We start from the raw sequence: 56,671 nt of genomic DNA on the forward strand, positions 1-56,671 counted from the left end.
GTCGTGCGCTCTTCCTGTGTCGTCGTCATATCTCGTCTCCCCCTGCGTCGGTGCGCTGAAGACCGCGGGCGAGCAGCCCGAGGAACTTCAGTTGGAAGGCCCGATTGCACGCCGCGCATTCCCATGCGCCATGGCCCTGCTCGCCGGGACGCAGGTCCTCGTCACCGCAGTAGGGGCAGTAGAAGGGGGCGGCCCGCTCGCTCATGAGAGGGCCTCCTCGGAGGCGCGCGCCGCCCAGGTGGCGAACCGCTCGCCGTCCTCGCGCTCGTCCTGGAACCGCTTCAGGACCCGCTCGACGTAGTCGGGCAGTTCCTCGGAGGTGACCTTCAGGCCACGCACCTTGCGCCCGAACCCGGCCTCCAGACCGAGCGCGCCGCCCAGGTGCACCTGGAAGCCCTCGACCTGCTCGCCCTTGTCGTCGAGGACCAGCTGGCCCTTGAGACCGATGTCCGCCACCTGGATACGGGCGCAGGCGTTCGGGCAGCCGTTGATGTTGATGGTGATCGGCTCGTCGAAGTCCGGGATCCGGCGCTCCAGCTCGTCGATCAGCTGGGAGCCGCGCGCCTTGGTCTCGACGATGGCGAGCTTGCAGTACTCGATGCCGGTGCAGGCCATCGTGCCGCGCCGGAAGGGGGAGGGCTTGGCGGTCAGGTCCAGTGCCTCCAGGGCCTCGACCAGCGACTCGACCTGCGCCTCCTCGACGTCGAGGACGATCATCTTCTGCTCGACGGTGGTACGGACCCGGCCCGAGCCGTGCGCCTCGGCCAGCTCGGCGATCTTCGTGAGCGTGGCGCCGTCGACGCGGCCGACGCGCGGGGCGAACCCGACGTAGAAGAGGCCGTCCTGCTGCCGGTGCACACCGACGTGGTCCCGCCAGCGCTCCACGGGCTGGGCGGGCGCGGGGCCGTCGGTCAGCTTGCGCTTGAGGTACTCGTCCTCCAGCACCTGGCGGAACTTCTCCGCGCCCCAGTCGGCGACCAGGAACTTCAGGCGGGCGCGGGTGCGCAGCCGCCGGTAGCCGTAGTCGCGGAAGATCGAGATGACGCCCTCGTAGACGTCCGGCACCTCGTCCAGCGGCACCCAGGCGCCCAGCCGGACACCGATCTTGGGGTTGGTGGACAGACCGCCGCCGACCCACAGGTCGAAGCCGGGGCCGTGCTCGGGGTGGTCCACGCCGACGAAGGCGATGTCGTTGATCTCGTGCGCCACGTCGAGGAGCGGCGAGCCCGAGATCGCGGACTTGAACTTGCGGGGCAGGTTGGAGAACGCCTTGTTGCCGATGATCCGGCGCTGGATCTCGTCGATGGCAGGGCTGCCGTCGATGATCTCGTCCGCGGCGATACCGGCGACCGGCGAGCCGATGACGACACGGGGCGTGTCACCGCAGGCCTCGGTGGTGGACAGGCCGACCGCCTCCAGGCGGTTCCAGATCTCGGGCACATCCTCGATCCGGATCCAGTGGTACTGGACGTTCTGCCGGTCGGTGATGTCCGCGGTGCCGCGCGCGAACTCCTGCGAGATCTCGCCGATGACGCGCAGCTGCTGCGTGGTGAGCCGACCGCCGTCGATCCGCACCCGCAGCATGAAGTAGGAGTCGTCGAGCTCCTCCGGCTCCAGGATGGCGGTCTTGCCGCCGTCGATACCCTGGCGGCGCTGGGTGTAGAGCCCCCACCAGCGCATCCGGCCACGCAGATCGTTCGGGTCGATGGAGTCGAAGCCGCGCTTGGAGTAGATCGTCTCAATGCGTGTCCGCACATTGAGACCGTCGTCGTCCTTCTTGAACTGTTCGTTGCCGTTGAGCGGGGTGAAGTGCCCCGCGGCCCACTGACCCTCACCGCGGTGACGGCTCACCTTGCGGCGGGGAGTCGCGGCGGCAGGCTTCTGCGGGTTGGCGGCCATGGTTGATACGTCCTTCGGGACAGGCGGGAAAGCGGCTCTGACCTGCGCGTATTGGCGCATGGGTATACATGCGCTTCATTGCGCAGGAATGAGACTGAAGGGGAGTGTCGGGCGCGGGTGGACTGTACTCAGCGCGCCGGACAGATGGCGCTGGACATGCGGCCGAGGTCGACGTGCCGCCGACTCACCAAGGCAATTCCAGTTCCAGACATGACGGAAGCGTGGCACGGCGATCTGGACACAGTCCAGCTTCGTCCGTCATGCGGACACCCTTGTCCCGTAGAGTGAGACAAGGGTGTCGTCGGTCACATGGCCCGAATCGGCCGTTTCTGCCCAGGTCAGCCAGGGTAAGCCCCCGGCCACGGACCGGGCGCGGCCACCTCGGCCTCCTCCTCGACCTTGGTGTCGAAGAGCTTGAAGCCGCGCCGCAGATAGTTGTCCATGGCGTGTTCCCCGTCCAGGCTGCAGGTGTGCAGCCACAACCGCTTCGTCCGCGCCAGTCCGGGCCAGCGGTCCGCGAGGTCCCAGGCGCGGGCGGCGCCGTACGCCAGCAGATGGCCGCCGATCCGCCGGCCGCGGAAAGCCGGAATCAGGCCGAAGTAGACGATCTCCACGACCCCGTCGTCCTGCGGCTCCAGCTCGACGTATCCCGCCGGAGTCCCTTGGTCGTACGCGACCCATGTCTCGACCCCCGGACGTGCCAGGTGCTTCTCCCACTGGTCGTATGTCCAGCCAAGCCGGTCGATCCAGAGGATGTCTCCCCCAACCGACGAGTACAGGAACCGGCTGAACGCGGGCGAGGGCACCTCGGAGCGGACGATCCGCACGTCCCCTTCCGGGGCGGTGGCAGGGAGGACGTCGGTGGGGGAGGTCTGTTCCAGGGACCAGGTGGTCACGGGGATGCGGGGCATGGTGGCCAGGGAATCATCCGAACAGCCGATCTGTCGATTACCCCAGCGCCCGGTCGATCGACGTCAGCGGCGCCGCGAACAGCACCCGGCCCGACTGGGACCACACCTCGCCGGTCGCCTCCCAGTACGACAGGGGGCCCGCCTGGACACCCCAGCAGCGCGGGGCGTTCTCCGAGCCGCAGCGGGTCGCCTCGGCGCCCTCACTGTCCTGGCGCCACAGGCTGCCGTGCCGGTCCGTGGAGCCCGGGTCGCGGCCCACGTACCAGTCGGAGCGGTCCGTGCCGTCGGCCCGATGCGACAGCAGGCCCCTGATGCCGGACGCCTCCGTCTCGTACGCCTCGACCGCGGACGCCGCTCCGGTGGCGTCGGTGGCCAGCAGGCCGGGACGGGCCGGGTCCTTGCTGAAGTCGTAGCGCCACAGACGGGCGTGCTCGTCGCTGCCCGCAGGCGTCCACTCGCTCGCGACCAGGCTGTCGGGCGCCGTGCTGCGGTCGAGGGAGACGGCACCGAGGCGGGGCGCGCCGTCCGAACCGCTCAGACGGTACGAGCCGACGGCCGGCAGGACGAAGCGGTTGCCGCCCGCCGACCAGCCCCTCTCGACGCGGCCCACCGCGCCACTGTCGACCGTCGTGCGCTGGACGCGGTTCATGTCGTACACGTACAGCCCGTCGGCGGCGGTGACCAGCAGCTTGTCCTGGTACCAGACCATGCCGGTCAGGCGCGAGGCCAGGGCGCGGTAGTCGCGCCCGCCGTCCACCGGGACGACGAGGAGGGCCGAGGCGTACCTGAGGTGGTCCAGGTCGTTCGCGTCGACGAAGGAGACCCGGGCGAGGCCCCGGTCGGCGGTGCCCTGGCTCCAGCCGGAGAGGAGCACGCGGTTGTCCTTCCACCAGCCGTCGTCGTCGGCGTCCCCCGAGGTGGTGACCGCGCCCGCCCGCCAGGCCCGGGTGTCGGCGGCGTCCCAGCAGTACGCGCGTGTGGCGGCCGGCGCGACCGGCAGCGCCGTGCGCTCGGCGGACGTACAGCCGGACGCGCCGCGCAGAGTGCGGTCGGCGCTCTCCAGGACGGCGCGCACACCCACCGGCTTGCCCATCCCGGCGGCGAGTTCGTCGAGGGTGGCCTGCGGCACCAGCTGCTCCTGGAGCCGGAGCGCGCGGGTGTCGGCGTCCCTGGTGAGAGGTTCCAGCGCCCCGGGGTTGTCACCGACGGTGGCCTGTGAGGCGCTGATCATCGTGGCGGCGGCGGTGAGCGCCAGGGCGGTTCCGGCCAGGAACGCGCGAACCGCACGGCCCTGCTTGCGTCGACGGTGTCTGCCGCGGTGCTTCATCAAACCTCCCGAGGCGAGCCAACTGCCTCTATTGGTCTGTCTGTTGACCAAAGGAGCAGGTGGGGTGGCTCGTAGAGGGATGCTACGGCAGGTGAGCACGCTTGCGGATGAAGACCCCGCAAATATGCGGAAGATGCCACCCCGCAGGCCGTATTCAGGACATCTTGGCCGACATCCGCCCGCGCACCACCGCGGGCGCCGTCGAATGCGGCAACAACGCGCGCGGGTCGTCCGGCAGCAGCACCCCGACCTCCGCGTCCTCACGGAAGCGGTACGGCCGATGCTCCAGGAACGCCCCGAGATAGCGCCGTACGCGGGACATCTCGGCCCGCACCGTCACCGTACGGCCCGCGTCGCCGAACATGTCCTCGGCCAGCCCCGCCGCGCTGCGTCCCGACCGGTGCAGGGCCAGCAGGTAGAGCAACTCGGCGTGCCGGGGGCTCAGTTCATGGCTCCAGGAACCCGCGCCGCCGGACACCGTCACCGACCAGCGGCGCGGCTGCGTCAGGTCCAGCGCGATCTGTGTCGCCCCGGCCGGCACCGGCTCGTCGGCGGGTCGCAGCAGCCAGCCGCCCGCCAGCGGTTCCACCGAGCACAGGCCGAGCTGCGGCAGCCACCGGCGGCCCGGCGTCAGGGACTTGGGCAGCGCGACCCGGGTCGCGTACGGCATCCCCGTCACCGCCGCGGTCCAGCCGTCCCGGTCCACCACCAGGGCCCGCCCGGCGATCCGGGCCAGCACCGGCGCCGCCACCGCGCGCAGCCGCTCCAGCGAGGTCAGATGCTGCTCACGCAGCCGGGCCTCGGCGAGCTTGGCCACCGAGTCGACCCAGGCGAGGGTGGCCGGGTGCATGGTCTCCAGCGGCCCGCTGACGTCCACCACGCCGATCAGCCGGCCGTCGCGCGGATCCGTGATCGGGGCGCCGGTGCAGGTCCAGGCGGTCTGCGAGCGCTGGAAGTGCTCGGAGGCGAAGACCTGCACGGGCCGGCGGACCACCGCCGGGGTGCCCACGCCGTTGGTGCCGACGACGCTCTCCCGCCAGTCGGCGCCGAGTTCGAACCCGAGCCCGTCGGCCTTGCGCAGCACGGAGGAGCTGCCCTCCCGCCACAGCACCCGGCCCTCGTCGTCGGCGACGACCATGATGTGGTGGGCGACGTCCGCGACCGACAGCAGCCCCTCGCGCAGCACCGGCAGCACATGCCTGAGCGTGGTGCTCTCCCGGCGCCGCTGCACCTCCTCCCGGGACAGCAGCCCGGAGCGGAAGTCGTGGTCCGGATCGACCCCGCTGCGCAGCATGCGCTCCCAGGACTGCTCGATCACCGGGCGCGGTGCGACGGGCGCGCGCTGCCCGGCGAGCTTGGCGGCGCGGACGTCGCTGAGCACCCGGGCGGCCCGTGCCGAGTCCACGGCGGCCAGTTGCGTCACGTCCGTCGGCGAGAGCGCCAAGGGTTCCTCCCGGTTCGGGCTCACACTGACTGTGCGTCTCATAGTGCCGTCCGCCGCTCGCGGAGGCACACACTCCGCACACAGATGCCAACAAGTTGCAACCCCTTGCAACCCTGGTGGACCGGCCTGGCCTGATTGAGACTTGAGCAACGCCGTCCCGAGCGGCGTTCGTGGGCTCGAACGGGCCTGGGTGGGGGTGGTGCCGTGTCGGCGCAGCACCACCCCCTACCTCCGGCGGTTGGGCGGGTTGCGCGTCGGGGGGTGCCGCTTTCTGCGCGTTGGCGTCTGCGGGTCCGTTGTGGCTTGTCGCGCAGTTCCCCGCGCCCCTGAGGTCTCAGGCCTGCGGCCTGGACCTGTTCACCAGCGACGCCAGGTTCAGGGTTGACGGGAGTGTGCCGAAGGCCATTCCTCCGTCCCCTCCCAGCCGCGACGCGCAGAACGCGTCCGCCACCTCCGATGGCGCGAAGCGGACCAGCAGGGAGCCCTGTAGGACCAGCGCGAGTCGCTCCGTCAGGCGGCGGGCCCTTGCCTCGATGCCCTCCAGGTCGGCCAGTTCCGTCAGCAGGCCCTTGATCGCCGCGTCCAGGCGGTGGTCGGCGCCGCGGGCCTTGCCGACCTCCTGCAGATAGGCGTTGAGGGCCATGGGCTCGCGCTGCAACGCCCGTAGGACGTCCAGGGCCTGGACGTTGCCCGCTCCCTCCCAGATCGAGTTCAGCGGGGACTCGCGTACCAGGCGGGGCATGCCGGACTCCTCGACGTATCCGTTGCCGCCGAGGCACTCGGACGCTTCGACCGTCACCGGCGCACACCGCTTGGTCACCCAGTACTTGGCTGCCGGCACCGCGATCCGCAGCAGTGCCCGCTCCTGCTCGCTGTCGTCGTCGTAGGCCGCCGCGAGCCGTAGTGCGAGGGTGGTCGCCGCCTCGGACTCGACGGCGAGGTCGGCCAGGACGTTGCGCATGAGCGGCTTGTCGACGAGCTTTCCGCCGAACGCCTCGCGGTGGGAGCAGTGGTGGATCGCCTGCGTGACGGCCTGCCGCATCAGTCCCGCCGAGCCGAGGACACAGTCGAGGCGGGTCGCGGCCACCATGTCGATGATGGTGCGCACTCCGCGCCCCTCCTCACCGACCCGGCGTGCCCACGTCCCGTCGAACTCGACCTCGGCGGAGGCGTTCGAGCGGTTGCCCAGCTTGTCCTTGAGCCGCTGGATGAGGAACAGGTTGTGGCTGCCGTCCGCCAGCACGCGCGGCACGAGGAAGCAGGTGAGCCCGCCCGGGGCCTGCGCCAGCACGAGGAACCCGTCGGACATGGGGGCCGAGCAGAACCACTTGTGCCCGGTCAGCTCGTACGACTCGCCGTCGGGGAGGGGATGCGCGGCCGTCGTGTTGGCGCGTACGTCGCTGCCGCCCTGCTTCTCCGTCATGCCCATCCCGAACAGCGCCCCGGCCTTCTGTCCGGCCGGCCGCAGCTCATGGTCGTAGATCATCGACGTCAGCAGTGGTTCCCACTCGGCGGCGAGCTCGGGTTCCGTCCGCAGGGCGGGCACGGCCGCGTGGGTCATGGACAGCGGGCAGCCGTTGCCGGCCTCGACCTGCGTCCAGAGCAGGAAGGCGGCCGCCCGGCGCACATGTCCGGCCGGCCGGACCCAGGCCGCGGTCAGCCCCGCCGCGACGCCCTTGCCGAGCAGCCGGTGCCAGGACGGGTGGAAATCGACCTCGTCGATCCGCCGGCCGTAGCGGTCGTGCGTGCGCAGCCGCGGCGGATGCTCGTTGGCCAGCCGCCCCCACTCCTGGACCTGCGCCGAACCGCAGGTGCGGCCGAGCCCCGCCAGCTCGCCCTGGACCTCGTCCAGCAGCTCCGGGGGGAGATGACGTGCGACGGCCTCGGTCAGGGCCAGGTCAGAGGTGTATACGTCGTGGCCGACCAGGGGTGGGGGCTGATTGGTCACGGTGTGCGTGCTGCCTGCCATGGCTGTGAACCTATCCCTCCACGGGGCGGTGGTTTCCACCCTGACACGGCGGCGGCGCGCGGCACCGCGCAGGTGGCGACGGTGTGCGCACCCGGCGCCGCTATGAATGCGCCCCCGTGCGGCGGATAACGTTAGGTCGTGCAGCCAGCAAGTGAATCCCCCCAGCGGACCTCCGGCCGTCTCCATCGGGCGCGTGTCCTCTACCGGAACGTCTCGAAACGCAGGACCGTCTGGCTGCTGCTGAAGGACACTGTCAACTCCTGCATCGAGTACCGCATCCTGGGTCTCGCCGCCGAGGCCGCGTTCTTCACGCTGCTGTCCGTCCCACCCCTGCTGCTCAGCCTCATCGGCCTCCTCGGTTACGTCGACAACTGGACCGGCACCGACACCATCACCAGCCTGGAGACCAACCTCCTGGAGGCCTCGCGCACCGTCCTGTCCGACAAGGGCGTGAACCAGATCGCCCAGCCGATCCTGGACGACGTGATGAAGGGCGGCCGCCCCGACGTGATCTCCGTCGGCTTCCTGTTCGCCCTGTGGTCGGGGTCGCGCGCGGTGAACGTCTTCATAGACACCATCACCGTGATGTACGGCCTCGACGGCGTCCGCGGCATCGTCAAGACCCGCCTGGTGGCGTTCCTGCTGTTCATCGCGGCCCTGCTGATCGGCTCGGTGGCGCTGCCGCTGATGGTGGCCGGGCCGGACGCGGTGGTGCGGATCGTGCCGTGGTCGGAGACCCTGGTGCAGGTCCTGTACTGGCCCGTCGTGATCGTCCTGTCCATCGCCTTCCTGACCACGCTGTACCACGTGTCCGTGCCGGTCCGCTCGCCCTGGATCGAGGACGTGCCCGGCGCGCTGGTCGCCCTCGGCATGTGGGTGCTGGGCAGCTTCCTGCTGCGCATCTACCTGACGAACACGATCGAGGGTGCGTCGATCTACGGCTCCCTCGCCGCCGCCGTCGCCGTGATGCTGTGGATCGGTGTGTCCGCGTTCGCCGTGCTCGTCGGGGCCGCGGTCAACGCCGCGATCGACCGGGTCTGGCCGGCCGCCGCGACGGCCGCGGCCCGCGCCGCCAACGAGCGGCTGCGCGAGGCCCAGGTCGCCGAGTACGTCGCCCGCCACGCCGCCGGCCGCGAGCCCGGGCTCGAGGACCCCGACGACCCGGACATGCCGTCGGAGTTCCCCGAGCGGTGGTCCCGTTTCCTGCCGCCGGAGGACGTGTCGTCCCGGTTGCGGACCCATGTGAAGAGCACGCATCACACCCCGCACAAGCCGGAGGACTCGGAGCGCCCCTGAGAGCCCGTGCCGGAGCTCGGCGATTCCGTCCGCGACCAGCGCCGACGCGAGTGGCTCACGCCTTCCACGCGCCCGCCGCCGCGGCCTCCCGCACGAAGTCACCGAAGTCGCGCGGCGCACGCCCGAGCACCGCGCGGACATCGTCCGTGAGGTGGGCGTTGCGGCCGTCCATGAGGGTCTCGAAGACCTCGACCAGGAGCTCCGCCTCCTCCGCCGGGACCCCGAAGCCGGTCAGGGCATCGCCGTAGGCCCGGGTCGGGACCGGTGTGTACGTGATCGTGCCGCCCGTCGCCGCGGAGATCTCCGCGACCGCCTCCCGCCAGGACAGCAGCCGCGGCCCCGTCAGCTCCAGCGTCCGGCCCACATAGCGGTCCCCGGACGTCAGCACGGCCGCCACCACGTCCGCGATGTCCCGCACGTCGACGAACGGCTCCCGCACCTCGCCCGCCGGGAAGACCAGCTCCCCCTGGACCATGCCCTCCACCAGCGGCCCCTCACTGAAGTTCTGCGCGAACCACGTGGCCCGTACGACCGTCCAGTCCGCGCCGGACGACTTCAGCGCCTCCTCGGTGGGCAGCGCCTGGTCCTCGCCGCGCGCCGACAGCAGCACCAGCCGCCGTACGCCGAGCCCGACCGCCTCCCGGGAGAGCGCCCCGACGCCCTCGGCCGCCGCCGGGGAGCCGACGTCGGACGGGTACATCAGATACGCCGCGTCCGCGTCCCGCAGCGTCTCCGCCCACGTCGTCGGGTCCTCCCAGTCGAAGCCCTGCGCCCGGGACGCGGCCCGTACCGTGAACCCCGCCGCGCGTGCCGCTTCCGCCACCCGGCTCCCCGTACGACCCGAGGCACCGGTCACCACTACCGTCATCCGCTGCTTGTTCGCCTTGTCGGCTGCGTTCTCCGTCATGCCTCAAGTCAACGGGCGCGCGCCCCAACAGCCCATCGCTGAACGGCTCATTCCCATGTGCGGACGTCTACGCTGGCGACATGGATGCCCTTGCCGGTCTGCTGGAGGGTCCACGCGCGCGTGGCGCCTTCATGATCCGCGCGTGTTTCGAGCCGCCGTGGTCCGTCCGCATCGAGGACCGGGCTCCGCTCACCGTCATGGTCATGGTCCGCGGCGACGCCTGGGTGATCCCCGACCGGGGCGAGCGAAGCGAGATGGGGGTCCCCCCGGCCGAAGGCCGGGGGAGGATCCGACTGCGCCCCGGCGACCTCGCCATCGCCCGCGGCCCGGACCCCTACACCTGCGCCGACGCCCCCGACACCGCCCCCCAGGCCCTGATCCTGCCGGGCGCCGAATGCCGCTACCCCGACGGACGCGCCCTCAACGGCTCGATGGACCTGGGCGTGCGCACCTGGGGCGACCGGCTGGACGGCTCGGCGGTGATGCTGATCGGCACGTATCTGTGGGAGGGGGAGATCAGCGGGCGGCTGCTGAACGCTCTGCCGCCGCTGCTGGCGCTCACGGCCGACGTGTGGAACTGCCCCCTCACGCCGTACCTCATGGAGGAGATCGTCCGCGACGAGCCCGGCCAGGAGGTCGTCCTGGACCGGCTGCTCGACCTGCTGGTCATCGCCGCGCTCAGGGCCTGGTTCTCCCGTCCGGAGGCGGAGGCGCCCGCCTGGTACCGGGCACTGGCGGACCCGGTCGTCGGGCGTGTCCTGCGGCTGATCCAGGACGATCCCGGGCATCCCTGGACGGTCGCCTCGCTGGCGGCGAAGGCGGGGGTGTCACGGGCCGCGCTGGGGCGGCGGTTCACGGAGCTGGTGGGGGAGCCGCCGATGACGTATCTCACGGGGTGGCGGTTGGCGTTGGCGGCGGATGCGCTGCGCGATACGGGGGACACGTTGGATGCGATTGCTCGCAGGGTCGGCTATGGGAGCGCGTTTGCTCTGTCGAGTGCGTTCAAGCGGGTGTACGGGGTGAGTCCGCAGGAGCATCGGGCGCGAGTTGCTTGAGATGCCGGGTTTCGTCGTGGGATGCCGCTTGGTTGCGGGCTGCGGGTTGTGTGTGGCTGGTCGCGCCCACGCGGCGGAGCCGCACATTGACACAGCCCCGCGCCCCTGGCGGCGTTGCCGCGTAGCCTCGCCTGTATGTACGCGGAGCGGATGTCGCGGCTGCCTGGAGCCGTGGTCTGGAAGAACACTCCGTCCGGGATCGGCGTCGGGCCCGTCCTGCCCGACGGGTGCATGGATCTGCTCTGGAACGAGGGGCGGCTGCTTGTCGCCGGGCCCGATACGCGTGCGTACGTCACCGGTGGTGAGCCCACTGCTTGGGCGGGTGTGCGCTTCTATCCGGGGACCGGGCCCGGGTTTCTGGGTGTGCCGGCGAACGAGGTGCGTGATCGGCGCGTCGATCTCGCCGACCTGTGGCCGGCCTCGGAGGTACGGCGGTTGTGCGGCCGTGTCGAGGCCGCCGACGACCCTGTGAGCGCGCTCGAAGACGTGGCGTTGGAGCGTGCCGTCGACGGTGAGCCGCCCGATCCGCTGCTACGACGGGTCGTCGCCGCCCTCGACTCGGGGCGCGGCGTCGCCGCCACCGCCGATGAACTCGGCCTCGGTGTACGGCAGTTGCACCGTCGGTGCCTGGGCGCCTTCGGGTACGGGCCCAAGACGTTGGGGCGGATTCTGCGGCTGCAGCGAGCCCTCGCCCTGGCGCGGGACGGTGTGCCCTTCGCGGACACGGCCGCGCGGGCCGGGTTCGCCGACCAGGCCCATCTGGCGCGGGACGTCAAGGAGTTGGCGGGCATGCCGCTGGGCGAGCTACTCCGACGGCGGGGCGGCTAGCGGGGCGAACAGGTCGACGCCGCCTCCGTCCGGGTCCTGGACGGAGGCGTAGCGCTGGCCCCAGAAGGCGTCCCACGGCTTGAGTTCGCCGTGGTGGCCGGCGGCGACCAACTCCTCGTACACCGCGTCGACCTCCGCCGGGTCCGCGCAGCGCAGGGCCAGTGAGTGCCGGCCGCCACCCGTGGGCGGCTGCCAGTGCGGGAGGAAGGACCGTACGGTCTCCTCCGTGTCGAGCATCAGCCGCAGCCCGCCCGGCAGTTCGGCCTCGGTGTGCGGCTCGTTCTCGGCGCCCTCGGGGAAGGCGAAACCGAGGCGACGGTAGAAGGTGACAGAGGCGGCCATGTCGGAGACGACGAGGCCGATGGCGTCGAAACGTGGAGTCATGCGGCCACCGTAGGCAGCCGGGGAGCCGCGGGTCTTGAAGGAATCGGACGCCTCAGGGCTGCCCTTCGGTGGAAGGTGCCGCGCCTCAGTCGAAGGTCCGCCCTCAGTGGAAGGTCACCTGGCCCCGAGGCGTGTCCACCGTGAACGTCATTCCGACCGGGCCCCTGGCGAGATCGAGGGTCGTGCCGAGCGCCGCCAGCAGGGGCCGGATCTCGTCCGGCTCGGGGGCGCTCGCGGAGAGGGACAGCAGGGGTGTGGCGGGCAGGTCCGAGGCGGTGGGGTGCGGCGAGGTGCCCCAGTCGATGAGGAACGGGACGAGGCCGGAGGGGTGTGCGTCGTCGCCGTCGGTGAGCCGCCACTCCAGCAGGGTGCCGTCGGGTCTGCGGCGGCTCATCGCCTGCGCGGAGCCGGGGTCGTAGCCCTGGGCCCGGGCGTGCTCGATCGCCGCGTCCAGGTCCGCCGGACTGATCGCCCAGGTGACCGTGCGCGGAGCGGTGACCCCGTCGACGTCGAAGGGGCGGGGCTGCCCGGGCGCGGACTGCTCGGGATCCGGGCCGATGATCTCCAGGTAGCTGATGCCGCCCAGGGACACCAGGTGGTTGCGGGTGCCGAGCCCGACGTGCGTGCCGCCCGGGGCCGGGGTCACGCCCGTGCGCCGGGCGAAGTCGGCGACCGTGGCGGCCAGGTCGGGGGTCGCGAGGACGAGATGGTCCAGGAGCGCGGGAATGGCGTTCATCGCAGCCGAGGCTACGCAGAACGGCCCGCGGAATGGAACACCTGTGCGCCGTGGGTCAGTCGTCGTGGATGACGGTGCCGTCGTCGAGCAGCGTCGGGTGGATCTTCATCGGGCCGTACTCGTCGACGTCCGAGGGGCGCGGGGTCTCCGGGCCGTCGGGGCCCATGCGGAGCACCCGCTCGACACGGCAGACCTGGAACCTTCGCCCCGCCACCCGGGCCTCGTCGGCGCGTTCGAGCGCCCGGAACTCCTCGGCCGCCTTCTCGTACACGGCCTTCTTGTCGTCGTCGAACCGGTACAGCAGCGGCCACATCTCGCCCATCGCGTCATAGAGCACACGCCGGGCGTCGTGCGCAGTGGCCTGGAGCGCCAGCGCCGGCTCCCAGCCGGTGCGCTCGCGCTCGACCACGCTGAAACAGACGGGCAGGAGCACGACCTGCGGATGCGAGCGCAGCGCCTCCTCCGATTCCCGGCGCACATCGGCGGGGAACCGCACGCCCCGGTACGCGAAGCCGCGCAGCCCCGCCCGCACGGCGCCCGCCATGGGGCCGTCGTCCTTGGGGTCCGGGTCGAGGACGAGGTCAAGGTCGGGGGAGGGGGTGTGGGCGGCGCGCCGTTCCCAGGTGCGTTCGGCGGGCTCCGGGTCGGTGGGACGGGGCGGCTCCAGCCGGTCCTTGCCGTCGCAGCGGGAGATCTCGTCCCCGCGCACGATCCGGTACCGCACCCCGCACGCCTCGACCTCGTTGACCGGCTCCCGCTCCAACACGTGGACGGCGGCGAGCAGTTCACGCCGTACGGCCGGATCATCGGTGTCGTCCTTCGCGCGAAACCACAGATAGGTGTTGAGCGAGTCCCGGCACATCTGCGGCATCCCGTTCACGACCGGCTTCAGCACCCGCCACTCGGGCCCCACCGCCGGTTCCTGCACGGCGACCCCGAACACCGGCCCCCGCAGGGCGAACCCGGGGTAGAGCAGAGAGGCATCCACGGCGTCGGCCTCCCGCACCCAGGCGGCGGGGTCGTCGCGGCGGATCAGCTCCTCGTGGAGCGCGTGGATCTGTTGCTGCCAGTCATGGGTCATGCACGCATTGTCGCGGGGGAGTCGGTGCGTGTGAGGGCGAACCGACCCAACAACGCGGTCTGTTGGGCGGCTTCCGTCCCGGTGATCCGATCCCGGTGATCCGAAAATTTCGGATCACCGGGAGGAGTGGGTCCCCGCCCCCGGCTCACCTAGGCTCGACGGCATGTCCGCACGACTCCTCGTCTACACCCGCACCACCGCCTACCGGCACGAATCCATCCCGGCCGGCGTCGAAGCCGTACGCACCATCGGCGACTTCGAGGTGGACCACACCGAGGATCCGCAAGCCCTCGAAAGGCCCCTGGACGGCTACGCGGCCGTCGTGTTCCTCTCCACCAGCGGCAAGGTGCTCACCCCCGGCGGGCGCGAGCGGCTCGCCGCGTACGTCGAGTCGGGCGGCGGTTTCGTCGGCGTGCACGCGGCGGCCTGTACCGAGTACGACTGGCCCTACTACGGCGAACTGCTGGGCGCGTGGTTCGACCGGCACCCCGACTACCAGCCCGGCAAGGCGGTCGTCGAGGACCGCGACCATCCGGCGACCCGGCATCTGCCCGCCGTATGGGACTTCGTCGACGAGTGGTACGACTTCCGCGGCAACCCCCGAGGATCGGTACGGGTGCTGGCCCGCGCCGACGAGTCGTCGTACGACGGTGGCGGCATGGGCGAGGACCACCCGCTGGTGTGGTGCCGCGAGCAGGGATCCGGCCGTGTCTTCTACACCGCCCTCGGCCACGCCGCCGAGGCGTACGACGACCCGGACTTCCGCGCGCATCTGCTGGGCGGGATCAACTGGTCGGCGGGGCTGGGCTAGACACGGCGAAGGGCCGCTCGACGGAGCGGCCCTGTCGTCGTCGCGGTGTCAGGAGACGCGTGGCGGCCTGGGGAGGGCGCGGAACTGGGGGCCGTAGGTGTGGCCCGGGGCGTAGGGGAGCGGAGTCTCCATCAGTTCCACGGCGGGACGCTCAAGGCCGCGCATGGCGTGCTCGGCCGCGTTCAGCGCGCGGTGACCGCCGCCGGCCCAGGCCGAGTCGAGGGTGTCCAGCACGGTGCTGTAGGTCGCGTCGAAGCGGTGCAGTAGCCCGCGGACATGGTCGTCCTGGGGGGTGGGCCAGCCGCCGACCGGAACCGGGGCCATGGGGCGCACGTCGGGGAAGGGTACGGGCCCGCCGACGTACCGCCAGCCCTCTTCGGTCTCGCGCAGCTCACGGCCGTGGTAGATCTCGCCGAAGGCGTAGTAGTGCGCCCGCTCGTCGTCCTCGTAGGGGTCGGCCGGGGAGCTTGAGGTGCCCTCGCCCTGCTCCCTGATGATCTCGATGGCGCGCTCGACGTGGTCGAGGTTCTCGATCGGCCGCAGGTCGTCACCGCCGACGTGCTCGGACACCTGTCCCCGCACCGACAGCTCCGGCCGCACGGTCTGGAACGCCTCCTGGATCGCCGCGTAGAACTCGCCGACGGTGGGTGAGGTCTGCGCGCCGCGGGTGAGGGGCTCCTCGGGGGCCTCGATCGCCATCATCACGTCACGGACGTAGGCCTTGCTGAGGCCCGCCAGGTAGACGTTCACCCCGGCCCGCACACCGCCGGGCAGCGGGCCGGGGAAGACGGGTGCTGCGGCCTTGATCTGCGGCCGGCCGCCGACGGCCACGAGCAGATTGCAGGCGATGCTCAGATGGAACATCTCGTCCCCGACGATCCGTCGGATCATCCGCGCGACCTCGCTGCCGCGGTCCTTGACGGACCACCAGCCGCACAAGTACGGCGGGATGGTGGCGAGTTCGAGTCCCACGGCGAGCTGAAGGGACGACCTGAGCCACTCGACACCGCGACCGTTCTCGGCGACGGCCAGCAGACGCGCCACGGAGCCCACGGCGGGCGCGGTCGGCACCGCGCTCTCCGGCAGCGTGGCGGCCTGCGCGGGACCGGCCGCCACGACGGGCACCCCGGCCGCCACAGCGGGCGCCCCGGTCGCCAGAGCGGCCGACGCAAGGAAACTCCTGCGCCTGAACGGTCCCACCGCCGGCCTGTCCGGCACTTCGCTCATACCCGTCACCCTCGCCTCAGCTCTCAACGAAGGTCCCGCCTCGGCTCGTATGCCCCCGGGACCCCTCCGACAGCTCGCGAAGCTAGCAGTCAAAACGATCACTATCAGGGCATACAGGGCGATTGGCGCAGCGACCACTCTGTCGGGCCAACGTTTGGGTTCCGGTACGGCGTTCGGGATCGGGGTCCTGTCAGGGGGTGCCGTTGCCGAAGAGGGGAGCGACTCAACCGGACGACCCCTGGCGCGGCCCCGCCGTACTGCTCCGCTTGACCAACCGCGTCGACAACTCCGTGCGCGTACTCTCCGGCCGGTCCCCGTCCATCATCCGCACCAGCAGTCGCAGCGCCGTCGCCGCCATCTCCGACAGCGGCTGGCGGACCGTGGTGAGGGCCGGGCTGATCCAGCGGGCCTCCGGCAGGTCGTCGAAGCCCACCACGCTCAGGTCGGCCGGCACGCTCAACCCCCGTTCCGCCAGGGCCTGGTAGACCCCGAGGGCCATCCGGTCCGAGCAGACGAAGACGGCCGTCGGCGGTTCGGGCAGGTCGAGGAGGTCCAGCATGCGGCGGTGGGCGACGCTCTCGTCGAAACCGGCGTGCCGCACGTACTCGGGGCGGTGGCGTATCCCGGCCGAGGCGAGCGCGGAGCGGTAGCCGGCCACTCGGGCGTTGCTGCACATCTTGCGGTGGTGCCCGGCGATGACGGCGATGCGTTCGTGGCCGAGCGCCAGGAGGTGCTCGGTCGCCGTCACCCCGCCGTGCCAGTTCGCCGCGCCCACCGACACCACACCGGGCGGCGGCTCCAGCACCGGGTCGATCATCACGAAGGGGGTGCGGTGCTGCTCCAGCCACGCGTACTGCGACGCCGTCAGCTCGGCCAGATTGAACAGCACCCCGGACGAGCCGCGCGCGATGAGCTTGTCCAGCCAGCCGCGCTCCGGACGGGCGCCCCGCGTGCGGGTCAGCCCGGCCGACACCACGACCTCCAGCCCCGCGTCGTGGGCCGCCGCCTCCACCCCGTGCAGCACCGCACCCGACCAGGAGGTGTCCAGCGAGTGCACGACGAGGTCGACCAGGCCCGGTGTCTTCGCCGCGTCGAAGCGGGGTCTGCGGACATAGCCGAGCCGGTCCAGTGCCTCGGTGACCCGGCGGCGGGTCTCGGGGGCCACGTCCTCCCGGCCGTTGACCACCTTGGACGCGGTCGGCACGGACACCCCGGCCTCGCGGGCCACGACCGCCAGGGTCGGTCCGGCCGCCACGCTCGCACTGCCCGTACGGACCATCGGGAACCACCTCTCCGGCCCGCCCGAGGGCCATGAAAGTTTTCGACCAGCGCGGAAACAGTAAGCGCTTCCTACCCTAGGTTCACCGCGATGAGTCGGGAAGAGGCTGGAGTTCGCAAGGTCCGTGCGGGGTCCGGCTTTCGAAACCTCGAACAGGGTCAGGGCTAACAGCAGGTGAGGCGGAACCCCGTGAAGTCGGCCGTGAACGCCGCGTCGACGAGATCCACGGCATGGACGCCCGCCATCGCCCCCGTGAAGCGCAACTTCGAGCCGTAGTCGTCGGACAACTTGGTGAAGTCGAGCGGCGGCCCGACCGGCGTGCGCACGCCCTGGCGGACGTACCAGAACCGGGCCCGCCCGTCGTCGACCGTCACCCCCAGGGTCAACGGCCCGCTCGCGTCCACCTCCACGACCGCGGCCTGCCGGGTACCGAACTCCTCCCGCTCCACGAGACTGAGCACCGTACGACCGCCCCCGCCCCACTGCTGTCCGTGCTGCCCCTCGCCCTCGGGCTCCGCCCAGGTGAGGTCCAGGCTCAGATACGCCTCCGTGTTGTACCGCAGGACCAGCCCGGCGGCCTGCGTGAACGTGTGCGACCTCGCCTCCACCGTGACCTCGGCCTCCGCGCGGTGCTCGGTGATTCGCTGGGCGAGCAGACTGTGCGCCCACCGCGACTCGGGACCGTGCCGGCCGGTCAGCCGGATCCAGCCGGGGCGGGCGGTGGTGTCGGCCCAGCCGGGGTCGGCGTAACCGCGAAGGGTGCTCCAGGGCCAGCCCAACTGCTCGTCGGGATCGGCCAGTTGGGGCTCGGGCTCGGGCTCGACGGACGGTGTCGGTACGTCCACCTCGACCGCCGGATGCCAGTCCCCGTGCCGCAGTCGCGGCCATCCCGCCTTGTCCCAGGTCACCGCCTGGATGGCCGTCTCCCGCCCGAGCGTGCAGCGCGGACCGTCCGGCGTGTGCAGTGGGCGGGCCGTCAGGTGGCTCAACACCCAGTCGCCGCCCGGCGTCTGGACCAGCTCACCATGACCGGCCTTCTGCAACGGCGACGACGGATCGTCCCGGGATGTCAGCAGCGGGCGGTCGTCGAGTTCGTACGGGCCGGTGAGGGCGCGGCTGCGTGCCGTCCGCACTCCGTGCTCGAAACCCGTACCCCCTTCCGCCAGGACCAGGTGGTACCAGTCGTCCCGGCGTACCAGCTTCGGGCCCTCGATGAGCCGTTCGTGCTGGAGCAGCAAGTGGGTGTCCCCGACCGGCCCGAGGCTCTCCAGATCCAGTTCGGTGAGCATGATCCCGGCGAACCGGCGCCCGCCGGGGCGATGGTCGTTCTGGAGGTTGAGCAGCCACAGCCGCCCCTCGTCATGGAAGAGCGCGGGGTCGAACCCGTGGCTCGGAAGGCGGCGCGGTGCCGTCCACTTGCCGCCCACCTCGGTGGCCGTACTGACGTAGGTGTCCACATCGAAGTACGGCGTGCCCACCGAGCGCACCACCGAGTAGACCACCCAGAACCGCTCGCCGTCCCAGCTCAGCGACGGTGCCCAGACGCCACCGGAGTCGGGCACCCCGGCCAGTGAGTCGCCGGGCACCGCGCCCCGGACATGACCCGCGTACTCCCATCGGGCCAGGTCACGGGAGCGATGGATCGGGATGGTCGGAAACCACTCGAACGAACTCGTGGCCACGTAATACCAGTCGCCGACCCGGACCAGGGAAGGGTCGGGCGCGAAACCGCGGAGGACGGGATTGTGCAGCAGGGTCACTTCAGGGCCCCCAACGTCACGCCGCTGCGCCAGTAGCGCCGCATCGCGACCATCATGATCGCCATCGGGATGATGGACAGCAGCGCACCCGTCAGGACGAGGCTGGTCACGTCGATGCCCGATTCCAGACGCTTGCCGGACCAGTTGTACAGACCGAGGTTGAGCGTCCAGTTCTCCTCGCCCCGCAGCACAGTCAGCGGCAGGAAGAAGGCGTTCCAGGTGTTGACGAAGGCGAGCAGGAAGACAGTCGCACCGCCCGTCGTCATCATCCGCAGCACGATGCTGAAGAAGATCCGCAGCTCACCGGCGCCGTCGATGCGGGCCGCCTCCAGCAGCTCGAACGGGATGGTGGCCTCGGTGTACACCTTGGCCAGATACACACTGAACGGGTTGATCAGACACGGAATCAGCATCGCCCACGGGGTGTCGACCATGCCGATCGCCGAGAAGAGCAGGTACAGCGGCAGAGTGAGCAGCGCGATCGGGATCAGGAAGGACCCCACCACGGCCGCGAACACCACGCCCCGGCCGGGGAAGTCGAAGCGCGCGAGGCCGTAGCCCGTGGCGAGGGCGATGAGCGTGCCGCCGAGCGAGCCGACACCGGCGTACAGGAACGAGTTGGCGGTCCAGCGCAGAAAGATGCCGTCCTCGTACGTGAACACCTGCTGCAGGTTGTCCCAGAGATGCCAGCCCGAGAACCACAGCCCATTGCTCTGGTACAGCCCCACCCGGTCCTTGGTCGCCGCGATGATCAGCCAGTACACCGGGAACAGGCTGTAGGCGCTGGCCAGGACGAGACCGATCAGCAGGAAGCGCTGCCCGCCCCGGGAGCGCGCGGCCGGATCGGGCCGGGTGCGCCGGCGGACGCCACCCCCGCCGGCCGGCCCGGCCGCGCTCTCCGTGCCGTTTTCCTTGCGGTTGGCGGTCAGCGCCATCAGTCCGCCTCCCGTGAGGTCAGCCGGTAGAAGAGGAAGGACGCGACGCCGAGGATCAGGGCGAGCAGCACCGAAAGGGCCGCGGCGTAGTGGTAGTTGCCGGCGTTGAACGCCTGGTTGTAGATGATCATGATCGGGGTGAAGCTGTCGCTGACGGTCTGCGGGGTGATGTTCCGGAACAGCGCGGGCTCGTTGAAGATCTGCAGCATCTGGATGATCGACAGCAGCGCCGTCAGGACGAGCGCCCCGCGCACGAACGGGATCTTGATGCTCAGCGCGATCCGCAGCTCGGAGGCGCCGTCGAGCCTAGCCGCCTCGAACAACTCGCGCGGCACGCCCTGCAGAGCCGCGTAGATGATCACCATGTTGTAGCCGATGCCGTGCCAGGTCAGCAGATTGCCGATGGCGGGCCACACCATGGACGGCGAGAAGAAGTTCCAGTCGAACCCGAACAGTTCGCCGAGCGGGGTCAGCGGCCCTACCTCGGGGCTGTACAGGTTGATCCACACAAGGGCGGCGACGACGCCGGGGATCATGTACGGCACCAGCAGCAGCAGCCGGAACCGCCCGGCCACCTTGGCGCTGACCGCGTCCAGCAACAACGCCAGGACCAGGCTGACCAGCAGCATGAACGGGATCTGCACACAGGCGAACAGCACCACGCGCAGGATGGACGTCATGAACGCCGAGTCGGTGAGCCCGTTCTGGTAGTTCTCCAGGCCGACGAACTGCGTGGTCGCACCGCCGCCGAGCCCGAGCCCGGACTGCTTCTGCAGAAACAGCGACTGGTGGACCGCGTAACCGATCGGGAGCAGATACAGGAAGACGAAGCCGAGCTGGAAGGGCACCGTGAAGGCGGCACCCTTCCAGCGCTGCGAGCGAATCATCGAGTCCGCCGCCTCAGCCCTTGACGCTGATGCCGCGCTGCTTCAGGTCGTTGACCGTCCACTCCTGCATGTGCGCGAGCAGGTCGGTGACCTTCTGCTTCTTGCTGACGACCGCGGCCCACTCGTCCTGCATCTCGGTGAACATCGCGGTCCAGTTGGGCCCGTAGGTCCAGTCGGTGGTGACGGTGCCGAGGCTGTCGGTCACGACCTTCTTCGCGGGCTCGTAGTTCTTCCCGAGCAGCTTGTCGGAGATCGCCTCGGAGACATACGCGTCACTGTCGGCCAGTGCCGGCATCACACCGCTGCCGGTCTCCGGACTCGCCATGGTCTTCACGGCACCCGTGTCCGTCGACATCCACAGCGCGGCCTCGGCGGCCTGCTCCTTGTACTCACAGTCCTCGGTCACCAGCGTCAGATTGCCGCTCTGGTTGGTCCCGGCCGGAGTCTTGGCGGCCTCACCCTTGAAGGTCGGCCAGGGGGACAGCGCCCAGTCACCGAACGACTTGGTGAAGTTCTGCACCATGCCGGACATCTGCCAGGTCGAGATCTGCCGGGTCGCGGTGCCGCCGTTGTCGTAGTTGCGCTGCACGGCGGCGTAATCGGCGAAGGACAGCTTGGAGTTCAGATCGTTGTCGATGATCTCCTGGATCACCTTCGCGGCCTTGAGGGTGCCCGCGTCCTGGAAGTTCACGACCCACGAGTCGCCGTCGATGCCGTACCAGTGCGCCCCGGCCTGCATGGCCAGCACCTCCAGGGTGCTGGGGTCCTCACCGGCATAGTTGGTGATCTTGATGTCGTGCTTCTTCAGCTCCTTGCCCGCGGCGATGAAGTCGTCCCAGGTCGCCGGGGCCGTGAGCCCGTACTTCTCGAAGAGGTCGGTGCGGTAGATGGTGAAGGCGGGCGCCGAGGCGGTCGGCACCCCGTACACCTTCCCCTGCACCTGCCCGGTCGCCCACGAGCCGGCGTTGAACTTGTCCTTGTCCGCCTCGACGTACTGGGTGATGTCGGCGAGCGCACCCTGCGAGACCCAACTGGTCACGTACTCACCGGTGTTCTGCAGCAGACACGGCGGGTTGCCCGCCTTGACCGCGTTGGTCAGCTGCTTCTGCATGGTCAGCTGGTCGGTGACCTTCGTGTACTTGAGCTGGACGTCCTTGTGCGAGGCGTTGAACGCCTTGACGACCGCCTCCTGCCCGTTGGCCCAGCCCCAGAAGTCGAGGGATACCGGGCCGGAGGCCTTGGAGTCGGAGTCCGAGGAGTCGTTCCCGCCACATGCGGCGAGCAGACCTGTCAGGGCGATTCCCGCGACGGCGGCGGAGGCGAACCTTCTCCGGGAGCTGGTGAAGTTCATCTGACCGTGATCCTTCGGAATTGGGCGTTCTCAGAACGAGAGGACGGCGGCTCGGTGCTGCCGGCCAGGAACGGCGGCCGGAAACCATCGGCTCGCGGTTGCGGGGGGTCGGCCAAGCAGAAGCTGTAGTAAGCGGTTGCAGGGACGGTAGGCCGACGGCGTGGCTCATAGCAAGAGGTGCGCTGGAATTTGTTACGGCCGGTTGTCCGGAGGGTTATCCCCGGACACGCGTCGGCCATCGTCGGACCACTGCGCGTAACCGCAGGTCACTGGCGGTTCAGAAGGGCCTGGACCGGGTGCCGGACGAACTCCCCGAGTGGCCTCGGGGAGGCTGGAAAATTGCTCGGAAACCGGTTACGAAACGATGCACGGTCACATGGATCGAGACGCGCGCGTCACCTGCGCTGGGCAGGCGGCTTTACGGAGTTGCGTACGACGACATGGGTGCCCAGCACCAGATGCTCGCCGTCGCTGCCCTTACGGCGGCCACCATTGCCCTCACGCCTGTCGGCCACCGCGCGGAGCGCCACGCGGCCCATCTCCTCGTACGGCACGTGCACGGTGGTGAGTTGGGGCGTGAGCTGGGAGGCGAGCGGGATGTCGTCGTAACCGACGATGGACACGTCCTCGGGTACCCGCAGCCCGGCCGCACGCAGAGCCTGCATGGCGCCCGCGGCGACCACGTCGGTCCCGGCGAGCACGGCCGTGAAGTCCAGCCCCTCGCGCAGGCTCTCCTCGACGGCCTCGTACCCGTGTTCGTAGTCGTACGGCCCGTGCCGCACCATGCCTGGGTCGAAGGGCACGCCGTAGGCCTCGAAGGCCCGTCGAGCACCCTTCAACCGCCCTTGCGCGGTGGTGAGTTCGGCATGCCCCGGCAGTACGAGCACCTTGCGATGCCCGGCGGACAACAGATGGCTGGCCATGGCATAGGCGCCGCCCTCGTTGTCGTAGTCGACCGTCGTGGCCGGGACGTCGCCCTCCAGCGGTGGCCTGCCCACCAGCACGAGGTGCGATCCGGCCGCGTCGAGGGAGCGCGCGAACCGGGCCATGCGCAGTTGGTACTCGTCGTAGTCGTAAGCCCCGCCGAGGAGCACCACGGCAGCCACACCCTGTTGCCGCATGAGGTTGACCAGGGCGAGCTCCCGCTCGGGGTCGTCCCCGGTCGTACCGACCAGGGAGAGCCAGCCCCGCAGTGTGGCCGCGCCCTCGACACCCTTCGCCACATGGGCGAACGCGGCGCCGGTGATGTTGTTGATGAGGATGGCCACGGTGGGTGTACCGCCGCCGGCCAGGGAGCGGGCGTGGGCGTTGGTGACGTAGTCCAGGTCCCGGACGACCTTCATCACCCGGCGGCGCAGATCCTCCGACACCGGGTAGTTGCCGGACAGGACGCGCGACACGCTGGCGACAGAGACGCCCGCGCGCTCCGCCACGTCCCGGATGGTGGCCCGACCGGTGTCGCCGGACGCCTTGCGCTGACTCACCCTTGCGGCTCCTTCACCGTTGCGCCTGCCTCGGCATACGGCCGGAAAACGCGCCCCCACCGATACAAGAAACCGTATCCCATGCTCATCCCGACCCACCGTCCCCGCCCGATGCCCGGCAACGGCCACCTGACGGCCACGGGGGCGGTGTCCACTGCCGATCTCCGGCCCGCTGGAGGCGCACCAACGCCGAGCGACGGCCCACCAACCTGCGCTGTCCCCATGACACCGGCATGTGGCGCCCCGTAGGCGACCGAGCCACATTTCCGGCACCGCGGCTGCAAGGCGTGGGTGAGCACCCCCACTCCAGCTGCAAGACGCAGACGGGCAAACCAACCCAAGTGCCCCCGCTCAAGCCCCCCGCCCAAGCGCCCACCCTCAAGCAACCCGGGCCAAATCCGCATGCAGCACCTCATGCCGCAACGCTCCGCCACCCGCCACCCGCTCCAACTCCTCCACCACGATCCGGCCCAGCCGCTCCAGCTCGTTCCCGAGCGACCCGGCGATATGAGGGGTCAGGAAAACATTGGGCAGGTGATACAGCGGCGACCCGGCAGGCAGCGGCTCCGGCTCGGTCACATCGAGCACCGCATGCAGCCGCCCGGAAACCAGCTCATCCGTCAGTGCCTCGGGATCAACGAGCGCCCCCCGCGAGGTATTGATCAGCACGCCGCCGTCCCGGATGAGACCCAGCCGCTCCCCATCGAGCATCCGGTACGTCTCAGGGATGTCCGGCGCATGCAGGCTGACGATGTCGCTGTGCCGTAGAAGGTCGTCCAGCGACAGCAACTCGGCGCCCCACTCGGCGGCCTCGGCCGCGCTGACATACGGATCGTGCAACAGCACCGTGAAGTCGAACGGCCGCAGCAGTTCCAGCAGCCGTCTGCCGACCCGCGAGGCGCCGATGACGCCGATCCGCCGGCCGACGTTGCCGATCGCGGCGGTCTCGCGCTGCGTCGGGTAGGTATGCGTGCTGCGAAAACGCTCCCGATGCCCGAAGGTGTCCTTCCCCGCGAGCAGGATCATCGCAAGCGTGTACTCCGCAACCGGCAGCGCGTTGCCGGTGACCGCGCTGGAGACGGTGACCCCGGCCTGCCACAGCGCGTCTCCGACCAGTGAGCGCACCGAGCCGGCGGCGTGCAGTACGGCGCGCAGCTTGGGCGCGGCGGCGAGGGCGTCGGCGTCGAGGTGGGGGCAACCCCAGCCGGTGATCAGTACCTCGGTCCGGGCGAGGGTCTCGGCCGCCGCCGGATCGGCGAAGTCCCGTACGACGAGCGCGGGGTCGAGTTCGGACGCCTGCCTCAGCCGGGCCATGAGCGGCGGGGGGAAGAGCAGGGGGAGGTGCACCGGATCCATTGCGAACACGGCCCTCGGCGGGTGCGGGCTGGGCATGACTCTCCTGAGGCACCTAGTTGAGACGCTGATCGAGACGTTGGTCGAGACGTTGATCGAGGTACCGATCGAGACATCGATCGACACGCTGGGCGGAAACTGTTTCAGAAAGCGGCTTCTACCGTAGATCTGGAGCGGTGACCGGTCAATCGCTGGGGTGAAGAGCGCAGTTCTCAGGGCTGGCCGTGTGGTTCGCGCGCCGATGTGCCGCCAGCTCTTCAGCTGTCTTCGAAATCGGTTACTAACCGTTCCCTGGAGTCGTTCGGGCCGAGACTGAAGGAGCTCGTTGACAACCGGTTCCCGTCCGGACCGGTCGGGGTGTCGTCCCCATCCTTGCCGATCGCCCCTGCTCAGAGCACCTTTCAGGGCTCCTGCGAGCCCCTGTCCATCATGAAGCCGAGGTTACGCAGACTTTTCGAAAGTTCGCCAAGGCTCTTGACGCGCTCCCCGGCCCGGAAGAAGCTCTGCCCCAACGCCATAGCAACCGGTTGCTAAATTGGCCGGTTCTCGGCCGACGAGTCGCTCGCTGGCTGATATATCGAACGAACTGAGCAGGAGGTGGTGCGCTCATGCGCCCACATGCCGGAGCCCCGCTGAGTCGCCGCCGCTTGCTCAGCCTCTCCGCGGGCGGCGCCGCGGCCGGCGCTGCGGCGCTGAGCGGTTGTGCAATGCAGGTGTCCACCGGGGTCAGCGGATCCGGTGAGACCGTCACCGTGATGGTCAACTCCGGGGACATCCTCCCGGAGCAGGTCCAGCAGGCGAAGAAGGACCTCGGTATCAAGATCGCCCTGGTGAAGTACGACATAACCAAGCTGATCGCGATGCTGACCAGCGGCAACCCGCCCGACCTGGTGCGCGGCGTCGGCGCGGTGGACCTGCCGTACTTCGCGGCGCGGGACGTGGCAGAGGAACTGGACCCCTACTTTGCCCGGAGCAGCGTCCTCAAGCTCGACGACCTCGATCCCGTCAACGATCTGTGGCGGTTCGACGGCCGCATCCAGGGCAAGGGCCCGCGCTACGGCATGGCGAAGGACTTCTCCCAGGACTCCATGTACTGGTACAACACCTCGTCCTTCGACAAGGCCGGAATCGACTACCCGCCGGAGACCGAGCCGGCCACGTACGAGGAGTGGCTGGAGAGCGCCAAGCGCCTGGTGCAGCGCAAGAACGGCCAGACCACCGTCTTCGGCGGCAGTTTCAACGGGCTGACCCGGTCCACACTCTTGGCGACCATGACGGCGTCCGCCGGCGGCAGCCTCTTCAGCGACGACTTCTCCCGGGTCGACTTCACCACGCCCGAGGCCCGTAAGGCGCTGGCCTGGTACATCGACTACTGCAAGACCAAGGTCGGGCCGAGCCTCATCCAGCCCGACCCCAACGGCTGGGACGGGCCCACCTACCAGGCCGGGCGGATGGCCATGTCGAACTCCGGCTACTGGATGGGCGGCATGATCTACCCCGACAAGAAGCTGGCGGAGGCGTCCCGCCTGGCGCCCGCCCCGTACTTCGCGGGCGGCGAGCGGATCAGCGCCTGCCAGGGCGGCACCGGTCTGTGGATGCCGCGCGGGGCGAAGAACAAAGACGCCGCCTGGCGGGTCTTCGAGTGGTTCTTCGGCGAGGAGCCGGCCAGGGGGCGTGCCTCCGGTGGCTGGGGCATCCCCAGCCTGAAGTCGATGCGGTCGCTGATGCCGGCCAAGGAGGACTACCAGAAGCGCGTGCTCAAGGTGCAGGACGACGAGTTGAAGCACTTCTCGGTGGTCTCCTTCACCCCTTACACCCGGGCGGACGCGCTCGACGCCCTCTTCAACCAGATCGCCCCCGCCGCGATGAACGGCCAGATCTCCGTCGACACCCTCGCCGGGCGCCTGAACTCGGCCATCAACGAGCAGCTGAAGCGCGGTAAGGAGCAAGTGGGATGACGGTTGGCCAGATCTCCTCCGTAGGCGCGGAACGGCCGGACCCCGCCGTGAGCGCCGCACGCGCACCGGCCACCGGCGGGCCACGCGTCTCCATGACGGCGCGCAGGCACCGGGCGTTCTACATGTTCACCTCGCCCTGGATCATCGGGTTCCTCCTGCTGACCGTCACGCCGATGGTGTACGCGCTGTGGCTGAGCTTCACCACGTTCGACGGCATCTCGCCCAACTGGAAGTACGTCGGACTCGGCAACTACCGCGAGCTGCTGAACGATCCGGTGACCTGGGACGCGCTCGGCCGCGCCGGCCTGTTCGCGGTGACCTCGGTGCCGCTGTCGATCATCGCGGGCCTCGCCCTCGCCGTCCTGGTCAACCGGCCGATCAAGGCACGCGGACTGTTCCGCACCCTGCTGTATCTGCCCGCCGTGGTGCCGCCGGTGGGCGCGGGCCTCGCCTTCAAGCTGCTCTTCGACCAGAACTCCGGCGCCTCCAACGGTGTCCTGACCTTCTTCGGCATCGACGCAGTGGCCTGGCTCGCCGACCCCTACGCCCGCTACGTACTGCTGATGACGGTGCTCTGGGGCGCCGGAAACGTCATGATCATCTCGCTGGCCGGCCTCCAGGACGTACCCCGCGAACTCCACGAGGCCGCCCGCATCGACGGGGCGAGCGCCTGGCGCACCTTCCGCAGCATCACCGTGCCGTTGCTGTCACCCGTCCTGCTCTTCCAGACGGTGACCGGGATGATCGCCTCGGTACAGACGATCATGCCGCTGCTGCTGGCCCCGCTCGGCGACACGAGCGGCATCACCACGGTCCCGCAGTCCAACTACCTCTACATGATGCACGTGTTCGCGCAGTACTTCGCGCTCGGCCGCTACGGCTACGCCTCCGCACTGCTGTGGGTGCTCTTCGTCCTGATCCTCGTCGTGACCGGACTCATCTTCAAGTTCACGTCCGGCGCGGTGTTCTACAACGTCGACCCGGAGGCGAAGAAGTGACCGCCACCACCCTGCCGCCCAAGTCATCGACGACCGGCATACGCGTGCGGGTGCGCACCAAGCGCCTCGTCCTCTACACGGTTCTCGTCTCCGTCACCGGCCTGTTCCTCGGCCCCTTCGGCTGGTTGGTCCTCTCGGGCCTGAAGACACAGGCCGAACTGGCCGCCTCGCCGGTGCACTGGCTGCCCGAGGTCTTCCAGTGGCACAACTTCGCCGACGCCTTCACCCAGATCGACTTTTTCGGCTACGCCCGCAACTCGCTGATCATCGCTCTCCTCTATGCCACGCTCGTCACGCTCAGCTCGGCCTGGGTCGGCTTCGGCTTCGCCCGGCTCGACGCGCCCGGCAAGAAGGTGCTGTTCGGCGTTCTGCTCGGCTCGATGATGCTGCCCCAGATGGTCACGCTGCTGCCGACCTACCTGATCTTCGCCAAGCTCGGCATGGTCGACACGTACTGGCCGTGGGTCCTGTGGGGCCTGTCCGCGGCGCCGTATCTGGTCTTCCTCTTCCGGCAGTTCTTCGCGGGCATGCCGCGCGAGCTGGAGGAGGCCGCGATCGTCGACGGCTGCGGATACGGGGCGATCTTCTGGCGGATCTTCCTGCCGCAGTCCTGGCCCGTGCTGTCGGCGAGCTTCATCATCGCCTTCACCTGGACCTGGGGCGACTACATCGCCCCGCAGCTGCTGCTGTCCACCGACCGCACCACGCTCGCCGTCGCCGTGATGACCACCTACGTCAACGAGGGCGGCACGCCCGTCCCCGAGCTTCAGGCCGCGGCCTCCGTGATGTACGTCGTCCCGATCCTGCTGATCTTCCTCATCGCCCAGCGCGGCTTCGTCGCCGGGATGTCCACCACCGGACTGAAGTGACCTCTCTTACCGAACCTTTTGCAAGGAGTTACGCATGAACGCGCCCCTGTCACGCCGGAACGCCCTCCAGGCCGCCGGTGTCATCGCTGCCGCCGGCTTGGCCGGCAGCATCGCGGGCTCCGCACAGGCCGCCGCGGCGGAGGAGGCCGGCACCACCGGCGACAGCGTGGTCATCCACCCGACCCTTCCGCAGGTGCCTGTCAACAACTCCTTCACCGTCAAGGTCCGGCCGCTCGGCGGTACCTGGCAGAAGCTCGGCGTCTACCTTGCCAAGCTCGCACTGATCGACGCGAACACCGGCAGCAACAAGGCCCAGAGCTCCTCCTGGGCCGCCTTCGACTTCTCCGGCACCGTCGAGGTCGAGGTCACGTACAACCCGGGCGGCGGCGAGAACGTCCGCATCCGCCCCGACTCGTACGGCATCAAGCCCGAGGTGCTCGGCAGCACCGCGCGCTTCACCCTGGACCGGCCCCGCAACCTCGTCGTCCAGATCGACGACAAGATCTTCGACTGCCTGCACCTGTTCGCGAACCCGATCGAGCAGGACGTGCCCACCGAGGGCGACAAGAAGGTCATGTACTTCGGGCCCGGTCTGCACACCCACCCCGACCGGACCCTGAAGGTGCCCACCGGCACCACCGTCTACCTGGCCCCGGGCGCCGTCCTCACCTCCAGCGTGATCTTCGAGGGCGTGGAGAACTCCCGCCTGATCGGCCGGGGCGTGCTCTACAACGCGACCGGCGGCGCGGTCTTCGTCCGCAAGTGCGACAACGTCACGATCGACGGCGTCACGATCCTCAACCCCCGGTACGAGAACATCAGGGTCGCCGAGTCCAAGAACCTCACCATCAAGAATCTGCGCGCCTTCAGCCACCAGGGCTGGGGTGACGGCATCCAGCTCTACTGCTCCGAGAACGTCACGATCGACGGCTGCTTCCTGCGCACATCCGACGACTGCGTCGCCCTCTACACCCACCGCTGGGACTTCTACGGCGACACCCGCAACATCACCGTCAAGAACTGCTCCCTCTGGGCCGACGTCGCCCACCCGATCAACATCGGCGTGCACGGCAACTCCGACACCCCCGAGATGCTGGAGAACCTGCGCTACGAGAACATCGACATCCTCGACCACCGCGAGCCGCAGGTGACCTACCAGGGCGCCATCGCCTTCATGGTCGGCGACAGCAACATCGTCCGGGACGTCAGGTTCGACGACATCCGCGTGGAGGACTTCCGCTGGGGCCAGCTCATCCACATGCGCGTCGAGTACAACCCGAAGTACAACACTTCGGCAGGCCGCGGCATCGAGTCCGTCTACATCAAGGACCTCAGCTACAACGGCAAGAACGCCGACCTCTCGATCATCGCCGGCCTCGACGCGGAGCACGCGATCAAGGACGTCACTTTCGAGAACCTCCGCGTCAACGGCAGGGTGATCGCCGACAGTACAGGCAAGCCGAGGTGGTATCTGGCCTCGGACGGCGTGCCCATGTTTGTCAACGAGCACGTGACGAACCTGAAGTTCCTCACCACCGCCGAGGCCGAGGCGGCAGCGGCGTCATGACGAACCTCGCCACCAGCCGCCGGGGCTTCCTCGGCGGCGCGGCGGCCCTGCTGCTGGCGTCGGGTACGAGCGCACTGCTCGTGCCCGGCACGGCCCGGGCCGCCGCCCAGAACGACACCGGCTCCAGAGCCTTCGCCCACCCCGGTCTGCTGCACACCGCCGACGACCTCGCCCGCATGAAGGCAGCGGTCGCCGCACAGGAATCCCCGGTCCACGACGGCTACCTCGCGTTCGCGGCCCACGCCCGCTCCAAGTCGACGTACACGATCCAGAACACCGGCCAGATCACCTCCTGGGGCCGCGGTCCCGCGAACTTCCAGAACCAGGCTCCCGCCGACGCGGCCGCCGCCTACCAGAACGCGCTGATGTGGTGCGTCACCGGCAACCGGGCCCACGCCGACAAGGCCCGCGACATCCTCAACGCCTGGTCGGCGTCCCTGACCATGGTCACCGGAGCCGACGGCCCGCTCGGCGCGGGCCTGCAGGCCTTCAAGTTCGTCAACGCGGCCGAGCTGCTCCGCCACAGCGGCTACGACGGCTGGGCGCAGAAGGACATCGCCCGCTGTGAGCGGTCCTTCCTGGACGTCTGGTATCCGGCGATCTCCGGCTACATGCTCTACGCCAACGGCAACTGGGACCTGACGGCCATTCAGTCCATCCTGGCCATCGGCGTGTTCTGCGAGGAGCGCACCCTCTTCGAGGACGCGCTGCGCTTCGTCGCGGCCGGCTCCGGCAACGGCAGCGTCCCGGGCCGGGTCGTCACCGACGCCGGCCAGGGGCAGGAAAGCGGCCGTGACCAGGGACACGAGCAGCTCGCCGTCGGTCTGATGGGCGACGCGGCGCAGGTCGCCTGGAACCAGGGCGTCGACCTGTGGGGCTTCGACGGCAACCGCATTCTCGCCAATGCCGAGTACGCCGCCCGCTACAATCTCGGCGGCGTCGTCCCCTTCACCCCCGACCTCGACCGCACCGGCAAGTACATCAAGACGGCCGTCTCCGAGAAGGTCCGCGGCAATCTGCCGCCGGTCTACGAGATGTACTACGCGCACTACGCGGGCGTCCGCGGCCTCGACGCCCCGTACACCAAGGCGGCCGTCTTCCGCGGCACCGGTGGCACCCGCTTCGTCGAGGGCAGCAACGACGACCTGCCGAGCTTCGGCACCTTCACCTACGCCGGCACGAAGGCGCCGTCACCGACGGTGCCGACGGCCCCGGCGGGCGTCACCGCCCTCGGTGACTCGGACGCCGTGACGGTGGCTTGGCTGCCGTCCGCGTGGGCGACGACGTACACCGTCCGGCGGGCGAGCAGCCCCGAGGGGCCGTACGAGGAGATCGCCTCCGGCGTCGACAAGCCGGCGTACACGGACGGCGACGTGCGCGCGGGACGGACGTACCACTACACCGTCACCGCAACCAACTCACAAGGTGAAAGCGGGAGTTCGAGCCACGCCACCGCCACCGCCGGGCTCCCCGAGCCCTGGTCCAGCCAGGACATCGGCGCGGCGCGGATCCCCGGCTCCGCCGCCTTCGACGGCGAGCGGTTCGTGCTGGAGGCGTCCGGCACCGCCGACACCTACCGCTCCGCCCACCTCCGGCTGTCCGGCGACGGCACGATCACCGCACGGATCGTGTTCCCGCTCAGCTCGCAGTACGCCAAGATCGGTGTCACCCTGCGCGACTCCCTCGACACGGACGCCGCGCATGCCTTGATGCTGATCCAGGGGCTGCCGCTGCACACCTGGAGCGGCGTGTGGACGGTACGCCCCGAGGTGGGCGCGGACATCTCCGCCACCGGCAGCACGCCCGTGCCGCCCACCCAGCAGCAGGCCATCACCACGTCCGCCGCGTTCCCGATCTCCGACCTCGGCGAGCTGCCCGAGTCGGCGACCCCGCTTCAGGCGCCGTACGTCGAGGGCGCGGGCGACGGCTACCGGCTGCGGGCGCCCTACTGGGTGCGGGTGACGCGCAGGGGCCGCCGTTGCACGGGGGCGATCTCCCCGGACGGCATCCGCTGGACCCAAGTCGGCTCCAGCGAGGTCGAGTTGGGGCGGACAGCTTACGCCGGTCTGGTTCTCACCTCCTGTCTGGGCGTCGACACGGAGTACGCCGAGACCGGCACCGGTGCCTTCGACAACGTCACCGTCATCTCGTCCGCGCAGGGTGAGGTCTGGTCCGTGCCCCGCCCCGCCCGCACCGCCACCGGCCTCAAGGCGACCACCGGCGCCGACGCCGTGGAGCTGGCCTGGTCCGACCCCGACCTCTCCGCCCGCTACAAGGTGCTGCGGTCGAGGGCCGCCCACGGCCCCTACGAGACGATCGCGACCGGCATCGGCCCCGTCGGCTTCGGCACGCGCCTGCGGTACGCGGACGCCACCGGCGCCCCCGGGACGACGTACCACTACGCCGTGACGAAGACCAACTCCGGCGGCCGAGGCCCGCTCTCCGACCCGGTGTCCGCACGGATGCCGACCCCGAGCGTGCCCCGACTCACCTCCGCAGCCGCCGCGTTCGGCAACAAGGGCGTTTCCTTCCGCCACGTCCTGCGCGGCTCGCACGAGCCCGTGCGGTTCACCGCTGCCGGGCTGCCCGACGGGCTCCGCCTCGACAAGCGCACGGGGCTCGTCCACGGCACGCCCACCGAAAGCGGGCAGTTCACGGTGACCACCACCGCGGGCAACGCCTCCGGTGACGGCACCGGCACGCTCGCCCTCACCGTCGGCGCACCCCCGCCGGCCCCCTGGACCTACGGCGACCTCGGCGATCCCGTCCTCGACGAGCGCGCCTTCGGGACGCTGGGCGTGGTCGCGATCCGCACGCAGGGCAGCACGTCGTACGACGGCGGGACCTTCACCGTGCGCGGCGCGGGCGTCGATCTGAGCGTCAACAACCAGGCCATGACCGGTCAGTTCGTACGACGGTCCGTCAGCGGCGACTGCGAGATCACCGCCCGGCTCGGCTCCCGCACGGGCGCGAGCGCCGACCAGGTGGGACTGCTGATGGCCAAGTCGCTGTCGCCGTTCGACCAGGCCGCCGGGGCGATCGTCACCGGCGGGACCCTCGCGCAGCTCATGCTGCGCACGACCGTCGCCGGAAAGTCGGCCTTCACCGGCAACGGCACGGCCACCCTCCCCAGCCTGCTGCGGCTGAAGCGCGTCGGGACCGCCTTCACCGCAGCCCTGTCCACCGATGACGGCGCCACCTGGACAACCCTCGCCACCGGCGAGGTCCCCGGGTTCGGTGACGCCCCCTACTACGTGGGCCTCGTGGTCTGCTCACGCAACCAACTGGCCCGCTGCACCACCGAGTTCGACGAGGTGAGCATCACCAACGACTGATCCCCCCACGGATTGGAGTCGCACGAAATGAGCCGCATTTCCCCCCACCAGCCCTCCGAACAGGGCGAGTTGAGCCGACGCAGCCTGTTCAAGGCCGCCGGCGGTCTCACCGCCGCCCTCGCCGTCGGCGCCTCGGCCGCCGCCCTCACGGGCGCCCCGGCCGAGGCGGCCCCGGCCACCTTCACCCACCCCGGCATGCTGCACGCCTACGGTGAGCTCAACCGGGCCAAGGTCCGGGTCGCCGCGGGCAACGACCCGTGGCTGTCCGGCTGGAACCGCCTGACCGCCAACTCCCACTCCGCGAGCACCTGGCAGCCGAACCCGCAGGCCACGATCATCCGCGGCGGCACGGGACAGAACTACGGCATCCTCTACAACGACATCCACGCCGCCTACCAGAACGCCCTGCGCTGGAAGATCGCGGGCACCACCGCCAACGGCGACGCGGCGGTCCGCATCCTCAACGCCTGGTCGGGCACCCTGACCACGGTCACCGGCAACGCCGACCGCTACCTGGCCGCCGGCATCTACGGCTACCAGTTCGCGAACGCCGCCGAACTCATGCGCGGCTACAGCGGGTTCGACCTGGAGCGGTTCAAGACGATGATGCTCAACGTCTTCTACCCGCTCAACAACCGGTTCCTCAACGAGCACAACGACGCCTGCATCACGAACTACTGGGCCAACTGGGACCTGTGCAACATGAGCTCCATCCTCGCCATCGGGATCCTGTGCGACGACGGGGCCAAGTACGACCAGGCGGTGAACTACTTCAAGAACGGCGCGGGCAACGGCGCGATCCGCAAGGCCGTCCCGTTCGTGTACGACAGCGAGGGCCTCGCGCAGTGGCAGGAGTCGGGCCGCGACCAGGGCCACAGCGTCATGGGCATCGGCCTGATGGGCGCCTTCTGCGAAATGGCCTGGTCCCAGGGCGAGGACCTGTACGGCTACGACAGCAACCGCTTCATGAAGGCCGCCCAGTACGTCGCCAAGTACAACCTGGGCCAGGACGTGCCCTTCACCACCTACACCTGGGGCACCGGGCAGAACTGCGCCCAGCAGAGCCACACGGCGGTCTCGGCCGCGAGCCGCGGTCAGCTCCGTCCGGTGTGGGACATCCTCCACTACCACTACGCCCGGCGACGCGGGCTGTCCGTTCCCTACATCACCGCCATGGCCGAGCAGGTCCGTCCGGAGGGCGGGGGTGGTGACTACGGCTCCGCCAGCGGCGGCTACGACCAGCTCGGCTTCGGCACGCTGCTGTATGCCAAGTAGCCCCGTACGCCGGGTGGCCGTGTCCCCCGAATAGCCCTCACATCCGCTCGTGCGCCGGAATATCGAGCCACAATGAGTTGCTCTGATCTTCACGGTGCACGAGCGCGGTGAGGAGGCTGGTGGACGTATGACGGCAGTCCAGACAGACCCCGTGGTGAGGACGCCATACGGTGCCGTACGGGGCCGGTTCGAAGAGGGCGTCGCGGTGTTCCGGGGCATCCCGTACGCGGCGCCCCCGTTCGGTGCGAACAGGTTCCGGCCGCCCCTGCCGCCGGAACCCTGGGACGGTGTGCGGGACGCCGGGGCCTTCGGGCCGACCGCGCCGAAACCCCCGTACTCCGAGTCCTTCGCGCAGTACCTGTCCGATCCCGACGTGCCCGGCGACGACTGCCTCAACCTCAACGTCTGGACCCCCGAGCCGGGCCCCGGCGCCCGGCTCCCGGTCCTGGTGTGGCTGCACGGCGGCGCCCTGACCAGGGGCTCCTCGGGCGTGCCCGTCTACGACGGGCGGCCCTTCGCCCGGGACGGGGTGGTCCTCGTCTCGGTCAACTACCGGCTCGGGGTCGAGGGCTACGGCCTCTTCCCGGACGTCCCCGCCAACGCGGGCCTGCGCGACCAGCTCGCCGCCCTCAAGTGGGTGCACGCCTCGATCGAGGCCTTCGGCGGCGACCCCGACCGCATCACCCTGTTCGGCCAGTCCGCCGGTGCCATCAGCATCGGCGCGCTGCTCGCCGCCCCGCAGGCCCAGGGCCTGATGCGGCGGGCCATCCTGCAGAGCGGGCCGCCCGAGGCCGCCGAGCGGGACAAGGTGCGGCGGATGGTGCGCCGGATGGCCAACCGGCTGAAGATCCCCGCCACCGCCGCGGCCTTCGCCGACGTCGACCGTGAGCTGCTCCTGAGCACCCAGGCCGAGGTGGGCCGGCTCAGCAGCCCCGTGGTGGGCGGGCCCGCGTTCGGGATCGTCGTCGACGGAGACATCGTGCCCCGCGATCCCCTGGAGGCACTCACCGAAGGCAACGCGGGCGGCGCCGCCTCCGGCGTCGACCTGATGACGGGCTGGACCCGTGACGAGTACCGGCTGTGGCTGGTGCCCGGCGGGCTCCTGGAGCGCGTCGACCGGCTCGGCGCGGTCGCCCTCGCCGCCGCCATGGCCCGCTGCCGCGTCGGCGCCGAGGTGCCGCGCGGCTACCGCGCCCTGCACCCGGAGGCCGGCACCGGCGAGATCGTCGGCCAGATGGTCACCGACCACCTGCTGCGCCGCCCCCTGCACCGCCTGGCCGACGCCCGCCCCGGATCGTCGTACGTGTACGAGTTCGCCTGGCCCTCCACCCTCCCCGACCTCCGCTCCTGCCACGCCCTGGAGCTCGGCTTCGTCTTCGACACCGGCGAGGCCCCCGAGTCCCGCAAGCTGGCCGGCGAGGGCGCCCCGCGGGAGCTGGCGGACGAGATGCACCGGGCGTGGGTGCGGTTCGCGCAGGACGGCGACCCTGGGTGGCAGGCGTGGGACGACTCGCATCCGGTGCGGGTCTTCGGCGACGGCCCGACCCGTACGGCGTACGGCCCGCGCGATGCCGAGCTCGCCCTGTGGGACGCCGCCGTCCCGCTCGTCAGGCCCGAGGAATCCACACCCGCATCGGCCCTGCCTGCCGGTTCGCCCACGCGTAGTACGGAACTGCGGTCAGTCGTACGGCGTCTGCGGCTCCCCGGCGCCGTCCGTCGGCACTGACGACGCTCACCCCGCCCAGCAGGTCCGGTTCGTGCCGGACGGTCAGCTCGGCCCCCTCGGGGAGGGTCAGCTCGTCGAAGGGAACACCGGGCCGCTGGTCCACGCCCTTTCACTACAAGGGTGCCGGTGGGTTCGGCACGAGCGCGCTTGCTATGCGTCGAGCGGCGCGACCGAGTCCCGTACCACCACATGGGTGCCCAGCAGCAGATGCTCGTCCGGGTTCTCCGGTGTGCGGCCGAGCGCGGTGCGTACGGCGAGGCGGCCCAGCTCCTCGTAGGGGACGTGGACGGTCGTGAGAGCGGGGTGCAGGTCACGGGCGAACGGGATGTCGTCGTAGCCGGCCAGCGAGACGTCGCCGGGCACGTCCAGGCCGGCCTCGTGCAGGGCGGTGAGCGCGCCGGCGGCGACCATGTCGGTGGCGGCGACCACAGCCGTGAACTCCAGCCCCTGCTCGATCGCCTTCCGCATCAGCCGGTGCCCGGCGTCGCGGGTGAAGTCGCCGTGCAGGAGCAGCGCCGGGTCGGGCTCCAGGCCACGGGCGCGGTGGGCGGCGAGATAGCCGCGCTCACGGCCCTGGGCGGTGGTGTGGTCGGGCTTGCCGCCGAGGAACAGCACCCGCCGGTGGCCCTGGGTGAGGACGTGGGCGACCAGGGCGTAGGCGCCGCCCTCGTTGTCGTACTCGATGACGGTGACCGGAGCGCCGGGGCCGAGCGGCGGCCGTCCGCACAGCACCAGCCGGGAGCCCGCCGACGCCAGCGAGTCGGCCATACGGCGGGTGCGCTCGCGGTACTCGGGGGTGTCGGCGGAGCCGCCGACCAGGATCACGGCGGCGGCGCGCTGGGCGCGCATCATCTCGACGAACTCCACCTCGTGCTGGACGTCGCCCTCCGTCGTGCACACCAGGCACAGATGCCCGAGCCGCCGGGCCTCCCGCTCCACCCCGTACGCCATGTGCGCGAACGACGGCCCGGTGATGTCCTCCAGCACGAACGCCAGCGTGGGCGTGCCGACCCCGGCCACCGCCTTGGCGCGCGCGTCGGCGACGTAGTCCAGCTCCCGCACCGCCCGCATCACCCGCGTCCGCGTCGCCGAGCTCACCGGATACTCCCCGCCGAGCACACGCGAGACGGTCGACGCGGACACCCCCGCCCGGGTCGCCACGTCCCGGATGGTGCTGCGCCCCGCGTCCACGCTCTTCCTGGTCATCCCTGCCTCGTCCCTCTCCCGGGCACCCTCGCCCACCCCCTGGGGGAACACACGGCAACACGATGGCAACCGGTTCCCGATGCGGAGGCTAGCAGCGGGTGAAGGACGGGGACGAGTCCTGTGCGCGGGCGAGCTGCGGGTATTCCGGGCGCCGAGCCGGTCGGCCGGACCTGATCAGTAGTCCGGGAACCCGGCAACTCGCTCAACTATGGTGCAGGCATGGTTCTTTGCAATCCGACTCATGCTCGATTAGCGCTGTCGCGAGGCCATCGACCAGTCGCTGGAGGTGCGACCGCGTGAACAAGCCGCTGAGGCGCATAGCCCTCTTCTGCGGGCTGCTGATGCTCGCGCTGCTGATTCGGGCCAACTGGCTCCAGTACATGGAGGCCGAGGAACTCGCCACCGACGACAAGAATCGACGCGTCCTGATCAACCAGTACGCGGCACCGCGCGGCGACATCATCGTGGGCGCGAGATCGATCACGGGCTCGGCGGCGGCCGACGGGTCGGATCTGAAGTACCAGCGCACCTACAAGAACGGGCCCATGTACGCGCCGGTCACCGGATACGCCTCCCAGGCCATGGGCATGACGTTCCTGGAGAGCACGTACGACAGCGTGCTCAGCGGCCAGGACGACCGGCTGGCCTTCGAGCGCTTCACGGATGTCGTCACCGGAAAGGAACGGCGCGGCGGTGACGTCGTCACGACGATCGACGCCAAGGCGCAGGAGGCCGGCTACAAGGGGCTGACGGAGCTCGGCGCCCGCGGGTCGGTCGTGGCCCTCGACCCGAAGACGGGGAAGGTGCTCGCCCTCGTCTCGACCCCGTCCTACGACCCAGCCGCGTTCGCGGGCAACTCCCTCAAGGAGAGCGACAGGTTCAAGGCGCTGGGTGCCGACAAGACCAAGCCGCTGGCCAATCGCGCACTGCGGGAAACGTTTCCGCCCGGTTCGACCTTCAAGATCCTCACCGCCGCCGCGGCGCTGGAGCACGGCGTGGTGACGGACATCGACGCCGCTTCGGACGCGGCCTCGCCCTACCTCCTGCCGCAGTCGACCAACAGGATCGGCAGTGAGGCCGGGGACGCCGTCTGCGGCAAGGCATCGCTCAAGACGGCCATGCAGTACTCCTGCAACAACGTCTTCCTCGACGCGGCCGTGAAGGTGGGCGCGGACAAGATGCGCGAGACGGCCGAGAAGTTCGGGTTCAACGAGGACGTCTACTCGGCCGAGTTCGGCGACCTCAGGGCCAGCGAGAGCCTCTACCCCGGGGACCTGGACAAGCCCGGCACCGCGCTGACCGGTATGGGCCAGGGCAGTCTCACCAGTACGCCCATGCAGATGGCCATGATCACGGCCGCGCTGGTCAACGACGGCAAGGTGATGCAGCCCTACCTCGTCGACGAGCTGCGCTCTCCCGATCTGAACCCCCTGGAGGAGAACGAGCCCCAGGTCATGAGCCAGGCCGTCTCCGAGGCCACGGCCGAGAAGGTCCGGGAGATGATGGAGCACACCGCCAAGGAGGGAAGCGCCAAGAGGGCCCTCATCGAGGGCATCACGGTGGGCGGCAAGACCGGAACGGCCCAGCGCGGTGTGAATGTGCGCGATCAGGTTCCCTACGGCTGGTTCGTCTCGTACGGCGTGAAGCCCGACGGCGAGGCCGTCGCGGTGGCCGTCTTCATCGACCCGACCGACATGGACATCTCGCGTGAGGACATCTCCGGCGGCAGTCTGGCCGCACCCATCGCGCGGGACGTGATGGAGGCCGTCCTGCAGAACTGATCCGGGTCGGCGAGAGACGGAGCAGGTCGCTGCAGCGCTGACCTGAGTCCGGCGGGCCGGATCCGCCGGGGGGCAGCGGTCCGGTCCCCGGCGGAACCCCGCTCTCCTCACCCGAGCCGGGTCAGCTTCGTCCCGAGAGACGGCTCGCGAAGCTCAGACTGCAGCGCGACGGGCACGCTCTGCGCCCCCGCACCGGCGTCCACGGCCAGCTTGCCGACCACGGTCCCGGCCTTGGTCCCGCTCGCGAGGTTCTCGCCGCCGTCGCGGAAGGCGAGCTTCAGCTTCTGCCCTGGTACCCCGACCACCTTCAGGTCCTGCGTGGCCACCACCGGCGTACGGCCGCCGAGACCGTCGTCGACATGTCCGACGACCTGGCCCTTCTTCACCGCGGTCGCCGAGGTGAGCGCATCCCGGACCGCCTTGACGACCTTCTCGCTGTTGTCCAGCACCAGCTTGAGGCTGGTCCCGCCGTTGGGGTCCGGAGGCGGGGCGTGCTGGTCCATCATCGTGCCCAGGATCAGCCGGTCCTCACCGTCCACGGTCCGGTACGCCGCCCAGGACAGCGTGCCGCCCGCGGCGGTGTTGGAGCCGGTCTTGATGCCCCTGACGCTCAGGCCGGCCACGAGCAGGTCGTTGTTGTTGTAGATGCGCCCGACGTCGGGGATGTCGGCGTTGGGCATCGCGACGACCGCGCGGAAGGACTCGAACTTCATGACCGCCTCGGCCAGCTTGAGCTGGTCGACGGCCGTGCTCACGGTGCCCTTGTCCAGGCCGCTGGGGTCGGTGTACTTCGTGTTCGTCATGCCGAGCGACTTGGCCGCCGCGTTCATCTTCCGGACGAACGCGGTCTCGTCCTCGCTCTTCGTGTCCCACCGGGCCAGTAGCCGGGCCACGTTGTTGCCGGACGGGATCATCAGCATCTTCAGCATGTCCTGAAGGCTGAAGGTCTGGCCGACCCGCAGCCCCTCGATGCGCGACTCGTCCTTCGACTTGCCCTCCTCCACGGTCCGCGCGTCGACGGTGACGCTCGGGCCCGGCTCGTCCCGCTTCAGGGGGCGCTCGTGAAGCAGCACATACGCCGTCATGATCTTGGCGACGCTCGCCGTCGGGACGGACTTCTGCTCCCCGAACGTCCCGATGCTGCCCGATCCGACGACCGTGACCGCGGCCTGCCCCTCCTCGGGCCACGGCATGGTGAACGCCTCGCCGCCGATGGTGAAGGACGACGCGCTCGCGTCGAGGGCGAGGGTCGGTTCGGGCAGCGGTCGGAGGAACTGAACGACGAGCAGCACCAGCGCGACCAGCGCCACGAGAGGTGACCAGATCTTGATCCTGCGTAGGGTCGTGCGCAGCGGGGTGGCCGGGGGCGGCGGGGTGTTGGTGAGCTGCGCGAGCAGGTCGATAGGGGAGGCGGCAGGCGGTGCCTCCTCCGGCTCGGCGCCCGGCAGATCGTCGACGCTGATCGCCAGCGTCCTGTCGGGTTCGACGGCGGCGGCCTCCGGCGACCGCAACGCCAGGGTCCGCGTGCTCTCGGATCCCTGCGGGCCGGCGGCGTCTCCCTCGGACTCCTTCGCGGCGGCGGCTTCCTCGGGTTCGTCCGCGGTCGTCGTGTCCGATGTGCTGCCGTTGTCCTTGGCGGGCGCGTCGGTGTCCTGCTCCGGTGCGGTGTCGTCGGCCTCGGCGTCAGGCGCCTCGTCGGGGAGGGGATCGGTCTCCTGAACCGGGGCTTCGCCGTGGGTGTCGCCCTCGTCGTCCGGTTCACTGGCAGCGTTGTCGTCGGGTTCGGTCGCTTCCGGTGGTTCGGGCTCCGTCCCCGTCGTCCCCGTCGGCCCCGGCTCCTCCTCCGACTGCTCGGTCGCTTCCGGCTCCGCCACCGGGTCCGCCGCCTCGTCGGCCGGTTCTCCGGCAGCGTTGTCGTCGGGTTCGGCCGCTTCCGGTGCTGTTGCGGCGGGGGTGTCCTCCGGCTGGTCCGGATCCTGCGTTTCCTCCGGCGTCCGCGGTTCCTCTGCCGCTTCCGGCGACTCGGGGTCCTGCGTCGCGGACTTCTCCTCTGCCACCGGTGTCCCCGACTCCTCCGCCGACTCCGCTTCTGCCGCCGATGCCTCCCCGGACGCCTCCCCGCTGTCCTTCTCGGCTGACTCCGCGCCCGAACCGTGTTCGGCGCCGCGGGGCTTCGCCGACGGGTCGTCCTGGTCAAGGACGTCGGTGTCGGGTGTTCGGTCCCCCATCGCTGTCTCCTTCGTGCGCTCGCGACACATGCGTCCTACGAGACGGGCGGACGGGCACGTCACGTTGCCTGACGCAGGGGCCGGTGATTCTCGCCGGGCGATCCGCGGTCCCAGGGGTCCGGCCGGCGATCGCCACGCGGCGGCGCGGCCAGCGTAACCGATCACTGTTCGAGGACCTCGCCGAGCGCAGCCCGCGGTGACCGGAAACCGACGTGGCTCGGACGTGACTCCGGCCGGGGCGCGAGCCGCACGCCCCGCCCGGCTACGGCACCTCCGCCAACGTCCGCGCGATGGAGCCGATCGCCTCCGGCCCCACCCGGCAGCACCCCCCGATCAGCCGTGCCCCGGACGCCCGCCACCCCCGCACCTGCTCGGCGGCGAAGGAGGAACGCCCGTCCCAGGCGCGGGCCTCGGCGTTCCAGGCCTCGCCGCTGTTGGGGTACACGACGACCGGCTTGCCCGTGACGCGGGCGGCGATCTCGACGGCGCCCTCGACGTCCTCAGGCGCACAGCAGTTGACGCCGACCGCGATGACCTCGTCGGCGTCGGCGGCCAGGGCGAAGGCCTCCTCCAACGGCTGCCCGGCACGGGTGCGGTCACCGGCGACGGAGTACGACAGCCAGGCCGGGACACCGAGCCCGCGCACCGCCCGCAGCAGCGCCTCGGCCTCGTCGGCGTCCGGGACGGTCTCCAGCGCCAGTACGTCGGGACGGGCGCCGGCGAGCACCTCCAGGCGGGGCCGGTGGAAGCGCTCCAGTTCGTCGACGCTCAGCCCGTACCGGCCCCGGTACTCGGAGCCGTCCGCGAGCATCGCCCCGTACGGCCCGACAGAGGCGGCCACCCAGAGCGGCCGAGTAACGCCCCCGGCCTGCGCCTGCCGTACCGCCTCGCGTGCCAACTCAACGCTCAGCGAGAGCAGTTCGGCCGCCCGCTCGGGCCCGATCCCTCGCTTCGCGAACCCCTCGAACGTGGCCTGGTAGCTGGACGTGATCGCCACGTCCGCACCTGCCTCGAAGTAGGCGAGATGCGCCTCGGTGATGGCCTCGGGCCGCTCCGCGAGCAGCCGCGCCGACCACAGCTCGTCGCTCAGATCGTGCCCGGCGGACTCGAGCTGGTTGGACATCCCGCCGTCGAGCACGACGGTCCCGGCGGCGAGGGCTTCGGCGAGGGTGATGGTGCTGGTCATGCCGCTGACGTTAACCCTTCCCAAGCCCCACGGCACGACCGGCCCACTCGCTCACCCGGCCGCACCGGCAGCCGCCCAGCCGTACCGGCTGCTCCCGGGCCGTATCGGCGGTCGTCCAGCCGCACCGCCTGCTCCCGGGCCATATCGGCAGCCGCCCAGCCGCACAGGATGCCCCCGCCCAGCCGGTACATCACCTCAGCACCCGCCCCCGCCCCCTCCCCTCCGCCACCCGCCGTGCCCGGCGCCGACCCTCACGGATGTTCAGCGCGCACGCACCGAGGACGAACCCCGCTCCCACGAGCACGCAGGCGCCGCCCAGCAGCCACGTCCCGCTGCCCGGCCGCTCGGAGAGTGTCGGGACCCCGAAGGCGAACACCACCAACCCGATGCCCACGGCCGCACGACGCGCCTCCCGGCCTGCCCCCGCGCCCGTTCCCATGACCCTCCCGCCACCACCGACGAAGCCCTGCTCCACCGCTGACGTTCCCCGGCCACTGCCGGGTTGCAAACCGCCCGTGTCTCAACGGAACTGCCGGGGACGAGAGGAGGCGACGGTCAAGGCCGGCCCTGTGTAGCGTGCCGCCCGCTCCGTCGGCGTCCGCGCCCCTGTCCGAACCGTGTCGCCGGCACCCCGAGCCCGACGAGCAGCCCGGCGGCCAGGACGTACGGCCACCAGCCGAGGCCGTCTGCCGTCGTGCTCGCGGTGGGGGTGCCGGGGGAGGCGACCGGGTCGGCTGCCGTGCGGGGGCTGTCGGAGCTGGGGGAGGGGGACTGGGTGGCGGCGGTGAGGACCACGTCGTTGCCGTCGCCGCCCCGGTAGCTGATCCGGTACGTGGTGTCGTCGAGCTGTAGCTTCTCGCCCTCCTTCAGACCGGTGAAGGCGCCGGTCGTCCTCGCCCGCCCCTGGTGGTCGAGGACGGTGATCTTCCGGGCGGGCTCGGCGGCGGTGGTGACGGACGCGAGGTCGAGGTCGCCTGCCAGTCGGACCGCGCCCTTCACCTTCAACGGGCCGTCGCGCAGGACCAGTTCGCCTTTCGCCGACTGTGTGTAGTCCCCGGTGACCGTTAGCCCGGTCGCGACCACGCCCCCGTTCGTCACCGCTCCCTCGACCGTGCCCTTGCCGCTCAGCGACTTCCCCGCACCCACGCGCAGCCCCGAACTGCCCACGTCCAGCCGGGACTTCGCCGAAGACAGCCGGATCGATCGGCTGCCGGCGAGCGTCGCGCCGCCGCGCAGCGCGAGGGTGCCCTTCTTGACCGTCGTCGGGCCGGTGTACGTCACCGACCCGCCCGTCAGGGTCGTCGTGGCGGCCCCGGAGTGTGTGAGCGACCCGCTGCCGCTGATCCGGGACAGGGACAGGGCCTTGCCCGTGTTGTTCAATACCAGGGAGCCGTTGTTGACGACCTTGTAGAGGGCCCCTTGCGTGTAGAGGCCGCCGTCGCCGCCCGACCTGCCGCTGCCCAGCCGCAGCACGGCGCCCTTCTCCACCGTCGTCGAACCGTCGTAGTACTGCACGGCCGCGAAGGTGACGTCGTTCCCCTTCGTCCCCTTGATGACGACGTCCCCGGCCCCAGGTGCGGCCAGCGTGTCGTGGAACCTGCCGCCGCCGATGGGGGCGCCCAGCGTCACGGGCCCGTTGTAGTCGAAGGTCAGCAGCGAACGGGACCGGGCCGCCAGCAGGTTGATGTAGACGGTCTCGGCGGTCCCGGGCATGAAGATCTTGTTCGTCGTCCCGTCGCCCCACTGGACATTGGCGCCCTTGATGTTGGTGCCGCGCTTGTTGACGTTCTTGCGCGCGGGCGTCCAGTTCAGGGCGGGGTCGCTGAGCGAGGGGCTGGTGTCGCCGCCCTGGTTCGACCAGCTGTACTGGCCGGTCAGGATCACCTTGCTGCCGGGCCGGGACTGCACGTTGATGTCGCTGCCGTACTCGCGCTGGTAGAAGTCCATGCCCATGGTGACGGTCTGGCCCAGCGGGGTGTCCACGGTGTACGTGCCCTGGTTGAGGACCTTGCGCACGTTCGGCAGCGACGTCGCGAACTCCGGGCGCCCGGCGTTCACCTGCGTGCCGTTGTCGATCACCCCGGAGAAGGAGTGCGTGCCCGACAGGTCCCAGGTGCCCCAGAGGAACCGCGGCTGGGTGATCAGCCCGGAGCCGCTGATGGTGCCCAGGTTGTAGTCGACGTTCCGCAGGGACAGTCGCAGGGTGCCGTCGACCCGGATGTTGTCCTGGTTGAGCCGGAACGCCGGGGTGTTGTACGGGAAGTGGCCGATCAGGCCGGTGCTGCCGCCGTTGCCGTACTGAAGGGTCGCCCCGCGCGCGACCGTGATCGCCGGCTGGTCGGGGCTGGTCGTGGTGACGTACGGGTGGTTGCCGCCCTGGATCCGCACGTTCTGCCGCTGCCGGGACCTCGGCAGTGTGAAGTCGCTGTCCTTGGTCAGGATCAGGGTTCCGGTGCCGCGCACGGTGAGCGTGCCCTCGCCGCGGAAGACTCCGTCGTACGTCGTCGTCCCCGACGGCACGGCGACCACCGTGTCGCCGCTGAGCGTCACATCCCGGCCCGCGAGAACGTCGGTGGTGACGTCTCGCGGGCCGGCGGCCACCGCGGGGGGAGCGGTGACGGTGAGGGCGGCGACTGCCAGGAGGGCGCCGACGGCCGCTGCTGTCGTATGGCTAGTCGTATGGCTAAGGGTGCGCACGTGATCGGGGACGGTCGGAGACGGCCGCCGATAACAGAAATTTTCCGTTCCTCTTTTGTCTCGCCCGACCCGTTGACCTCCTGGTAACACGCACTTACCTTTCAGCCGTTCGTAATGTCAGATCTTGTTCGTTATCCCGAACAATCTCGAACATTCTCCAAGCTCCACCCCCACGCCCACCCCACCCCCGAGAGGCAGGCCGCATGAGCCGCGATCACGATCTGCCCGAAGCCCCCGGCCGCAGACTGCTGTTGAAGGGCGCCGTTGCCGCCGGCGCCCTGACCGCCACCTCGGCCATTCCCGGCGCCGCCCACGCCGCCGCCCCCGCACCCTCTGCCGCGCCCCCGAAGGCAGCCCCCTACGTGAACCCCCTCGTCCGGCAACGCGCCGACCCGCACATACACCGTCACACCGACGGCCGCTACTACTTCACGGCCACCGCCCCCGAGTACGACCGCATCATCCTGCGCCGCTCCCGCACCCTGAACGGTCTGTCCACGGCCGACGAGTCGGTCATCTGGCGGGCCCACGCGACCGGCGACATGGGCGCGCACATCTGGGCTCCGGAGCTCCACCGCGTCGGCGGCAAGTGGTACATCTACTTCGCCGCCGCGCCCGCCGAGGACGTCTGGAAGATCCGCATCTGGGTCCTGGAGAACGCCCACCCCAACCCCTTCCAGGGCACCTGGGTGGAGAAGGGCCAGATCAAGACGGCCTGGGAGACCTTCTCCCTCGACGCCACCACCTTCACCCACCGCGGCACCCGCTACCTGTGCTGGGCTCAGCACGAACCCGGGATGGACAACAACACCGGACTGTTCCTGTCCGAGATGGCCAACCCCTGGACGCTGACCGGTCCTCAAGTGCGGCTGTCCACACCGGAGTACGACTGGGAGTGCGTCGGCTACAAGGTGAATGAGGGCCCTTACGCCCTCAAGCGCAACGGCCGGATCTTCCTCACCTACTCCGCCTCCGCCACCGACCACCACTACTGCGTCGGCATGCTCACCGCCGACGTCGACAGCAATCTCATGGACCCGGTCAGCTGGGCCAAGTCGCCGACCCCGGTCTTCACCACGAACGACACCACCAAGCAGTACGGCCCCGGCCACAACTGCTTCACCGTCGCCGAGGACGGCCGCAGCGACGTCCTCGTCTATCACGCCCGCCAGTACAAGGAGATCGTCGGCGACCCGCTGAACGACCCCAACCGCCACACCCGCGTCCAGAAGCTCGGCTGGAACCCGGACGGCACCCCGAACTTCGGCATACCCGTGGCAGACACGGCGGCGCAGACGACCGCCGCCGCAGCCGTGAAGGAGAGTGCGTGAGATGAGACGTGCGTACGCGGTTCTGCTCGCCCTCTGTCTGGCCCTGGCCGGCGCCCTGGCCACCGCGGGGCCCGCGCAGGCGGCACCCCAGACGATCACCACCGGCACCCAGTTCACCGACACCTCGGGCAACCCGGTGCACGCCCACGGCGGCGGTGTCATCAAGGTCGGCACCTACTACTACTGGTTCGGCGAGCACCGCAACGCCGACAACACCTTCCGCTACGTGGACGCCTACCGCTCCCCCGACCTGAAGAACTGGGAGTTCAGGAACCACGTCCTGACCCAGTCGAGCGCCTCGGAGCTGGCCACCGCCAACATCGAGCGCCCGAAGGTCATGTACAACGCCTCCACCGGCAAGTTCGTCATGTGGATGCACAAGGAGAACGGCACCGACTACAGCGAGGCCCGCGCCGCCGTCGCCGTATCCGACACCGTCGACGGCAACTACACCTGGCAGGGCAGCTTCCGCCCGCTCGGCCAGCACATGTCCCGCGACATCACGGTCTTCGTCGACACCGACGGCACCGGCTACATGATCTCCGCCGCACGCGAGAACTACGACCTGCAGATCTACCGCCTGACCAGCGACTACACCGGCATCGCAGCCCTGGTCGCGGACCCCTGGCACGGCGGCCACCGCGAGGCACCGGCGCTGTTCAAGCGGGGCGGCGTCTACTTCATGCTGACCTCCGGCGCCACCGGCTGGAGCCCCAACCAGCAGCAGTACGCCACCGCCACCAACATCGCCGGCCCGTGGTCCGCGATGACGAACGTCGGCGACTCCACGACCTACGGCTCGCAGACCGCGTACGTCCTCCCCGTGCAGGGCACGTCGACCACCTCGTACCTCTACCTGGGCGACCGCTGGGGCAACTCCTTCGGCGGCACCGTCAACGACTCCCGCTACGTCTGGCTGCCGCTGACCTTCCCCTCATCGACCTCGATGTCCATGTCCTGGTCCCCGGAGGTCACCATCGACACGGCCACCGGCTCGATCAGCGGCACGGGTGCCACGTACAACACGCTCGTCGCCCGGCACAGCGGCAGGTGCGCCGACGTCACCGGCCAGTCGCAGTTCGCGGGCGCCCAGCTCAAGCAGTACGACTGCAACAGCGGCGGCAACCAGAAGTACTGGTTCAAGTCCGTCGGCAGCGGCTACTACCAGCTGATGACCCGGCACAGTTCCCTGTGCGTCCAGGAGAACGCGAGCACGGTCACCCAGGAGAACTGCAACGCCTCCACGACCGGCCAGCAGTGGTCCCTCACCACCACCGGCTCCTACGTGAACGTCGTCTCCCGCGCCACCGGCGAGTGCCTGGACGTGAACGGCGCGTCCACCGCCAACTCCACCGCGATCATCACCTACACCTGCGGCGGAGGAACCAACCAGCAGTGGACGCGCGGAACCTGACGTAATGTCAGAGCACGTTCGGCTGTCTGTCTCAGGCGAGCAGGTCGATCGCGTCGATCGACGTGCCCGCGCTGAGATAGCCGGTCGCCCCCGAACCGCTCACCACGTTGATCTTCAGCACGTTGTACTGGCTGGTGTCCGTGAGCCAGGCACTCGCCGGGACGCTGTAGGTGAACGTGTGGTTGTTGCCCCGGTAGGACCCGTTGGTCAGGGACCGGGTGCTCGGCTGGGTGGGCGGGGAGGGGATCGCCGACGTCCAGGTGTCGTTGACGACGACCTGGGGCCGGCCGTTGGCGTAGGCCGTCGTCACGCCGATGCGCAGGGTGTGCGCGGCGGCGGCCTGGGCTGCGGTCAGCCTGAAGTACACCAGCAGACCGCTGTTGACGTCCTTCCATATGTAGCAGGGGAAGGCCGAGGTCTCGCTGCCGCTGCCGATCACCACGTTGCCGGTCCAGGCGGAGGCGCGGACGTCGGAGGGGTGGGCGTATGTCATCAGGTCGGCGTTCTTGAAGCCGCTCGGCGTGCCCGTCCAGTCGTTGATCCGCCAGATCGCGCTCGCGTTGGACGGGTCGTTCGTGGACGGGATCGCGATCGAGTTCAGCGTCGTCGTGCCGCCCGCGGTGACGGTCACCGAGGTGGTGTACACGGCGAGTTCGCTCTTGAAGACGGTCAGCGTGTACGTCCCCGGCAGGATCCCCGTGATGGAGAAGTAGCCGTCGGACGAACGGGCCGAACCCCAGTACTGCGCCGCCGAGTTGGCGAGCCCGACCGTGTACGGGTGCGCCGTGTTGCGGCCGGTGATGCCGACGCCCGCGACCCGGCCCCGGCCGCTCGCCGGGACGTAGCCCGAGATGCCGAGCGAGTGGGCCCAGGAGGTGGTGAGCGTGCCCGGGAACAGCGCCGACGAGGGCGCGCCGCCGTCCGTGAGGGCGATGACGTAGGGGCCCTGGAGGCCGAAGCGCTCGTTCTCGGTCTGGTTCTGGGCGTAGTGCAGGATCTCGTACAGACCGCCGCCGTCCGCGCTCTGGTGGCGCAGCAGGGAGCGGTAGAAGGGGCCGCCGGAGGCCTTCTCGTGGTTGGAGCGGACGATCCACAGGCCGACGCCGCTCGCGCTCCAGCCGACGTAGTTGTAGTCGCCGACCCGCAGCTTCGAGTAGTGCTTGGAGCGGGTCTGGCCGTTGGACTTCGCGAAGACGTCCGAGGCCTCGATGGTGGTGGGCGCGTAGGTGTAGGAGTCCGGCTCGTCGTTGAGGAACAGGCCTGCCTTGACGCGCAGGATGAAGCGGGTCGACGCGACCGACGTGTCGGCCCTGTTGGTCCACAGATAGACGTTGTTCTCGCCGCTGCGGGCCGCGTAGTAGTGCCGCAGCGTGCCGTACGCGACCGAGATCAGGATCGTCGAACCCGACTGCTTGATGGACACGGTGGACGTGCCGAGGCCGGACTCGATGTGCGAGTTCTTGCCGCCGTAGCCCTGGTACTCCGTGCCGCGGTAGACCAGCGAGGTCAGGTCGCCGTTGGTCTTGCTGACCTTGAAGACGAGGTTGGCGCCGGTGTCGACGACGTAGTTCGAGCCGTCGTCGCTCCAGCCGAAGGCCGCGGCGGCGGCCGTGCCGCTCAGGGCCGCCGTGCCTGCCGCGGCGGCGGTGCCGAGCACGAAGGTGCGGCGTCGGACCGGGCTGTTGGCGGATCCGGACATGGGGGGTGCCTCCTTCGAGAGGTGTGGGGGTGGTGCGGGTGAGAGCGAGGGTGACAGTTGAATCGATTTCGCGAAAGGGCTTTCGTTGGCAGGAGATTGGCAATCTTGTGAAATGAGCCCGAGCTCTAGAAAGCGCTTGCACTTCGCGATACGGTCCAGCGCCAGACCTTGTCGTCTGTGGAGGAGCCGACGCATGAGACGCATGAGACGCATGAGACGTTTCAACCTCGCCGTCCTGACGGCGGTGACGCTGAGCACCGGCCTGTCCGTCCTGTCGGCCCTGCCGGCCCACGCCTACGGCGGTCAGCGCCCCCTCGGCATCGACAACTGCACCGCCACCGCCTGCCACTTCGACGTCCCGCCCGGCACGTACGACGTGAAGGTCCTCCTCGGGGGTGAGACCGCGTCCAGCACGAGCGTCACCGGCGAGACCCGCCGCGCCCTGCTCCCCGAGACGGCCGCACCGGCCGGCGAGCGGGTCGCCCGCACCTTCACCGTGAACGTCCGCACCCCCGAGGGCGAGCCCACCGGCCCCGACGGAACCCCCGGCCTTGACCTCCAACTCGGCGGCGCGGCCCCCGCACTGGCCGACATCTCGGTCACCCCGGCCCGGCACGCCCGCCAGATCTTCCTCGTCGGCGACTCCACGGTCTGCGACCAGCCCGGCGACCCGTACTCCGGCTGGGGCCAGCAGCTGCCGCAGTACCTCCGCAAGGGCCTGTCCGTCGCCAACTACGCGGATTCCGGGGAGAGTACGGTCACCTATCTGGGGAACCCGCGGCTGTGGGCCACCGTCCAGCCGCAGATCCGCCGCGGCGACCTGGTCCTGATCCATCTCGCCCACAACGACAAGACGACCGACGAGGCGACGTATCGCGCGAATCTGGAGGCGCTGGTGGCGGGCGTCCGCGAGAAGGGCGGGAAGCCGGTCCTCGTCACCCCGATCGTGCGCCGCTGGTTCAACGCCGACGGCACGCTGAACAACGACACGGCCCTGCTCGTGAACGGCCTGGGCGTGAACCACCCCGCGGTGATCCGCTCCGTCGCCGCGGCCCAGGACGTCCCCCTGATCGACCTCACGGCGAAGACGAAGGCGCTGGTGGAGTCCCTGGGCGTCGAGGCCTCCAAGGCGCTGTACCTCTACAACGAGAAACGGGACAACACCCACACCTCGGTGCACGGCGCCACGGTGTACGCGGGCCTCGTCCGCGACGAACTCGCCGCGCGGCATCTGGTGCCGGAGGGGCAAGTGCGGGTGGGATGAACCCCTGGGGCGTTCCGACCGGAACCGGGGCGCCCCAGGTCTGACCTTCACGAAGCCGGAAAGAGAACCGATGGACCTGCCCCCGGACGACCGCACCCTCAGCCCGCACACCGGCTGCACCCGAGCCCACTGGGAGGCCGCCGCCGACGCCCTGCTCGCAGCGGTGGAGCCGTACGCGACCGAGGACCGCGCCCTCTACCACTTCCCGGGCGACCACCAGAGCTGGTCTGGCCGCCTCTCCGACGGCCTGGAGGGCTACGCCCGTACGCTCCTCCTCGCGGCCTTCCGCCGGGACGAGACGGCGTTGGAGCGGTACGCGGACGGCCTGGCGGCGGGCGTCTCCGGCGTCTGGCCCCGCATCGAGGACCGCGGCCAGCCCCTGGTCGAGGCGGCGTCGATCGCGCTCGCGCTGCGACTGACCCGGCCCCTGCTGTGGGACCGGCTGGACGACGGGGTACGGCAGCGCGCGGCGGCCTGGCTCGGCGACGCGCTGACCGCCGAGGCCTGGCCCTGCAACTGGGAGTTGTTCCCGGTGACGGTGGGCGGCTTCCTCCAGGAGGTCGGGTACCGGGCCGAGGAGTCCCGCAAGGCGATCGACCGGGGCCTGGAGCGCATCGAGGACTGGTACGTCGGCGGCGGCTGGTACACGGACGGCGACGGCCGGAAGTACGACTACTACAACGGCTGGGCGATGCACCTCTACCCGGTGCTGCACGCCTGGCTGGCACAGGACGAACGGCTCTTGGACCTGTACGGCGGCCGGCTCTCCCGCCACCTGGAGGACTACGCCCGCCTGTTCGGTGGCGACGGCGCCCCCATGCACCAGGGCCGCTCGCTGACCTACCGTTTCGCGACCACGGCCCCCCTGTGGCTGGGCGCCCTGACGGGCCGCACGCCGCTCCCGCCGGGGGAGACGAGGCGGCTGGCCTCCGGCGCCCTGAAGTACTTCCTGGAGCGGGGCGCGGTGGACGCGAACGGCCTGCTCACCCTCGGCTGGCACGGCCCCGACGAGACGGTCCTGCAAGGCTATTCGGGCCCGGCGTCCCCGTACTGGGCCAGCAAGGGCTTCCTCGGCCTGCTTCTCCCGGCGGAGCACGAGGTCTGGACGGCGGTGGAGGAACCGGGACCGGCCGAGCGGGCCGACACCCTCACGCCGATCACCGCCCCCAACTGGCTTCTGCAGTCCACGAGTTCGGACGGCCTGGTGCGCCTCCACAACCACGGCAGCGAGGACGTCCGCTACGACCCGTACTACACGCGCCTCGCCTACTCGACGCTGACGCGGCCTTCACCGTCGTACGACAACAGCGTGATCGTCGGCCACGACCCGAGCCGTACGGACATCGTGCCGCTGGGCGTGGGGGAGGGCTGGGTGGCGTCCCGGCACTCGGCGGGCGGGGGAGCCCGGGTGACCAGCCTCGTGCTCGCGCAGGGGGCCGTGGAGGTACGGGCCCATCTGGTGGCGGGGGCGGAGGCGGGGACGCCGGTGCGGGTCACCGGCTGGGCCTGCCGGGACGGCGTGCGTGGGGAGATCCGACCGGTCGTCGGCCTGGGCAACGACCTCTCCGGCACCACCGGCGAGGGACCGACCCTCTTCGTCGCCCTCGCCCGTCTCACGGCCGAGCCGGACCCCGCACCGTTGGACGAGCTGGTGACCGTACGCGTGGACGGCGAGGGCACGATGCACGTCCGCTGGAGCGACGGGCGGGAGATCCGGGCGCGGCTGGCGGACGGCGACGGAGTCAGCGTGCGGGCTTGAGCGGCCACGGGCATCGGCGCGCGGGCCGGAGCAGCCGAGGGAGCCTGCTCCCGACGGCCGCGCCCATCACGCCGAACGGCAGCAGGCCCCAGGCGGGGACGAAGACGAGGACCCAGAAGACGGCGTCGGTGACGTTGGCGCCGACGGGGTAGAGGGTCTCGCCGTCGAGCAGCAGCGCCCCCTCGGCCCGGTACAGGCGCACGGCCTCCACCAGCCAGCAGGAGAACACCAGCAGCGTGCCCGTCAGCGTGGTCCACACCGTCGTCTGCACCCCGGCCCGGAAGGACCGGCGCACCGCGGCGGCGACCGCCGAGCCGAGGAAGGAGATCGCCACCGGCGGCAGGAAGACGAAGGTGGCCATGACGTCCCCCGACCGGGCGGCCCACACGAAGCAGACGCCGAGCAGTACGGCGGTGGCGAGCCCGGTGCGGCGGGCGAGACGGCTGGTGGTCAGGGCGCGCGGCGGGGCCAGGACCAGCCAGAGGCAACAGGCGAGGAACGCGGCGAGGATGACGGCGTAGACGTCGGCGGCGCGGAGACCGCGGCCCGGAATCCGGCGCTGCCCGTCGAGGTCGTGCGCAGCATGGTCGAGCGGATCAGCGTCCCCGGCACGGAAGCCGGGTGACCGCGACGAACGTCGCCGGGGCCGCCAGAGTCGTCGACGCGTAGACGGAGTACTCGCCCCACGACGCGTCGGGGGCGTGCAGCGAGGCATGGGCGAGCCTGTTGACGCCCCAGGCCACCGCCAGTCCGGCCGCGAAGGCGGGCCAGCGGTGCCGTACGCCGTCGATCACGTCGTCGAGCATGGACCACACCGTCGCGAGCGTCATCACGATCGGTCCTTCGTCCCAGCCGGCCCAGGTGGCGAGGGCGCCGGTGGCCAGGCAGAACACGGAGATCCGCAGCGTCGGCACCACGGGTGAGGGGTGACGTGGCGTCCCCCGGGGCAGCCAGAAGAACCGCCGTACGCTCCGCACGACGCCGTGTGGCCCCCTGCTCTTGCCGGACATCGCACCGCCCCCCGTCCGCGCGTATCTCGCACCTGTGAGACGCGTCGGACAGGGGCGGTGGTTGTACGTCCCGTACTGCGTCCTCAGGGTTCTCAGGGTTCTCAGGGCTTCAGACGGGCGATCTTCAGGGTCGTGGTGGTCGGGGACGCGCCGGTGAGCGGGGTCGCGTACGACGGAGTGACGGGTACGGACGCCCAGGTCAGGGTGCCGTCCTTCTGGACCGCGATGTCGCCGGTGATCCGGGCGCTCACGACCTTCGTGGCGCTCTTGAACTTGCCGTTCCAGTCGATCAGGCGGACGTTCATGCCCGTGAAGGTGCCGGTGCAGGTGCCGTCCTTGCACTTGGCGTTCTTCAGGGACTCCCAGGACAGGAGCAGGCGGTCCTTGCCGTACGGGGCCAGGCGGACGTTGACGTGCTCGACGCCCTTGTTGTCGGACAGGTGGATCGCCTTGCCGGGGCCGGAGTTGCGGTTCTTGAGGAAGGCGACGGCCACCTGGTGGGTGCCGGTCTTCGGCGTGACCGTCCAGCCGCGACCGCTGGAGTCCGCGGGGTTCTTCTTGGCGGATGCGGCACCGCGGGAGGCGAAGGCGGTGGCGTAACGGCCGCTGGAGGACTTCACGAGGTCGCCGGTACGGCTTGGATACGTGCCGCCGCAGTAGCCGGCCCAGCACTGCTCGCGCTGCACGACCGGGGCGTTGTCGGGCGCGCCGATGCCCGTCGACACGAACAGGCCCGAGCGCCAGTCGTCGAAGCAGAGGGAGGTGAAGGCGCCGGTCTTCTCGGGGTGCAGGGCGATGCCCTCGTTGTGGCTGCACCCCCAGCTCCAACCGCCGCTGAGCTTGCCGCCCTTGGCGCTGACGTACGACAGCTTGTCGCCGAAGTGCCCGTCGGCGAAGCCGCCCGCGCCGTGCACGACGAAGTAGGCGCCGTACTTGGTGCCGTTCCAGGTGAGCTGGCCGTCGAGGGTCGGGGACGTGTCGTTCGAGGCGGTGCCGGTGAGCTTGGTGCGGAAGGTCTGCTTGTCGTTGGTGTAGCGGACGATCGCGGCGGCCGTCTCCTTCCACTTGTTGGTGTCGGCGACCCGGGTCAGCAGCGCGAACCCGTCGTTGTGCGCGACGAGGCCGCCGACCTCCTTGGCACCCTTGACGACGGTGTCCGCGCCCGAGCGCTTGCCGTCGGCGGACAGCGGGGTGACATGGATGCCGTCCGAGGCGGGCCAGGCCACGCGCAGGGCGCCGTTCGGGGCCACGGCCGTCGCCGTGCGCGTCCACTCACGGGTGTTGTTGTAACCGGCGGACAGGTAGGGGAACTTGGCCGACAGGGTCACCGTGGAGGTCGCCGGGGTGAGGTTCGGCGCGGTGGCCGCGCCCGCGGAGGCGTACCACGCCCCGACCAGAGCGGCGCCGGCGGCGACGCCCGCGATCAGGGGCCTACGGGCCACGTGGACCCGGCGGTGGCCGGCCTTGCCGGAAGCGGACGTCGAGCGTCGTGCGGAAGTCATGCACCCTGGTGGCCGCCCGGTCGGGGAAGGTTGCTGAAGTTTCACAGAGTGTGGGCCGGATCACTTCGGCCGGCGCCGAAACGAGGGGCGCCTAGCGTTCCCGGCATGACCGAAACCGCCCGCCAGGCCCTCGCCGAAACCGCCCCTCACACCCCCGACCAAGCCGTCACCGCCATGGTCGACCACGTCCTCGCCCTCGCCGCGACCTGGCCGAACTGGGACGGCACGCTCGCCCGCGTCGACGGTCGCGTCTACACCCCGCACAAGGCGATCCGCCGCGTCGCCGATCACCTCGTCGACCACCTGGCGGAACTGGAGGCCCGGCTGGCCGGTGATGTGCCCCAGGCCGACCACTGGCACGCCTCCGCCGTCACCACCGAGGCGGACCTCGCGCGCTTCACACACGAGGATCTGGACGAGGCTCGCAGCCGGCTCACCCGGCTTGCACGGATTTGGGCCAACCGGCTCGACGCCCTGAGTGATGAGCAGCTCGACGACTCGCCCGGAGAGGGCTGGAGCTTCCGTGAAATCGCCCGTCACCTGGAGGGATCGACGTATTACGCCGATGCCGTAGGGGATCTGTCGTGAAGGGGGGCGGGGGCGGCGCTACCTGGCTCACAGCCAAGGGCGACGGCTTCCTGTTACCGTTGACACTTTCCCGGGTATCAGACCCTTTGGACTCATCACCGGCGAGGGACCGAGGAACCATGACCATGGACATCCCCGGCGACAGGCGACTGGCGGCCGCCGTCGTGATGGACGACAAGCAGCGGGTGCTTCTGGTGCGCCGCAGTGCGAAGGAGCGGTTCCTGCCTCGGGTGTGGGGCGTTCCCTGCGGGAAGCTGGAGCCTGGTGAGAGTCCCGAGGACGGCGCGCTGCGGGAGTTGAAGGAAGAGACCGGACTGCTCGGCGAAGTCGTCCGTAAGGTCGGTGAGTCGTCTT

The 56,671-nt window shown here is 70.3% G+C and carries 47 protein-coding genes and 1 pseudogene (2 of these 48 cut by a window edge); 18 read left to right on the forward strand and 30 right to left on the reverse strand.

All coding sequences use genetic code 11. The annotated features are described in order from the left end of the window. The 8 genes from ACIA8X_RS16585 to ACIA8X_RS16620 all read right to left on the reverse strand — a co-directional run. On the reverse strand, positions 1-29 hold the start of the coding sequence (locus ACIA8X_RS16585) for a phosphoadenylyl-sulfate reductase (RefSeq protein WP_393447704.1). The gene continues 682 nt to the left of window position 1, outside the view; the window shows 29 of its 711 coding nt (coding positions 1-29); the start codon lies at positions 27-29; the stop codon falls past the left edge of the window. Continuing rightward, complete coding sequence (locus ACIA8X_RS16590; protein WP_345011861.1) at positions 26-205, reverse strand: hypothetical protein; 180 nt, start codon at positions 203-205, stop codon at positions 26-28. The genes ACIA8X_RS16585 and ACIA8X_RS16590 overlap by 4 nt, the downstream gene beginning before the upstream one ends. Then, the gene (locus ACIA8X_RS16595; protein ID WP_399458539.1) at positions 202-1,899 is read right to left on the reverse strand and encodes a nitrite/sulfite reductase; all 1,698 of its coding nucleotides are present in this window, start codon (positions 1,897-1,899) and stop codon (positions 202-204) included. Before ACIA8X_RS16595 ends, ACIA8X_RS16590 begins: the two co-directional genes overlap by 4 nt. Positions 1,900-2,027: 128 nt before the next feature. Next, entirely contained in the window at positions 2,028-2,111 is an 84-nt protein-coding gene (locus ACIA8X_RS16600) for a putative leader peptide (RefSeq protein ID WP_310591794.1), read from the reverse strand. 126 nt (positions 2,112-2,237) lie between these two features. Further along, complete coding sequence (locus ACIA8X_RS16605; protein ID WP_399458540.1) at positions 2,238-2,810, reverse strand: GNAT family N-acetyltransferase; 573 nt, start codon at positions 2,808-2,810, stop codon at positions 2,238-2,240. 37 nt (positions 2,811-2,847) lie between these two features. Further along, positions 2,848-4,137, reverse strand: coding sequence for a hypothetical protein (locus ACIA8X_RS16610; RefSeq protein WP_399458541.1), 1,290 nt, complete (start codon positions 4,135-4,137; stop codon positions 2,848-2,850). Between the two features lie 154 nt (positions 4,138-4,291). After that, on the reverse strand, positions 4,292-5,581 hold the full coding sequence (locus ACIA8X_RS16615; protein WP_393447712.1) for a GAF domain-containing protein: 1,290 nt from the start codon (positions 5,579-5,581) through the stop codon (positions 4,292-4,294). Positions 5,582-5,915: 334 nt separating this feature from the next. Beyond that, positions 5,916-7,550, reverse strand: a complete 1,635-nt coding sequence (locus tag ACIA8X_RS16620) for an acyl-CoA dehydrogenase family protein (RefSeq protein WP_393447714.1) — start codon at positions 7,548-7,550, stop codon at positions 5,916-5,918. A 138-nt stretch (positions 7,551-7,688) separates the two neighbouring features. Between ACIA8X_RS16620 and ACIA8X_RS16625 the strand changes: the two genes are divergently transcribed. Then, on the forward strand, positions 7,689-8,846 hold the full coding sequence (locus tag ACIA8X_RS16625) for a YihY/virulence factor BrkB family protein (RefSeq protein WP_393447716.1): 1,158 nt from the start codon (positions 7,689-7,691) through the stop codon (positions 8,844-8,846). Between the two features lie 55 nt (positions 8,847-8,901). On the opposite strand, the gene ACIA8X_RS16630 is transcribed toward ACIA8X_RS16625, so the two are convergent. Beyond that, positions 8,902-9,753 carry an NmrA family NAD(P)-binding protein gene (locus ACIA8X_RS16630; protein ID WP_393447718.1) on the reverse strand — a complete coding sequence of 284 codons (852 nt, stop codon included), beginning with the start codon at positions 9,751-9,753 and terminating at the stop codon, positions 8,902-8,904. Positions 9,754-9,833: 80 nt separating this feature from the next. Between ACIA8X_RS16630 and ACIA8X_RS16635 the strand changes: the two genes are divergently transcribed. Both ACIA8X_RS16635 and ACIA8X_RS16640 read left to right on the forward strand, forming a co-directional pair. Further along, a complete protein-coding gene (locus tag ACIA8X_RS16635; protein WP_399458542.1) occupies positions 9,834-10,808 on the forward strand; it encodes an AraC family transcriptional regulator in 975 nt (324 codons plus the stop codon). A 135-nt stretch (positions 10,809-10,943) separates the two neighbouring features. Continuing rightward, positions 10,944-11,636, forward strand: a complete 693-nt coding sequence (locus ACIA8X_RS16640) for a helix-turn-helix domain-containing protein (protein WP_399458543.1) — start codon at positions 10,944-10,946, stop codon at positions 11,634-11,636. On the opposite strand, the gene ACIA8X_RS16645 is transcribed toward ACIA8X_RS16640, so the two are convergent. The 3 genes from ACIA8X_RS16645 to ACIA8X_RS16655 form a co-directional block, all read right to left on the reverse strand. Then, positions 11,613-12,020: a VOC family protein gene (locus ACIA8X_RS16645; RefSeq protein ID WP_399458544.1), complete on the reverse strand. Its 408-nt coding sequence runs from the start codon at positions 12,018-12,020 to the stop codon at positions 11,613-11,615. The two genes, ACIA8X_RS16640 and ACIA8X_RS16645, sit on opposite strands and share 24 nt — an antisense overlap. A 103-nt stretch (positions 12,021-12,123) precedes the next feature. Continuing rightward, a complete protein-coding gene (locus ACIA8X_RS16650; RefSeq protein ID WP_393447726.1) occupies positions 12,124-12,756 on the reverse strand; it encodes a VOC family protein in 633 nt (210 codons plus the stop codon). 55 nt (positions 12,757-12,811) lie between these two features. Continuing rightward, positions 12,812-13,837, reverse strand: coding sequence for a DUF5954 family protein (locus tag ACIA8X_RS16655; protein ID WP_399458545.1), 1,026 nt, complete (start codon positions 13,835-13,837; stop codon positions 12,812-12,814). A 163-nt stretch (positions 13,838-14,000) separates the two neighbouring features. On the opposite strand from ACIA8X_RS16655, the gene ACIA8X_RS16660 reads away from it, so the two are divergent. Beyond that, complete coding sequence (locus ACIA8X_RS16660) at positions 14,001-14,648, forward strand: ThuA domain-containing protein (protein ID WP_393447730.1); 648 nt, start codon at positions 14,001-14,003, stop codon at positions 14,646-14,648. A gap of 48 nt (positions 14,649-14,696) precedes the next feature. On the opposite strand, the gene ACIA8X_RS16665 is transcribed toward ACIA8X_RS16660, so the two are convergent. The 8 genes from ACIA8X_RS16665 to ACIA8X_RS16700 form a co-directional block, all read right to left on the reverse strand. Continuing rightward, positions 14,697-15,875: a ferritin-like protein gene (locus tag ACIA8X_RS16665; RefSeq protein ID WP_399458546.1), complete on the reverse strand. Its 1,179-nt coding sequence runs from the start codon at positions 15,873-15,875 to the stop codon at positions 14,697-14,699. A gap of 223 nt (positions 15,876-16,098) precedes the next feature. Next, positions 16,099-17,154: a LacI family DNA-binding transcriptional regulator gene (locus tag ACIA8X_RS16670; protein ID WP_399458547.1), complete on the reverse strand. Its 1,056-nt coding sequence runs from the start codon at positions 17,152-17,154 to the stop codon at positions 16,099-16,101. Between the two features lie 164 nt (positions 17,155-17,318). Then, complete coding sequence (locus tag ACIA8X_RS16675; RefSeq protein ID WP_399458548.1) at positions 17,319-18,914, reverse strand: family 43 glycosylhydrolase; 1,596 nt, start codon at positions 18,912-18,914, stop codon at positions 17,319-17,321. Next, positions 18,911-19,849, reverse strand: coding sequence for a carbohydrate ABC transporter permease (locus ACIA8X_RS16680; RefSeq protein ID WP_393447738.1), 939 nt, complete (start codon positions 19,847-19,849; stop codon positions 18,911-18,913). Before ACIA8X_RS16680 ends, ACIA8X_RS16675 begins: the two co-directional genes overlap by 4 nt. Continuing rightward, positions 19,849-20,736 (reverse strand): carbohydrate ABC transporter permease, encoded by an 888-nt coding sequence (locus tag ACIA8X_RS16685; protein WP_393447740.1) that lies wholly within the window; start codon positions 20,734-20,736, stop codon positions 19,849-19,851. Before ACIA8X_RS16685 ends, ACIA8X_RS16680 begins: the two co-directional genes overlap by 1 nt. Before the next feature lie 13 nt (positions 20,737-20,749). After that, on the reverse strand, positions 20,750-22,087 hold the full coding sequence (locus ACIA8X_RS16690; RefSeq protein ID WP_399458549.1) for an ABC transporter substrate-binding protein: 1,338 nt from the start codon (positions 22,085-22,087) through the stop codon (positions 20,750-20,752). A gap of 395 nt (positions 22,088-22,482) precedes the next feature. Continuing rightward, positions 22,483-23,571 carry a LacI family DNA-binding transcriptional regulator gene (locus ACIA8X_RS16695; RefSeq protein ID WP_393447744.1) on the reverse strand — a complete coding sequence of 363 codons (1,089 nt, stop codon included), beginning with the start codon at positions 23,569-23,571 and terminating at the stop codon, positions 22,483-22,485. Positions 23,572-23,949: 378 nt separating this feature from the next. Next, positions 23,950-24,963 (reverse strand): hydroxyacid dehydrogenase, encoded by a 1,014-nt coding sequence (locus ACIA8X_RS16700; RefSeq protein ID WP_393448073.1) that lies wholly within the window; start codon positions 24,961-24,963, stop codon positions 23,950-23,952. A 569-nt stretch (positions 24,964-25,532) separates the two neighbouring features. Here ACIA8X_RS16700 and ACIA8X_RS16705 point away from each other — a divergent pair. The 7 genes from ACIA8X_RS16705 to ACIA8X_RS16735 all read left to right on the forward strand — a co-directional run bounded on the left by ACIA8X_RS16705 (position 25,533) and on the right by ACIA8X_RS16735 (position 36,652). Then, positions 25,533-26,882, forward strand: coding sequence for an extracellular solute-binding protein (locus ACIA8X_RS16705; RefSeq protein WP_399458551.1), 1,350 nt, complete (start codon positions 25,533-25,535; stop codon positions 26,880-26,882). After that, entirely contained in the window at positions 26,879-27,880 is a 1,002-nt protein-coding gene (locus ACIA8X_RS16710; RefSeq protein WP_399458552.1) for a carbohydrate ABC transporter permease, read from the forward strand. Before ACIA8X_RS16705 ends, ACIA8X_RS16710 begins: the two co-directional genes overlap by 4 nt. Next, positions 27,877-28,749 carry a carbohydrate ABC transporter permease gene (locus ACIA8X_RS16715; protein WP_393447750.1) on the forward strand — a complete coding sequence of 291 codons (873 nt, stop codon included), beginning with the start codon at positions 27,877-27,879 and terminating at the stop codon, positions 28,747-28,749. The genes ACIA8X_RS16710 and ACIA8X_RS16715 overlap by 4 nt, the downstream gene beginning before the upstream one ends. Positions 28,750-28,783: 34 nt before the next feature. Next, positions 28,784-30,316 carry a glycosyl hydrolase family 28 protein gene (locus ACIA8X_RS16720; protein ID WP_393447752.1) on the forward strand — a complete coding sequence of 511 codons (1,533 nt, stop codon included), beginning with the start codon at positions 28,784-28,786 and terminating at the stop codon, positions 30,314-30,316. Then, a complete protein-coding gene (locus tag ACIA8X_RS16725; protein WP_393447754.1) occupies positions 30,313-33,651 on the forward strand; it encodes an alginate lyase family protein in 3,339 nt (1,112 codons plus the stop codon). The genes ACIA8X_RS16720 and ACIA8X_RS16725 overlap by 4 nt, the downstream gene beginning before the upstream one ends. A 27-nt stretch (positions 33,652-33,678) precedes the next feature. Further along, the gene (locus ACIA8X_RS16730; RefSeq protein ID WP_393447756.1) at positions 33,679-34,926 is read left to right on the forward strand and encodes an alginate lyase family protein; all 1,248 of its coding nucleotides are present in this window, start codon (positions 33,679-33,681) and stop codon (positions 34,924-34,926) included. Positions 34,927-35,053: 127 nt separating this feature from the next. After that, positions 35,054-36,652, forward strand: coding sequence for a carboxylesterase/lipase family protein (locus tag ACIA8X_RS16735; RefSeq protein ID WP_393447758.1), 1,599 nt, complete (start codon positions 35,054-35,056; stop codon positions 36,650-36,652). On the opposite strand, the pseudogene ACIA8X_RS16740 reads toward ACIA8X_RS16735, so the two are convergent. Beyond that, positions 36,573-36,755 (reverse strand): annotated as a pseudogene (locus tag ACIA8X_RS16740) (hypothetical protein); the annotation flags it as partial. The gene ACIA8X_RS16735 and the pseudogene ACIA8X_RS16740 overlap by 80 nt on opposite strands. A gap of 47 nt (positions 36,756-36,802) precedes the next feature. After that, entirely contained in the window at positions 36,803-37,858 is a 1,056-nt protein-coding gene (locus ACIA8X_RS16745; RefSeq protein ID WP_393447759.1) for a LacI family DNA-binding transcriptional regulator, read from the reverse strand. 296 nt (positions 37,859-38,154) lie between these two features. Between ACIA8X_RS16745 and ACIA8X_RS16750 the strand changes: the two genes are divergently transcribed. Continuing rightward, the gene (locus ACIA8X_RS16750; protein WP_393447761.1) at positions 38,155-39,639 is read left to right on the forward strand and encodes a peptidoglycan D,D-transpeptidase FtsI family protein; all 1,485 of its coding nucleotides are present in this window, start codon (positions 38,155-38,157) and stop codon (positions 39,637-39,639) included. 107 nt (positions 39,640-39,746) lie between these two features. On the opposite strand, the gene ACIA8X_RS16755 is transcribed toward ACIA8X_RS16750, so the two are convergent. From ACIA8X_RS16755 to ACIA8X_RS16770, 4 genes are all read right to left on the reverse strand, one after another. Next, the gene (locus ACIA8X_RS16755) at positions 39,747-41,867 is read right to left on the reverse strand and encodes a serine hydrolase (RefSeq protein ID WP_399458553.1); all 2,121 of its coding nucleotides are present in this window, start codon (positions 41,865-41,867) and stop codon (positions 39,747-39,749) included. A gap of 262 nt (positions 41,868-42,129) precedes the next feature. Beyond that, positions 42,130-43,053 carry a homocysteine S-methyltransferase gene (mmuM, locus tag ACIA8X_RS16760; protein ID WP_393447765.1) on the reverse strand — a complete coding sequence of 308 codons (924 nt, stop codon included), beginning with the start codon at positions 43,051-43,053 and terminating at the stop codon, positions 42,130-42,132. A gap of 190 nt (positions 43,054-43,243) precedes the next feature. Beyond that, a complete protein-coding gene (locus ACIA8X_RS16765) occupies positions 43,244-43,492 on the reverse strand; it encodes a hypothetical protein (protein ID WP_393447767.1) in 249 nt (82 codons plus the stop codon). A gap of 116 nt (positions 43,493-43,608) precedes the next feature. Beyond that, a complete protein-coding gene (locus ACIA8X_RS16770) occupies positions 43,609-45,750 on the reverse strand; it encodes an autotransporter (protein WP_393447769.1) in 2,142 nt (713 codons plus the stop codon). A 203-nt stretch (positions 45,751-45,953) separates the two neighbouring features. On the opposite strand from ACIA8X_RS16770, the gene ACIA8X_RS16775 reads away from it, so the two are divergent. Both ACIA8X_RS16775 and ACIA8X_RS16780 read left to right on the forward strand, forming a co-directional pair. Next, positions 45,954-47,081, forward strand: a complete 1,128-nt coding sequence (locus tag ACIA8X_RS16775; protein ID WP_399458554.1) for a family 43 glycosylhydrolase — start codon at positions 45,954-45,956, stop codon at positions 47,079-47,081. A gap of 1 nt (position 47,082) precedes the next feature. After that, on the forward strand, positions 47,083-48,495 hold the full coding sequence (locus tag ACIA8X_RS16780) for an RICIN domain-containing protein (RefSeq protein ID WP_399458555.1): 1,413 nt from the start codon (positions 47,083-47,085) through the stop codon (positions 48,493-48,495). Positions 48,496-48,526: 31 nt separating this feature from the next. Here ACIA8X_RS16780 and ACIA8X_RS16785 read toward each other — a convergent pair whose 3' ends face one another. Next, positions 48,527-50,194: a rhamnogalacturonan lyase B N-terminal domain-containing protein gene (locus ACIA8X_RS16785; RefSeq protein WP_399458556.1), complete on the reverse strand. Its 1,668-nt coding sequence runs from the start codon at positions 50,192-50,194 to the stop codon at positions 48,527-48,529. Between the two features lie 211 nt (positions 50,195-50,405). On the opposite strand from ACIA8X_RS16785, the gene ACIA8X_RS16790 reads away from it, so the two are divergent. After that, on the forward strand, positions 50,406-51,458 hold the full coding sequence (locus tag ACIA8X_RS16790) for a rhamnogalacturonan acetylesterase (RefSeq protein WP_399458643.1): 1,053 nt from the start codon (positions 50,406-50,408) through the stop codon (positions 51,456-51,458). 70 nt (positions 51,459-51,528) lie between these two features. Beyond that, entirely contained in the window at positions 51,529-53,217 is a 1,689-nt protein-coding gene (locus tag ACIA8X_RS16795) for a DUF2264 domain-containing protein (RefSeq protein WP_399458557.1), read from the forward strand. On the opposite strand, the gene ACIA8X_RS16800 is transcribed toward ACIA8X_RS16795, so the two are convergent. The 3 genes from ACIA8X_RS16800 to ACIA8X_RS16810 all read right to left on the reverse strand — a co-directional run bounded on the left by ACIA8X_RS16800 (position 53,201) and on the right by ACIA8X_RS16810 (position 55,729). Then, entirely contained in the window at positions 53,201-53,932 is a 732-nt protein-coding gene (locus ACIA8X_RS16800) for a hypothetical protein (protein WP_399458558.1), read from the reverse strand. The two genes, ACIA8X_RS16795 and ACIA8X_RS16800, sit on opposite strands and share 17 nt — an antisense overlap. Continuing rightward, the gene (locus ACIA8X_RS16805) at positions 53,814-54,227 is read right to left on the reverse strand and encodes a hypothetical protein (RefSeq protein ID WP_399458559.1); all 414 of its coding nucleotides are present in this window, start codon (positions 54,225-54,227) and stop codon (positions 53,814-53,816) included. The genes ACIA8X_RS16800 and ACIA8X_RS16805 overlap by 119 nt, the downstream gene beginning before the upstream one ends. A 101-nt stretch (positions 54,228-54,328) precedes the next feature. After that, positions 54,329-55,729 carry a hypothetical protein gene (locus ACIA8X_RS16810; protein WP_393447783.1) on the reverse strand — a complete coding sequence of 467 codons (1,401 nt, stop codon included), beginning with the start codon at positions 55,727-55,729 and terminating at the stop codon, positions 54,329-54,331. 105 nt (positions 55,730-55,834) lie between these two features. Here ACIA8X_RS16810 and ACIA8X_RS16815 point away from each other — a divergent pair, with 105 nt between their 5' ends. After that, a complete protein-coding gene (locus ACIA8X_RS16815; RefSeq protein WP_393447785.1) occupies positions 55,835-56,317 on the forward strand; it encodes a hypothetical protein in 483 nt (160 codons plus the stop codon). 119 nt (positions 56,318-56,436) lie between these two features. Further along, positions 56,437-56,671 carry the 5' portion of an NUDIX hydrolase gene (locus tag ACIA8X_RS16820; protein ID WP_393447787.1) on the forward strand. 218 nt of this gene lie beyond the right edge of the window, so only the first 235 of its 453 coding nucleotides appear in the window; the start codon lies at positions 56,437-56,439; its stop codon lies off the right edge, out of view.

This window comes from Streptomyces sp. NPDC051738, from assembly GCF_044453205.1.
In the GTDB taxonomy this organism is placed as follows: domain Bacteria; phylum Actinomycetota; class Actinomycetes; order Streptomycetales; family Streptomycetaceae; genus Streptomyces.

What these genes read in the sequence shown, in the direction of transcription:
- ACIA8X_RS16590 (WP_345011861.1), bottom strand. Translation starts at nt 205, where the DNA reads ATGAGCGAGCGGGCCGCCCCCTTCTACTGCCCCTACTGCGGTGACGAG.
- ACIA8X_RS16595 (WP_399458539.1), bottom strand. Translation starts at nt 1,899, where the DNA reads ATGGCCGCCAACCCGCAGAAGCCTGCCGCCGCGACTCCCCGCCGCAAG.
- ACIA8X_RS16600 (WP_310591794.1), bottom strand. Translation starts at nt 2,111, where the DNA reads ATGTCTGGAACTGGAATTGCCTTGGTGAGTCGGCGGCACGTCGACCTC.
- ACIA8X_RS16605 (WP_399458540.1), bottom strand. Translation starts at nt 2,810, where the DNA reads ATGCCCCGCATCCCCGTGACCACCTGGTCCCTGGAACAGACCTCCCCC.
- ACIA8X_RS16610 (WP_399458541.1), bottom strand. Translation starts at nt 4,137, where the DNA reads ATGAAGCACCGCGGCAGACACCGTCGACGCAAGCAGGGCCGTGCGGTT.
- ACIA8X_RS16620 (WP_393447714.1), bottom strand. Translation starts at nt 7,550, where the DNA reads ATGGCAGGCAGCACGCACACCGTGACCAATCAGCCCCCACCCCTGGTC.
- ACIA8X_RS16630 (WP_393447718.1), bottom strand. Translation starts at nt 9,753, where the DNA reads ATGACGGAGAACGCAGCCGACAAGGCGAACAAGCAGCGGATGACGGTA.
- ACIA8X_RS16635 (WP_399458542.1), top strand. Translation starts at nt 9,834, where the DNA reads ATGGATGCCCTTGCCGGTCTGCTGGAGGGTCCACGCGCGCGTGGCGCC.
- ACIA8X_RS16640 (WP_399458543.1), top strand. Translation starts at nt 10,944, where the DNA reads ATGTACGCGGAGCGGATGTCGCGGCTGCCTGGAGCCGTGGTCTGGAAG.
- ACIA8X_RS16645 (WP_399458544.1), bottom strand. Translation starts at nt 12,020, where the DNA reads ATGACTCCACGTTTCGACGCCATCGGCCTCGTCGTCTCCGACATGGCC.
- ACIA8X_RS16650 (WP_393447726.1), bottom strand. Translation starts at nt 12,756, where the DNA reads ATGAACGCCATTCCCGCGCTCCTGGACCATCTCGTCCTCGCGACCCCC.
- ACIA8X_RS16655 (WP_399458545.1), bottom strand. Translation starts at nt 13,837, where the DNA reads ATGACCCATGACTGGCAGCAACAGATCCACGCGCTCCACGAGGAGCTG.
- ACIA8X_RS16660 (WP_393447730.1), top strand. Translation starts at nt 14,001, where the DNA reads ATGTCCGCACGACTCCTCGTCTACACCCGCACCACCGCCTACCGGCAC.
- ACIA8X_RS16665 (WP_399458546.1), bottom strand. Translation starts at nt 15,875, where the DNA reads ATGAGCGAAGTGCCGGACAGGCCGGCGGTGGGACCGTTCAGGCGCAGG.
- ACIA8X_RS16670 (WP_399458547.1), bottom strand. Translation starts at nt 17,154, where the DNA reads ATGGTCCGTACGGGCAGTGCGAGCGTGGCGGCCGGACCGACCCTGGCG.
- ACIA8X_RS16680 (WP_393447738.1), bottom strand. Translation starts at nt 19,849, where the DNA reads ATGGCGCTGACCGCCAACCGCAAGGAAAACGGCACGGAGAGCGCGGCC.
- ACIA8X_RS16685 (WP_393447740.1), bottom strand. Translation starts at nt 20,736, where the DNA reads ATGATTCGCTCGCAGCGCTGGAAGGGTGCCGCCTTCACGGTGCCCTTC.
- ACIA8X_RS16690 (WP_399458549.1), bottom strand. Translation starts at nt 22,087, where the DNA reads ATGAACTTCACCAGCTCCCGGAGAAGGTTCGCCTCCGCCGCCGTCGCG.
- ACIA8X_RS16700 (WP_393448073.1), bottom strand. Translation starts at nt 24,963, where the DNA reads ATGCCCAGCCCGCACCCGCCGAGGGCCGTGTTCGCAATGGATCCGGTG.
- ACIA8X_RS16705 (WP_399458551.1), top strand. Translation starts at nt 25,533, where the DNA reads ATGCGCCCACATGCCGGAGCCCCGCTGAGTCGCCGCCGCTTGCTCAGC.
- ACIA8X_RS16710 (WP_399458552.1), top strand. Translation starts at nt 26,879, where the DNA reads ATGACGGTTGGCCAGATCTCCTCCGTAGGCGCGGAACGGCCGGACCCC.
- ACIA8X_RS16720 (WP_393447752.1), top strand. Translation starts at nt 28,784, where the DNA reads ATGAACGCGCCCCTGTCACGCCGGAACGCCCTCCAGGCCGCCGGTGTC.
- ACIA8X_RS16725 (WP_393447754.1), top strand. Translation starts at nt 30,313, where the DNA reads ATGACGAACCTCGCCACCAGCCGCCGGGGCTTCCTCGGCGGCGCGGCG.
- ACIA8X_RS16730 (WP_393447756.1), top strand. Translation starts at nt 33,679, where the DNA reads ATGAGCCGCATTTCCCCCCACCAGCCCTCCGAACAGGGCGAGTTGAGC.
- ACIA8X_RS16735 (WP_393447758.1), top strand. Translation starts at nt 35,054, where the DNA reads ATGACGGCAGTCCAGACAGACCCCGTGGTGAGGACGCCATACGGTGCC.
- ACIA8X_RS16745 (WP_393447759.1), bottom strand. Translation starts at nt 37,858, where the DNA reads ATGACCAGGAAGAGCGTGGACGCGGGGCGCAGCACCATCCGGGACGTG.
- ACIA8X_RS16755 (WP_399458553.1), bottom strand. Translation starts at nt 41,867, where the DNA reads ATGGGGGACCGAACACCCGACACCGACGTCCTTGACCAGGACGACCCG.
- mmuM (WP_393447765.1), bottom strand. Translation starts at nt 43,053, where the DNA reads ATGACCAGCACCATCACCCTCGCCGAAGCCCTCGCCGCCGGGACCGTC.
- ACIA8X_RS16765 (WP_393447767.1), bottom strand. Translation starts at nt 43,492, where the DNA reads ATGGGAACGGGCGCGGGGGCAGGCCGGGAGGCGCGTCGTGCGGCCGTG.
- ACIA8X_RS16775 (WP_399458554.1), top strand. Translation starts at nt 45,954, where the DNA reads ATGAGCCGCGATCACGATCTGCCCGAAGCCCCCGGCCGCAGACTGCTG.
- ACIA8X_RS16780 (WP_399458555.1), top strand. Translation starts at nt 47,083, where the DNA reads ATGAGACGTGCGTACGCGGTTCTGCTCGCCCTCTGTCTGGCCCTGGCC.
- ACIA8X_RS16785 (WP_399458556.1), bottom strand. Translation starts at nt 50,194, where the DNA reads ATGTCCGGATCCGCCAACAGCCCGGTCCGACGCCGCACCTTCGTGCTC.
- ACIA8X_RS16790 (WP_399458643.1), top strand. Translation starts at nt 50,406, where the DNA reads ATGAGACGTTTCAACCTCGCCGTCCTGACGGCGGTGACGCTGAGCACC.
- ACIA8X_RS16795 (WP_399458557.1), top strand. Translation starts at nt 51,529, where the DNA reads ATGGACCTGCCCCCGGACGACCGCACCCTCAGCCCGCACACCGGCTGC.
- ACIA8X_RS16800 (WP_399458558.1), bottom strand. Translation starts at nt 53,932, where the DNA reads ATGCCTCGCTGCACGCCCCCGACGCGTCGTGGGGCGAGTACTCCGTCT.
- ACIA8X_RS16805 (WP_399458559.1), bottom strand. Translation starts at nt 54,227, where the DNA reads ATGTCCGGCAAGAGCAGGGGGCCACACGGCGTCGTGCGGAGCGTACGG.
- ACIA8X_RS16810 (WP_393447783.1), bottom strand. Translation starts at nt 55,729, where the DNA reads ATGACTTCCGCACGACGCTCGACGTCCGCTTCCGGCAAGGCCGGCCAC.
- ACIA8X_RS16815 (WP_393447785.1), top strand. Translation starts at nt 55,835, where the DNA reads ATGACCGAAACCGCCCGCCAGGCCCTCGCCGAAACCGCCCCTCACACC.